Below are 57,671 nucleotides of genomic sequence, written 5' to 3'. Positions count from 1 at the left end.
CACCCCGAGGTAGGGGTGCAGAATGCGCGTCCAGGTCGGGCCACCGAACAACTGGGTCAGCGGGAAAAACGCCGGGTGGAAGAAAGCCAGACCGGAGAGGGAGAGCAGAATGAAGCTGATGCCCACCACCCAGTGATTGGCCCGTTCCTTGGGCTCGTAACGCTTGAGGTCTTTCGGATCGCGGATCATTTTGCATCCTCCTTCTCGATCTCGTCTTCGATCTCCTTCGAGACCTCGTTCGGACCCTTGGTTACGTAATGGAACAGGCTACCCAGTGCGACGCCAGCCAGCGCCAGCGTAGCGAGCGGTTTGGCGAAGCCCTTCCACAGCGAAACGAGCGGGCTGATCGACGGATTGGCCGGCAGGCCGGCGTAAAGATCAGGCTTGTCGGCATGGTGCAGCACGTACATGACGTGCGTACCACCAACGCCTTGCGGATCGTACAGTCCCGCCTGTTCGTAGCCACGTTCCTTGAGGTCGGTGACGCGCTTGGCCGCGTAATCCTTCATGTCCTCCTTCGATCCGAACTGGATCGCTCCCGTCGGGCAGGCTTTGGCGCAGGCCGGGGCCTGGTTGACAGCAACCCGGTCGGAACACAGCGAGCACTTGTAGGCCTTGCTGTCTTCCTTCGAGATACGGGGGACGTTGAACGGACAGCCGGTCACGCAGTAGCCACAGCCGATGCAGTTTTCCTGGTGGAAATCGACAATGCCGTTGCTGTACTGGATGATCGCACCGGGGGCCGGGCAAGCCTTGAGGCAACCGGGGTCGGCGCAGTGCATGCAGCCGTCCTTGCGGATCAGCCACTCGAGCTTGTTGTTCTGCTCGACCTCGGTAAAGCGCATCACCGTCCACGACTTGGCCGACAGATCCATCGGGTTGTCGTAGACGCCGTGGCAGTTGCCCACTTCGTCGCGAATGTCATTCCACTCCGAACAGGCAACCTGGCAGGCCTTGCAGCCGATGCAGGCGGATACGTCGATAAGCTTGGCGATTTCGATCGTTTCCCGCACGTGCGTGGAGGGCGTCGTCGTCGCGGAGCGCTGTTTGATGTCTAGCGATTGCAGTGCCATATCAGCTCTCCTTTACGCTTTCTCGATGTTGACCAGGAACGCCTTGTACTCCGGCGTCTGCGTATTGGCGTCACCGACGTACGGGGTCAGGGTGTTGGTGATGAAGCCGGGCTTCGTCGCCCCCTTGAACCCGTAGTGGATCGGAATACCGACCGTGTGCACCTTCCGGCCGTCGACGTCGAGGGCCTTGATGCGCTTGGTCACCACCGCGACGCCCTTGATGAAGCCCCGATTGGAACGGACCTTGATCTTCTCGCCGTTGGCGATGCCCTTTTCCTTGGCCAGTTCCTCGCCGATCTCCACAAACTGTTCCGGCTGCATGATCGCGTTGATCTTGCTCTGCTTGGTCCAGTAGTGGAAATGCTCGGTCAGGCGGTAGGTCGTCGCCACGTACGGGAAGTCCTTGGCCTTGCCGAACGCCTCCATGTCGCCCTTGTACACGCGGGCAGCCGGGTTGCTCGTCGCCTTCGGGTTCTTGGGGTGCATCGGATTATTGTCGAGCGGGCTTTCGAACGGCTCGTAGTGCTCGGGGAACGGGCCTTCGGCCATCATGTCGCGGCTGAACAGACGGGCCACACCTTCCGGATTCATGATGAAGGGCATGACGTTCTGATCGGGCGCCGCATCCGGACGCATGTCCGGCACGTCGTTGCCGCCCCAGGCCGTCCCTGTCCACTTCAACACCGTCCGCTTTGGATCCCACGGCTTGCCCGCGAGGTCGGCCGAGGCGCGGTTGTAGATGATGCGGCGATTGACCGGCCAGGCGAAACCCCAGTTCATGGTTTGGCCCAGACCGGACGGATCGGCATTGTCACGGCGAGCCGACAGGTTGCCGGCCTGCGACCAGACACCGCAGTAGATCCAGTTGCCGCAGGTGGTCGAGCCGTCATCGCGCAGTTGGGCAAAGGAAGCCAGTTGCTCACCGGCCTTGACCAGCACCTTGGTCGGGTCCTTCGGGTCGAGCACGTCGGCCAGTGCCTTGCCGTTGATTTCGCGGAGCAGTTCTTCCGGCGACGGCTTGGTCGGCTGGTTGTAGGCCCAGGTCAGCTTGAGGATAGGGTCGGGGAAAGCGCCGCCATCCTTGACGTACATTTCCTTGAGCTTGAGGAAAAGCGCGGCCAGGATTTCGGTATCGTCCTTGGCATCGCCCGGACCATCCGCCGCCTTCCAGCGCCACTGGATGACACGACCGGAGTTGGTGAAGGTGCCGGCCGTTTCAGCGAACAGCGTGGTCGGCAGACGGAAGACCTCGGTCGGGATTTCCGCCGGCTTCACATCATTGAACTCGCCGTGCGGCTTCCAGTACTCGGAAGTATCGGTCGCCAGCGGGTCCATGACCACCATGTACTTGAGTTTGGCCAGGGCATCGCCGACCTTCTTCTTGTTGGCCACCGAGGCCAGCGGGTTGAAACCCTGACAGAAGAAGCCGTTGATCTTGCCTTCGTACATGGCGTTGAAAATCGACAGCACGTCCGACGCCCCACCCAGTTTCGGGAAGTAGTCGTAAGCGAAGTCGTTTTCCTTGGTCGCCGCATCACCCCACCAGGCCTTGGCCAGACTGGTATGCCACTTGGGGAAGTTCTGGCCGAAGTTCATCTGGCCCGGACGCAGTGCCTTGGGCGTGCGCTTTTCCAGATAGGTGGCGCGGTCCTTGTCGGCATCCATGGGGGCACCGACGTAGCCCGGCAGATTCTGGGCGTAGAGCGCAAAGTCCGTGATGCCCTGGACGTTGGCGTGACCACGCAGGGCGTTGATGCCGCCGCCGGCCATGCCCATGTTGCCGAGCAACTGCTGGATGATGGCCATGCAGCGGATGTTCTGGGAACCGACGGAATGCTCGGTCCAGCCCAGTGCGTACAGGTTGGTCATCGTCTTGTTCGGCGCTGCGGTCTCGGCAATCATCTCGCAGACCTTGATGAAGGCTTCCTTCGGCGTGCCGCAGACCTTGCTCACCATATCGGGCGTATAGCGCGAATAGTGGGTCTTCATGAGTTGCCAGACGCAGTTCGGGTCCTGCCAGGTCTCGTCGACCATGGCGTAGCCGTCCTTGTCCATCTGGTACTTCCAGGTCGACTTGTCGTAACTGCGCTTCTCCTCGTTGTAGCCGGAGAAGATGCCGTCGTCGAACTTGAAGCCCGGATCGATCAGGAAAGCCGCATTGGTATAGGCCTTCACATAATCGTGGTGAATCTTGTCATTGCTGACCAGGTAATTGATGACACCGCCAAGAAAGGCAATGTCGGTACCGGGACGCAGGGGGGTGTAGAAATCAGCCACCGACGCGGTGCGGTTGAAACGCGGGTCGACCACGACCAGCTTCGCCTTGCGGGTTTTCTTGGCTTCGATCACCCACTTGAAGCCGCAGGGGTGCGCTTCAGCCGGGTTGCCGCCCATTACCAGAATCAAATCAGCGTTCTTGATGTCCACCCAGTGGTTGGTCATCGCACCACGCCCAAAACTCGGAGCCAGACTGGCCACCGTGGGAGCGTGTCAAATACGTGCCTGGGTATCGATCGAGGTCATGCCCATCGCGCGAATCGTCTTCACGGTCAGGTAGCCAGCCTCATTCGGTGCTGCGGATGATGCAAGGAATCCGGTGGTGGTCCAGCGATTGACGGTCACGCCGTCCTTGTTCTGCGCCATGAAGTTGGCATCGCGGTCAGCCTTCATGTGCTTGGCGATGCGCTCGATGGCTTCCTGCCAGGAGATCTTCTTCCATTCGGCCGAACCGGGTTCACGCACTTCCGGCCACTTCAGGCGATTGGCGCTCTGCACCATGTCGCGCAGGCCGGCGCCCTTCGGGCACAGCGTACCGCGATTGACCGGATTATCCGGGTCGCCTTCGATGTGGATGATTTCAGCCGGCGTATTCTTGGACTTGTCGCCGGTTGAGTAGATAAGCACCCCGCAGGACACCGAGCAGTACGGACAGATATTCCGTGTTTCGGTAGCGCGGGCGAGCTTGAAGGTCCGTACTTCGGCCAGGGCTGCTGTCGGTGAGAATCCCATCATGGCGATGGACGATCCTCCCAGCCCGGCGGAGCAGACCCTGAAGAACTGCCGCCTGTTCATATTCATTTGCGTTTTTCCTCCTCATGCGACCCCATGTCGCAAGGGGAAAACATTGCAATCACTATGCCATTCCGGGTAAGTCATTGAACAGGCTGAAATCACCTATTAAAACCAGCGAAAACAGTTGAGACATTTTGTCCATCCAGCCTTCCGGCCGGACAAAATGTCTCAATCAGACAAGGATCATCAGAAGGTGATGACCTTGTCTGCCACCAGCGTTGCCTCGGCCAGTTCGACCAGCGTGCCGATCGACGTCCCCGCGATCAGCGGCAGTTCCCCCAGGCCGCGGGCCAGGGCACAAGTCCGGCAGAGGCGGATATCAACGCCCTGGGCAACCAGCCCTTCAACCATACCCTGCAGGCCATTGCCCGCTCCGTCGATCTGATTGGGCAAGCCGAGCACGGTCGCATCGGACATCAGGAAAATGCGGATCGCCGGCTGGCCATCATTGCCGGCCAGCGCCGTGGCCAGGCGCAGGGCGGACAGGCAACGTTCACTACCGTACGGGGCAGCATTGATGATGATCAGAATATTTTGCATGGATCGACTTCTGTCTATTAGAAAACCGTGATGATAGCCGCTAAATGTATCGGGCAAATGACCCCCGAGCTGAGACAATCGCTAGCAGCAATCAGTAATAAACTGAGCGACACACGCCGGGCTCAGCCGTGCGAAAATTGTTTCGACTGAATCAATTCCCTATAAGCGACAACGCAATGGACGAGACAACAGCCGGCGCTCCGGCAGCGCCCTGGCAGCAATACTCGGTACTCATCGTCGACGACGAACCGGGCATGCAGAGTTTCCTGCAGCGGGCGCTGGCCACGCGCTGCGGCGTCGCCGACATTGCCGGCAGCGTCGAACAGGCCCGCCCGCTGTTCGAACGCCAGCACTACGACCTGATCGTCCTTGATATCTCCCTGCCCGGCTGTTCCGGCATCGAGTGGCTGCATGAATTGCGCCACACCGGCTATGCCGGCGACGTCGTGTTGATGACTGCCTACGCCGACCTCGACACGGCCATTGATGCCTTGCGCGCCGGGGCGGCCGATTTCCTGCTAAAACCGTTCTCGCTGGCCCAGGTTTTGAACGCCATCCAGCGCTGTTTCGAGCGCTCCCGACTGGCCCGTGAAAACTTCGTGCTACGTCGCGAAATCAGTACCCATTCGGTCGATATCGAAGGTATGGTGGGTCAGTCAGAGGCCATGCTCAAGGTCTGCGAACGTCTCAAACGCATCGCCCCGACACCCGCAACCGTCCTCCTCAGCGGCGAATCCGGCACGGGCAAGGAGGTCGCCGCCCGCGCCCTGCACCGAATGAGCCAGCGGGCCGAAGGTCCCTTCGTACCGGTCAATTGCGCGGCCATCTCGGCCGAACTCATCGAGTCCGAATTGTTCGGCCACGTCAAGGGGGCCTATACCGGCGCAGTGCAGAGCCGCGAAGGCCTCTTTTACTATGCCCGAGGCGGCACCCTCTTTCTCGACGAGATTTCCGAACTGCCACCCGCCGCCCAGGCAAAGTTGCTGCGCGCCATCGAGGAAAGACGCATCCGGCCGGTCGGCTCGGCGCAGGAAATTTCCGTCGATGTCCGGGTCATCGCGGCGACCAACCGCGACCTGAAAGCGGAAGTCGTCGCCCAACGTTTCCGCTCCGATCTCTATTACCGGCTGCAAGTGCTTGAAGTCACGCTGCCGCCGCTGCGCGAACGGCCCGATGACATTCCGTTGCTGGTCGAACATTTCATGGCCCAACTGACCCCCAGCCTAGGCGTTCCGCGGCTCGGCCTTGACCCGCGCACGCAGGCCCGGATGGCCGATTACGACTGGCCGGGCAATGTGCGCGAACTGCGCAATCTGATTGAACGGTCGCTGATCCTTGGCTGGTTTGACATTGGCAACAAGGCGGAAATCGATGCCGGAGCGACCACCGTCGACAGCGAGTCGCTCGAAGTTGTTGAAAAACGCCATATTCTCGCCATTCTCGCCGTCTGCGCCGGCAACAAGTCCGAAGCCAGCCGCCGGCTCGGCATCTCGCGCAAGACCATGGACCGCAAGTGCCAGGCCTGGGGAATCTGACCCCGCCCAGTCGGCGGCGCTCCATTCGCGCCCGGCTATTACTGCTGGCACTGGTTCCGCTCGGCATCGTCCTGCCCCTGACCATGGCGGTGCTGGCCTACTGGGGTGGCGATTATCTGGACCATCTGCTGGTCACCAAGGTTCGTTCCGACCTCGCCGTCGCTCACGGCTATTTTGAGCGCGTGACGGAAGGTGTCGGCCGCTCGGTTGCCAGCCTGGCTGCCTCTGAACGACTGGCCCGGACCCTGCGCAGCCCACACGGTGAAGCCGAACAGGCCGTAACGGCACTGCTCGACTCGACCCAATTGGAATACAAACTCGACTTCCTGCACTTTAGCGACGTCGACCACAGCCAACAGGATGCCAGAACCTGGCCGGTCATCGCCGCCGCCCTGCTCGGCCAGGCCAGTACCGAAACCGAGGTGTTCAGCGGACCCCAGCTATTCACCATTAGCCCGGCCCTGGCCATGCAGGCCCGGACGACCATTGTCGCCACGGCGAATGCCCGACCGGACCGGCGCGAATCGGAAACCCGCGGCCTGGTCATTCATTCGGCCGCCCCGGTGCAGGATGCCAACGGCCGTCTGATCGGCGTTCTGAGCGGCGGCGTCCTGCTCAACAAGAATCTCGACTTCATTGATCGCCTCAATGCCATCGTCTACCCGGCCGGTGCCCTGCCCTTCGGCAGCGCCGGGACGGCGACGCTTTTCCTGGACGACGTGCGCATTGCCACCAACGTCCGTCTTTTTGGCGATACCCGGGCGATCGGCACCCGCGTCTCGCAGGCGGTTTACGACACCGTCCTCGGGGCTGGCCAGACCTGGCTGGACCGCGCCTTCGTGGTCAGCGACTGGTATGTTTCGGCCTACGAGCCGCTGCTTGATGGCCGCCGGCAGCGGATCGGCATGCTCTATGTCGGCTTTCTTGAAGGCCCGTTCGTCGAGACCCGCCAGCAAGCCTTCACCGTTGTCATCGCACTCTTTGTGGCGGCCATGTTGATCGCCGGCGTTTTTGCCGTACTCTGGGCGCGCCGGGTTTTCCGGCCGATTGAGCGGATGCACGCGACCATGCACGCCATCGAACGCGGTGATGCCGAGGCACGCGTCGGCAACGTTCCCTGCCAAGACGAACTCGGCGTTGTCGCTGCCCACTTCGACCGCCTGCTCGACCGCCTGCATGCGCAGGCCAGGGCGCTCAAACGCTGGGGAGAATCGCTCGATGCCAAGGTGGCCGAACGGACCTCAGCGCTGGAGCAGGCCGTCACCGACCTCAAGGCGGCCCAATCGCAGCTGGTGATGAACGAAAAACTCGCCGCCATCGGTCAGCTGACCGCCGGCATCGCCCATGAAATCAATAATCCGATTGCCGTCATCCAGGGCAATCTCGATGTGCTGCGCGACCTGCTCGGCCCCCAGGCCGACCCGGTCGCCCCGGAAATAAAACTCATCCACGAGCAGGTCCAGCGCATCCGGCTGATCGTCGCCAAACTCCTGCAATTCGCCCGGCCGCAGGATTACGTCGGCTACCTCGAGCCAGCCGACCCGGCCCAACTGGTCCAGGACTGCCTGCTGCTCGTCCGGCATCTGCTCAAGACAGGCAGCGTCGCCGTCCAGCAGCTGGTCGATTCAACCCGGCCAATCATCTGCAACAAGAATGAACTGCAGCAAGTAGTCATCAACCTGCTGGTCAATGCCATCCAGGCCATGCCCACCGGTGGCGTTCTGAAAATCACCATCGAGGACTGGGATGAGAGCGACATGCCGCTCGGCATCCGGCTGATCGTCGAAGACTCCGGGCCGGGTATCGGCGAGGCGGATCTTGCCCGCCTCTTCCAGCCCTTCTTTACAACCAAAAAACCGGATGGGAACGGTCTCGGCCTATGGGTCAGCAAGAACCTGATCGAACGTTACGGCGGGCGCCTGACGGTCAGCAGCCTGCCCGGTGAAGGCGCGCGCTTTACCGTCTGGCTGCGCCACGAGCCGCTCGCCTGAGCGCCCGGCAAGCGGCAAGCGGCAACTGCGGCCAGATTGCAGTCGAGGCCTATGGGCAGCCGGTGACGGCTATGACCTTCGCCTTATTTACAAACAGCGGCCAAGGTGGGACATTTTGGGAAATTATCATTTTTCACAAAATGCCCCGTCCGCGCTTCCGTCCCACTCTGCTCGCTCTGATGACTGCCTGGCTTGGTGCCATCGCCTTCGTCACGCACATGCTGATGTTGGCGGAAATCAGCCGATGGGAAAGCCATTTCGACGAAGATGTCCGGCTCATCGTCAGTGACGTCAAGCAGAAGCTGGATACCAACGAAGCTGTTCTCGCCGGATTTTCAGCATTCCTGCAGGCAGTCGATCGCAGCGATACCGACTCGGCAATGAAGTACGCTGCCGCAGCCACTGCGGCCTATCCTCACATCTACATGATCGAAGTTGCCCGTCGGGTAGCCCTCTCGGAAGAACTCCAATTCCAAGGTACGCTACGCCAAACTTGGCGTTCCGATTTTTCGATCAAGGATTTCTCCGAACTCACCGGCAGACCGTTTCAGGATGACAGCCAAAAGAATATAACGTGGCCCATCCTCTTCATGTATCCGGCGCTGCCCGAAGCCCAGGCAATTTACGGATTGCGCCTCGAAACAGTCGACTATTTGTCGCGCACTATGGCTCTGGCCCACCGCAACATCAAGCCGGTGGTTTCGCCGGTATTCAGCATGTACGAAGGCGATGGTGCCTATATCCTGCTGCAGGAAGTCAGTCGGAAAGCTGGGAAAGCCGGGACAGACCTCAATTTCTTCGGCGATACCATGGTCGCCCTGCTGCTGATCAAGACCCGGTCCCTGGTCCCCGCCAGAAGCAGGGAGGGCGATCACGAGCAAATCAGCTTTGCGGCAATCATCACGCCGCCCGGCAATCCCCAGAGCCAGCTTTTCGCCCACCAGGCTGCCGAAGCAGGCCTCCTCGACAGGCTGATGTTGCCTCGATTTTCGCGGCAGCTACGCATCGACAATGTTTCGCAGCCGACGGTGATGACCTTCGAGCGTCAATTATTGTGGCGCGATTTTTTTCATGCCGAGCAGCTTCTCGTCCTGCTTCTGCTCGGCGCAGCCCTGATTGTCGTTCCCTGGGTCACCGTTCGCCACTACCTGAGTCTCGATCAGGCCGAGATCGAACAGGAGCGTTCAGCCTATCTGGCCACCCACGATCTCCTGACCGGCCTGCCCAATCGCTTTCTGTTTACTGATCGATTTGAGCATGCCTTCCGCAACTGGCAGCGAAATGGCAATGCCTTTGCCTTGCTGCTGGCTGATCTCGATCACTTCAAGGAAATCAATGATCGTTATGGCCACGATGTGGGCGATCAGGTCCTGACCGCCTGTGCCACCCGCATGGCGGATGAACTGCGCGCCTGTGACACGGTTGCCCGCTACGGCGGCGACGAATTTGTCATCCTGCTGGCCAACATCCTGAACATTGAGGATGCCGAAAACGTCGGCAGGAAGCTGCTGGCTGCCATTTCAGCCCCTATCGAAACAACGGCCGGGCCTCTCGACCTGTCTTGCAGTATCGGCATCGCCATTTGTCCGACGCATGGCATCAGCCTGGATACCCTGCGCAAACTGGCTGATCAGGCCATGTACCAGGCCAAAGATCAGGGACGCAATGCGGTTTCGGTGTTTGCCGGGGTGCCCGGCTGAAGCACTACAGCCGCCTCGCCTTTGCCACAAAATCAGTCGCTTAACTTGGCATCTGGCCTTCAGGCCGGTAAACTAGTCATTCTGCCGAGGAGCGCTGCGACCCTTTTCATGCTTGACGTGAATGCCGGGGCCAGGCTCGGCAATGATCAACGGCGCTCGCAAACCCAGCCGGTTTGTGGCGCCGTTCGTTTTTGCGGCGTACCCGGCGTCATTTTGTTTTGCCGAGGTGATCATGCAGCAAACCGACCGTACCGCCGAACTTTCCGCCCTGCTCGCCCAAAGAATGCTCGTCCTCGACGGGGCCATGGGCACGATGATCCAGCGTCACGGATTGCAGGAAGCCGACTATCGCGGCACGCGTTTCGCCGATCACCGACATGACCTCAAGGGCAACAACGACCTGCTGGTCCTGACCCGACCCGATGTCATCGGCGGCATTCACCGCGAATACCTCGAAGCCGGGGCCGACATTCTCGAAACCTGCACCTTCAATTCCACCGCGGTGTCGCAGGCTGATTACAAACTTGAGCCCATCGTCTACGAACTGAACGTCGAGGGTGCCACCCTCGCCCGCCGCCTGTGCGATGAATTCACCACCGCCAACCCGGCCAAGCCGCGCTTCGTTGCCGGCGTTCTCGGCCCGACGAGTCGCACTGCCTCGATCTCGCCGGATGTGAACGACCCCGGTTATCGCAATGTCACCTTCGACGCTCTGGTCACCGATTACCTCGAAGCGATTCGCGGCCTGACCGATGGTGGCGCCGACATCCTGCTCGTCGAAACCGTTTTCGATACGCTCAACGCCAAGGCCGCCTTGTTCGCCATCGAACAATTCTTCGAGCAGGCCGGCCGCCGCTGGCCGGTGATGATTTCCGGCACGATTACCGACGCTTCCGGCCGCACGTTGTCGGGACAGACAGCCGAGGCATTCTGGAATTCGCTGAACCATATCCGGCCGCTCTCCTTCGGCCTGAACTGTGCACTCGGCGCCAAGGAACTGCGCCAGTACGTCGAGGAACTGTCGCGCGTCTGCGACTGCTACATCTCGGCCCACCCGAATGCCGGCCTGCCCAATGCCTTCGGCGGCTACGACGAAACCGCCGACATGCTGGCCGATGAAATCGAGGGCTGGGCAAAGAGCGGCATCGTCAATATCGTCGGCGGCTGCTGCGGCACTTCGCCCGAGCACATCCAGGCGATTGCTCAACGCGTCGCAGCGGTCGCCCCAAGAAAAATCCCGAGCATCGAGAAGAAACTCCGCCTGTCCGGGCTGGAGCCGTTCAATGTCGGCGCCGATTCGCTCTACGTGAACGTCGGCGAACGAACCAACGTCACCGGCTCGAAAGCCTTCGCCCGCATGATCCTCGAAGGCCGCTTCGACGACGCCCTGGCTGTTGCCCGCCAGCAGGTCGAGAATGGTGCCCAGGTCATCGATATCAACATGGACGAGGCGATGCTCGACTCGCTGGCAGCGATGGATCGCTTCCTCAAACTGATCGCCTCGGAACCCGACATTTCCCGCGTGCCGATCATGATCGACTCGTCGAAATGGGAAGTCATCGAAGCCGGCCTCAAGTGCATCCAGGGCAAGGGCATCGTCAATTCAATCTCGATGAAGGAGGGCGAAGCCAAGTTCATCGAACAGGCCAAACTCGCCCGCCGATACGGCGCTGCGGTCATCGTCATGGCCTTCGACGAAAAGGGCCAGGCCGACACCTTCGCCCGCAAGACTGAAATCAGCAAGCGCGCCTACGACCTTCTGCTCAGCATTGGTTTTCCGGCCGAAGACATCATCTTCGACCCGAACATTTTTGCCATCGCCACCGGCATTCCCGAACACGACAACTACGCCGTCGATTTCATCGAGTCGGTGCGCTGGATCAAGGAAAACCTGCCGCACGCCCACATTTCCGGCGGCGTCTCCAACGTCTCGTTCAGCTTCCGTGGCAATGACGCCGTGCGCGAGGCGATCCACACCGTTTTCCTTTATCACGCCATCAAGAACGGCATGACCATGGGTATCGTCAATGCCGGCATGCTCGGCATCTACGATGACCTGGACCCGGTACTGCGCGACAAGGTCGAGGCTGTCGTCCTCAATCGCCACCCGGAAGCGGGCGAGGCTCTGGTCGATTTCGCCCAGACCGTGAAAGAGGGTAAAGCCAAGGATAGCGGCCCCGACCTTTCGAGGCGTCAGCAATCCGTCGAAAAGCGCCTTGAACATGCACTGATCAAGGGCATTACCGATTTCGTCGTGGCCGACACCGAAGAAGTCCGCGCCAAACTTGAAGGTAAAGGCAAGCCACCGCTCGCCGTCATCGAAGGCCCGCTGATGAACGGCATGAACGTCGTCGGCGATCTCTTCGGCGCCGGCAAGATGTTCCTCCCACAGGTGGTCAAGTCGGCCCGCGTCATGAAACAGGCGGTGGCCCACCTGCTCCCCTACATCGAGGCGGAAAAGACCCGCACCGGCCTGGGCAGCAAGGGCAAGATCCTGATGGCCACGGTCAAGGGTGATGTACACGACATCGGCAAGAACATCGTTGGCGTCGTCCTCGGCTGTAATGGCTACGATGTCGTCGACCTCGGCGTCATGGTCAGTTGCGACAACATCCTGAAGGCCGCCCTGGAGCATCGTGTCGACATCATCGGCCTGTCCGGCCTGATCACCCCGTCGCTCGAGGAAATGGCCCACGTCGCCAGCGAAATGCAGCGCCAGGGCATGAAGCAGCCACTGCTGATCGGCGGCGCCACAACCAGCCGCGCCCATACGGCGATCAAGATCGCCCCCAACACCAATGGTGCCGTGGTTTACGTCCCCGATGCCTCGCGCGCCGTCGGCGTCGCCACCAAGCTGCTCTCAGCCGACCAGCGCGACGGCTACATGGCTGAAATCGTTGCCGAATACGCCAGCGTGCGGGCCGAACATGCCGGCCGCAAGGGTGCCACGATGGTGACGCTGGCTGAAGCACGCGCCAACCGTTTCACGTGGAACGACGGATTTACTCCGGTCAAGCCGGCGCTGTCCGGTCGCCAGGCGCTGACCATCCCGCTGGCCGAACTGGTTCCCTACATCGACTGGTCGCCCTTCTTCCAGAGTTGGGATCTGGCCGGTCGCTACCCGGCCATCCTGCAGAACGACGTGGTCGGCGAAACCGCCCGCCAGCTGTTCGCCGACGCCCAGGCCATGCTGGCCAAGATCGTTGCGCAAAACTGGCTGACCGCCAAAGCCGTCTTCGGCCTCTACCCGGCCCGGGGTGAAAACGAAGACATCATTATTTATGGCGATGAAAGCCGCAGCACCGAACTGACCCGCTGGGTCGGCCTGCGTCAGCAGCACAAGCAACCGAAGGGCCGCTACAACGTTGCACTAGCTGATTACGTCGGCGATCAAGATTACGTCGGCGCCTTCGCCGTTACTGCCGGCCTTGGTATTGATGAGCGCGTTGCCGCCTTCGAAAAGGCCAATGACGACTATTCTGCGATCATGCTGAAATCGCTGGCCGATCGCCTGGCCGAAGCCGCTGCTGAGTGGCTCCACATGCGAGTACGTACTCACTACTGGGGCTATGGTGCCAACGAGTCGCTCGACAACGATGCCCTGATCAACGAGCAATACAAGGGCATCCGCCCCGCCCCCGGCTACCCGGCCTGCCCGGATCACACGGCCAAGCGCGAACTGTTCGCCCTGCTCGATGCGCCGGCCAACGCCGGCATGCACCTCACCGAGTCCTGTGCAATGACACCGGCCGCAGCCGTCTCAGGCTTCTATATCGGCCATCCCGACGCGGCCTATTTTGCCATTCCGAAAATCAGCCGGGATCAGCTCGAAGACTGGGCGGCACGCAAGGGCATGGCCATCAAGGACGCCGAGTACTGGCTGGCCCCCCTGCTCTGAATCCGTGATGAACGAAATCGCCGCCGCCGATCTGACGCACTGCAACACCCTCGCCCTGCCGGGCCGGGCGGCGCGTTATATCCGCATTGTCTCGGCTGGTGAACTGGCCACCGTTCAGATCGGTGACGGCAAACGCTTCATCCTCGGCGGCGGCAGCAACCTCGTCCTGACTGGAGATTTCGATGGCCTCGTCCTGCATATGGCGATCCCCGGCAAGCACCTGATCAAGGAAGATACCGACGCTTTCTATATCGAAGCCGGGGCCGGTGAAAACTGGCATGATTTTGTTCAGTGGACATTGCAACAGGGCTGGCCGGGACTGGAAAACCTCAGCCTGATTCCCGGCACGGTCGGGGCGGCACCGATCCAGAATATCGGTGCCTATGGGCTGGAAGTGGGCGAATGTTTCCATGCGCTGACCGCCTGGGATTTTGACCAGCAGGCGTTTCTGACGCTAAACCGCGAGCAGTGCCGTTTCGGCTACCGCGACAGCCTTTTCAAGCAGGAAGGCTGGCATTTGAGTGGGCGAATGGCGATTACTTCGGTCGTATTCCGGCTTCCCAAGGCGTGGACGCCCAACATCCGCTACGCCGACGTGACGCAGGAACTTGCCGTCCACAGCATCGCCTCGCCGACACCACAGGATATCGCCAGGGCGATCATCGCCGTCCGCCAGCGCAAGCTGCCGGACCCGTCGATCACGCCGAACGCCGGCAGCTTTTTCCACAATCCCGTCGTCGATCTGGCCCGGGCTGACGCCTTGGCTGCCGACTACCCGACGCTCCCCCGCTATCCACAGCCCGATGGCCAGGTCAAACTGGCGGCCGGCTGGCTGATCGAACAGGCCGGCTGGAAAGGCAAGTCCCTCGGCCCGGTCGGCATGTACGAAAAACAGGCGCTGGTGCTGGTCAATCACGGCGGTGCAACCGGTGCTGACGTCAAACGGACGATGGTCGCTGTTCAGTCCGACGTGAAGGCGAAATTCGCCGTCGACCTTACTCCCGAGCCGATATTCCTGTAACCGACAGGCACGCGGCCAACCCGGTTGCCAGGGCATCAGCCATCCGGGCCTGACGTTCGGCGTCGAGCAATTCCAGTTCTTCATCCCGGTGTTTGATCACCCCGGCCTCAAAGAGGACCGCCGGCAAGGTCGTCCGGTAAAGCACAACAAGATTGTCGTAATACCAGACGCCATTTTCGGCATCGGCAGCCAGATGTCGTCGACCATGCCAGGTAGACGGGGTGAAGCCGGCCCGCCGCAACACGGCACCCATCGCCGAGGCGCAGCGCAGGCTGGTCTCCGGATAGGGATTCTGCGCCGAGATGAAGAGGCCGTAGCCACGCTTGACCTCCGTGTAAGTCTGCTCATGGCCCGCCCACAGCCACGGTTTTAGCCATGCCTCGCCAATCGAGTCGTGGTGGATCGAGATGAAAAAGTCACTGCCCAACGCCCGCTCGGGGCGCGCTGCCAGATGGCCAATATCACCAGAAAAATTGACTTCGCGAACACGCTGACCGCGGGCCCGCATCACATCAGCGAGAACACCCGCCAAATCACGGTTGAAGGCGAATTCCGGACGACCCCGTGCACTCGTCGCCCCACCATCGGCACCGCCATGCCCGACATCGATGGCGATTAGGGGCGGCTCAGCCGTCGCTTCAGCGACGCTGAACAACAGCCACAATATGAGCATGGGCTTTGAAAACATCGCCTCATTATCACGCCAAATCGCCACCCAGCATGGAGGGTCCGCAAGAGACAGAAATCCTCACTGAATTTTGCGCTATAGTTTCTCGTCAGTGAGGGGGCAAAAATAATGAATGACGAAACGATCCATCCACGCGGCACGACTGCCCGTACGCCTGACCTGAGCTGGAGTCAGGTCAGGGAAACCGTATTGATGCTGGAGCTGGCTGCGGTGCAGATCGAGGCGGCAATGAAGGATAGCGACACGTCGGTTGACGTTCTGACCAAGTCCTTCACGACCATGGCCGGCTACATGCGGGTCATTTCCGACACCGTGCAGACCCTGCCCGACGAGGGTGCCGTCGGCATTGCCAAGCAAAATCTCAGCGGCGTCTCCGACCACGTATCCAGCATGGTGCACCAGGCCATCATCGCCTTCCAGTTTTACGACAAACTGGTTCAGCGCTTGGCCCACGTCGGTATCAGTCTGGGCGATCTCAGCACCCTGGTTGCCGATAACAAGCGCCTGTTCAACCCTGGTGAATGGGTTGGCCTGCAGGACAAGATCCGCAGCAAGTATTCGACGCGCGAGGAAATCGCCATGTTCGAAGCCGTCATGCAAGGCATGCCGGTCCAGGAAGCCGTCGACAATTACATGGCAGAAATGAAGGAAAAGAGCGATGACATCGAACTTTTTTGATCAGGCGGCTGGTCAAAACCTGGGCGCCTTGAAGGGATAGCCATGACCGACGCAAACGGACTGCCCGACCTCCCTGGCATCGACAAGGCCGACGGCCTGAGACGCATGATGAACAAGCCCGAGCTGTACGAAAAGATAGTGCGGGATGTTTATACCCGCACCATCGATGTACCCAAGGCCATTCGCACGGCCCTCGACCAGGGTGATTTTGCCACTGCCGAACGCCAGGCCCACTCCACCAAGGGGCTGGCTGGGACAATCGGGGCCCAGGAACTGCAAAACGCGGCCGCTGCCCTCGAGAAAGTCCTGCATGGCGGTGAAATACCCTCAACCGAAGTATTCGGTCAATTCGAACAGGCCTTGCGCACAGTGAGCGAAGGAATCGCCCTCGGCTTTGGTATCAAGCCAGCCGGTTAGCCGGCTTTCAGAAGTCGGCTGACGCTTCCCAGACGATATTCGCCTTGGGGCCGCCCCGGCTGCTTCGCTCCAGCATGTCGATCAATGGCCAGGCCCGCTGGCTCATGGCGACGACAGGCGGCTTCTTTTTGCCCATCTCGTCGAGTTCGTCGTCATCGGGCGGCGGCGCATCGGCACGCTGCACGGCCTCACGTAAAGCCTGGGCGGCCGCTCCCATCTCGGCCTGGGTAAAGGTACCACGCGCCGTGGTGGCCTTGCCAAGAGCCTGCAGGAGTGGCCCTGCCGCCTCGGAAAACATCAGCAATTCACCGGTTTCACTGGATAGAAAGCGGACAAGCATGGGATTTCCTTTCGCTGCACGGATTCGCGGTTGTCACGCTGCTCCGCCTTGTGCACAATGAAGCGAAGGGAGACAAAATCATGTCCGCGAATATTACTGCCAATCCGCTTGAAACAGGGGCTGACGAACTTGAGCGCTACGCGCTCGAAGAATGCGTCAAGCGCCATCGTTTCGATCAGCGCGTTTCGGTCCTGATTCTCCCCGACAAGCGCTGCGAGATGGCCATCAAGTTTGCCCGTCTTGGTGCCCAGGTCATCGTTGCCGACCACGCCGATGTTGCCACCGACATTGACGGCAGAATTCTCGCCGCTGGCTTGCGCGAGGAGATCTCCTTTGCCCCATGCAACCTGGCCGACCTGCCGGACAACCTGCCCGGCGAACCATTCGACCTGATCGTCATCCGGCGCGGCCTGTGCAGCATGCCTTACGACGATGCCCGCCGGATTGTCCGGCAACTGCTGCTCAAGCTGAAGATCGGTGGCAAGTTGTACATCTCGGTCCTTGGCCTGCACTCCGAACTGAGTGAGGGCTATAGCGCCGGTGAATCGAGCATCGATCAGCGCTTCGGAAAACTATCCCCGGCCCTCGCTGAAAAATACGGGATTCGCCAACAAGTCTGCCTTTATACCGAACGTAACCTGTTCATGTTGCTGCTCGAGGCCGGTGCCAGCGTCCTGCGCACACTGACGACCACCTACGGCAACGTCAAGGGCATCGCCGTTCGCGTCTGATGCGGCTGGGTGTAGACCTTGGCGGCACCAAGATCGAGATCATCGCGCTAGCCGACGATGGTGGTGTTTTGCTGCGCCAGCGCATCCCGACCCCGTCCGGCGACTATATGGCAACACTGATGGCCATCGCCGGCCTGGTCGAAAGCGCCGAAAGCGAACTCGGGAGCCGTGGCAGTGTCGGGATCGGCATTCCGGGCGCCGAATCACTGGTCTCCGGTCTGATCAAGAATGCCAATTCAACCTGCCTGATCGGCCAACCGTTGCGGCGCGATCTGCAGGCATTGCTCCAGCGGGAGGTCAGGCTGGCCAACGACGCCAACTGCTTTGCGCTCTCCGAGGCGGTAGATGGCAGCGGCCGGGACGCCAAGGTCGTTTTCGGAATCATTCTCGGCACCGGGGTCGGCGGCGGGATTGTGATCGACCAGCAAGCACTGACCGGGGCCAATGCCATCGCCGGCGAGTGGGGTCATAATCCTCTGCCCCTCCCGATAGGCGACGATCTTCCACTACCGCCCTGCTACTGCGGCCGGAATGGCTGCATCGAAGCCTTTCTTTCAGGTCCGGCGCTGAGTGCTGACCATCTCCGCCATACCGGCCAGCACCTGGGCAGCGATGTCATCGATCATCGCGCTGCAGCCGGCGACGCGGCCTGCGAAGCTTCTCTGCGCCGCTTTGAGGCCCGCCTCGGCCGCGCCCTGGCCGGTGTCATCAACATTCTCGATCCGCAAGTCATCGTCATCGGTGGCGGCCTGTCGGGCATGCAACGGCTTTACCGAAACCTGCCGGAATGCTGCAGACCATACGTCTTTTCTGACGCCTTTAACACAAAGTTTCTGCCGCCGATGCATGGGGATTCCTCGGGGGTACGTGGCGCAGCATGGTTGTGGAATTGATGGCAAAATCGGACGACCATGGCACACGTTTCCCTCTTTATTGGTGGCATACGCCCACTCCCCGGCTCGGGCCGACCGACCGGCATGTACAAGCAACCGGTCAATGGCCCCCTCACGCTCGGTCTGGAAGGCTTCGCCGGCGACGAGCAGGCCGACCGGCGAGTGCATGGCGGCCCCGATAAAGCGGTCCATCTCTATCCGGCTGCCCATTACGCCAGGCTGGCCGCAGAATTCCCGGAAGCTGCGGCAAGTTTGGTCATTGGCAGTATCGGGGAAAACATTTCGACCGCCGAACTCGACGAAAATGATGTGCGGATCGGCGATATCTGGTGCCTTGGCGGCGCGCAGCTGCAAGTGTGCCAGCCGCGCAATCCATGCTGGAAGATCGACGAACGCTTTGCCAGCGACGGCATGGCTGCCTTCATTGCCGATCATGGCCTGACCGGCTGGTATTGGCGGGTCACCACGCCTGGCCTGGTGACGCCGGATGACCGTCTGGAACTGCTGTCCCCCGCTCAAGACAGCCTAACCATGGCCGCGGCGATGCGTCTCTGGCAGACTCACCGGCCGGCACTGGCTGATCTCGAGAAGCTGGCGGCCAGCCCCGGCATTGCCCATAACTGGCAGCAGAAAGTCATCGCACGGATCGAATGGCTACGAAAAAATCCAGAAAAGACGCCATCCGACCCAGTGCCGTTCCACGTGAAACCGGAGAACCCGTGAATCCCACCGACAACCGCAAGCTATGGCTAAGGCTGTTCCTGCCCTTTGCCGCCGGTTATTTTCTCTCTTACCTTTTTCGCACGGCGAATGCAGTCATCGGACCTGTCCTTGCCCGTGAGCTGAACCTAGGCGACAACGCGCTGGGGCTACTGACCAGCACGTATTTTCTTGCCTTTGGCGCAGCTCAGCTGCCCCTTGGCATGCTGCTCGACCGCTTCGGGCCACGCCGGGTCGAGGCTGGCCTGCTGGTTATCGCCGCTGCCGGCGCAGCCGTCTTCGCCGTCTCCGATGCGCTCGGTGGCCTGGCCCTTGGCCGTGCCTTGATCGGGCTGGGTGTTTCCGCCTGTCTGATGGCCTCCTTCAAGGCTTTCGCCCAGTGGTTTCCGCCCGAACGGCAAGCCTCGCTGACCGGCTGGGTAATGGCCTCGGGCGGACTCGGCGCGCTGGCCGCTTCAAAGCCACTCGAACTGGCGCTCGGCTACGCCAGTTGGCGCTCCATCGCCCTCGCTCTGGCACTTATCACCCTGTCTGTCGCCACCATTCTCTGGACGGTCGTCCCCGACAAACGGGATGAGACTGGTGGCACTGGTTTCGCCGCCCAGATGGCCGGCGTCAAAAGCGTATTTTCCAGCCAGCATTTCTGGCGGTATGCGCCGATGGGCTTCTGGTTTACCGGAGGTTTCATGGCCGTTCAGGGTCTATGGGTGGCGCGCTGGATGACCATCATGGAGGGGCTCGACAGCGCCGCGATCGCCGTTCGCCTGACCTGGATAAGCGGTGCCATGCTGGCCGGATTCATGTTCATGGGCTTTTTCGCCACCGGTCTGGTCCGGCGTGGCGTCAAGCTCGACACCATCTATCGCAGCTCGATGGTCATCGCCATCGGTTTGCTGACGCTGATAACCTGCCAGCCAGGCTTCGCCGGAAACCTGTTGTGGCCGGTTCTGGGTGCCTGTTTTTCACTCTCCAATGTGTCGTATTCACTGGTCGCCCAAGCCTTCCCGTCGGCCCTCTCGGGACGGGCTAACACCGCCCTCAACCTGCTCGTCTTCGCCGGTGCTTTCGGTCTTCAGTGGGGCATCGGAATATTGGTCGACAGGCTTCAGGCAAGCGGATGGGCAAGTGATAGTGCTTTTCGGGCTGCCTTTTTCACCCTGCTCGGCGGCCAGCTTCTGGCCTTGCTCTGGATGGTCAGACCTGGTCGGACCGCTTGAGGCGGCTCAAAACTCGAGCGGATCTACCTCGATGTGCCAACGGAGCTTTGAGGGGGCCTTGAGGCCCTCGATGGCTTCCCGCCAGCATGGGAGAAAATTCTGCAAGGCTGGCCGGGAATAGGATTCAGCGAGCAATTGGCCGCGCTCCAGACTGGCCAGCCGGGCCAGTCGCATCGGTACCGGATCATAAATCATGACTTTTTCATGCTCACCGACCACCGACAACTCGGCGGCAGCCGCCAGGAAGGCGATTGAATCGGCCATTTCCGGTGCTTCGGCGCGCAGCACGGCCTGGAAAGCATAGGGCGGGAACCCCGCCTGCTCGCGCTCCTTGAGCTGCTGGGCAGCAAAACGTGGATAGTCGTGGTCAGTCAGCGCGGCGAACAGGGGATGATCCGGATACTCGGTCTGGATCAGCACCTCCCCTTTCAATTCCGCCCGCCCTGCCCGGCCGGCCACTTGCATCAATTGGGCAAACAGTCGTTCCGGTGCCCGCCAGTCGGCGGCATAAAGGGCAGCATCGGCGCCCAGTGCACCGACCAACGTCAGCCGGGGAAAGTCATGTCCTTTGGCCAGCATCTGGGTACCGACCAGAATGTCGGCTTCGCCACCATGAATCAATTCAAGCATCGTTTCCCACTGCTTGCGGCTTTTTACTGAATCGCGGTCGACGCGCAGGATACGCGCGTCGGGAAACTGCTCCTGCAACCACACTTCGAGACGCTGCGTCCCCCGCCCAAACGGATGAATGTCCTGATTGCCGCAGGTCGGGCAGGCCTTCGGCACGCGGTGTTCGCAACCACAGTGATGACAGCGCAAGCGGCGATCGGCCAGATGCAGCACCATGTTGGCAGCACAGCGCGTGCAGCGCGACACCCAGCCACAGGCGGGACATGCCAACACTGGCGCATAGCCGCGACGATTGAGGAATACCAGGCTTTGCTCGCGACGGGCAAGGCGCTCCTTGATGGCCGCGATCAGTGGCTCACTGACCCCCTCCTTGAGCACCATTTTCCGGGTATCCAGAACGTGGACGATGGGCAGCGTTGCCTCCGGATTTGCCCGCTGATGAAGGCACAGCAAGCCGTAGCGACGGCTCTGCGCATTGGCCCAAGACTCCAGCGACGGCGTCGCCGAACCCAGCAGAATTGGGATGCCAAGCTGGTGCGCACGAAAGACGCCGACGTCGCGGGCCGAATAGCGCATGCCATCCTGCTGCTTGAAGGAAGGATCATGCTCCTCATCGATAACGATAAGGCCAAGGCGTGGCAGGGGCGTAAAAATCGAAAGCCGGGTGCCGAGAATGATGTTCGCTTCGCCGGCAAAGGCGGCCCGCCAGTTGCGCTCACGCGCCGCTTCGGCCAGTTCGCTATGTAGGGAGACGACCCCGGCCTCGGGAAAGCGGGCCCGTACCCGGCCTTCGAGTTGCGGTGTCAGATTGATTTCAGGAACCAGCAACAAGGCCTGCCGACCGGCAGCCAGCGCCTCTTCAACGAGCCGGAGATAAACCTCGGTCTTGCCACTCCCCGTAACGCCATGCAGCAGATGTACCGAAAAGCCGGCCGCGAAATCTATGGCCGCCAGGGCAGTCTTTTGCTCCTCGGTCAGGGCCGGAGGCTGAATCGGATCGACTTTTCGGCTGGCCCGGCCGCTTCGTCGGGCCGGGGGATCGAGGCGCTTGAGTCCGACAGGCAAGGCCTGAAGAATCACTTCACCGAGCGCCGCCTGGTAGTAAGCGCTTGCAAACTCACATAGACGGAAGAAATCGGCTGGCAAGGGTGGCAAATCACTGAGGATTTCGCCGGCTGCCTTGAGTTGATCGAGCGGCCAGTCACTGGCGTCGACGACATCAACGATTACGCCAAGTTTCTCTCCCCGCCCAAATGGAACTCTAACCCGGCGGCCGACATCGATGGTCGAGGCTGCCTCAGCCACATAATCGAAAAGGCGATGCAAGGGCAAATCGAGGGCGACGCGCAAAACGGGCATGGATTTACCAACTAAAACCTTCAGTTTTTCAAAAAATCAGCCTGATTTTGAGCAAAAAATCGGGGTTTTTGAGTTGTCCACAAATTCTGTGGATAACTTTGTGGATTTCTTTTCGGGTTTGGCGCCAAATAACGGTTCCGTAAGGACTTTGTTACTTTGCCGAAATATTGTGCAATACCAATAATCGTTTATATTCAACGATTTAAATAAACTACACCACGTCAAGGGGTTTTCTGGATTTATTTTACGGGGGCAGCAAAACTCTGTGCATAAGTCAAGCCTTGCTGCCCTCTTATGAGGTCTTACTTACGTAATAGGCGGCTATGTCCGTGCACCGCTTCGACCAGTGCCGTGACACTTTCCGGCGGCGTAAATTGCGAAATACCGTGGCCGAGATTGAACACGTGGCCAGTATTACCTGACCCAAAACTATCGAGCACTTTTTTCGCTTCAGCCGCAACAATTTCCGGCCCGGCGAACAACACGTTGGGATCCAGATTGCCCTGAAGCGCGACTTTGTCACCAACACGACGGCGCGCGTCGCCGATGTCGATAGTCCAGTCGAGACCAACGGCATCGCAACCAATATCAGCAATCTTTTCGAGCCACAAGCCGCCGTTCTTGGTAAAAACGATGCTCGGAATGCGCTGGCCGTCTTTTTCCTTTTTCAGACCGGCAACAATGCGACGCATGTATTGCAGCGAAAACTCTTCGTAGGCCGCGTTCGACAGCGAACCACCCCATGTGTCGAAAATCATGACGGCCTGGGCACCGCTGTCGATCTGGGCATTCAGGTAAGCGATGACGGAATCGGCAGTGACCGACAGGATGCGGTGCAACAGATCGGGGCGGTTGTAGAGCATACCCTTGATGTTGCGGAAATCACTCGATCCCTCGCCTTCGACCATGTAGCAGGCCAACGTATAGGGACTGCCGGAGAAGCCGATGAGCGGCACCGAGTTGTCGAGGGCCCGGCGGATTTCGGAAACGGCATCCATGACGTAGCCCAGATGCTCGTAGGGATCAGTCACTGTCAGGTTGTTGATGGCCCACTCTTCACGCAGAGGACGCTCGAATTTCGGTCCCTCGCCTTCGGCAAAGTAGAGGCCCAGACCCATCGCATCCGGCACCGTCAGGATGTCCGAGAAGAGAATGGCTGCGTCGAGGTCGTAACGTGCCAGCGGCTGCAGGGTGACTTCGCAGGCCATGGACGGCGACTTGCACAGGTTCAGGAAGTTACCGGCCCGTTTGCGGGTTTCGCAATACTCAGGCAGGTAACGGCCAGCCTGGCGCATCAGCCACAGCGGGGTGTATTCGGTCGGCTCTTTAAGAAGGGCGCGCAGGAAAGTATCGTTCTTGGGTCGGCTCACGTCGGACTCCGCCTGAAAATCAGAAAGGAGGAATTATCCGCCATTCCGGACGCCGGGTCACTTCCGCCAGCAGAATGCTGAAAACCGGCAGATCCGACGTTAAATCGCTGGTAGGTTACTAATCCTCGCTACGCTTGCCGAGTTTGACGTCAAGCTGCTTCAGTTTCCGGTACAGATGCGTGCGTTCTAGCCCGGAACGATCGGCCAGCTTGGTCATGTTCCCGCCTTCGAGACGCAAGTGATGCTCGAAATACATTTTCTCGAAAGCGTCACGCGCCTCGCGTAGCGGCTGGTCGAAGAGTGGCAGCAAAGAAAGCGTCTCTGGACGCTCTCCACCGTCCTTCGGCATGACACGGGCGACATCATCGGCACTGATCTCCTCTTCCAGCGATGTAATCGCAAGATTCCGCACCAGCGCGTAAAGATCATTCCAGCTTGATTCCGGGTTGCTTTTCCAAGACAGGGTGCGCAATGCGTTCAGCGCCGCACTGGACAAGCGACGCGCCGGCACCTCGCCACGCTCGACAAAATTGCTCAGCAACAGGCTGGCAATTTCCGGCAACTCGTCGCCATGTCCGGCCAGCGAAGGCATGGCCACCCAGATCTCGCCAAGACGGGCCAGCAACTTGCTGTCCCAGCCGGCTTCGCCGAGGGCGCTGGCGCTACTGACCGTGGCCGCAATCAGTTGCAAATTGAGCTTTTCGAGGCGGTCGATGGCAAACGCCATGTTCATTTGCTGCATCTTGCCCAACCCGGCCATCTCCGGGACAAAAAGGATACCCCCGGTCACTTTCTCGAGCATCTCCTGCGACAACGCACTGCTGATGCCGGACAGGTCAAGCCAGGGTGCCCGTGGCGGCTGCAGGGTACGGGCACAAATCTCGGCCATGCCCCCGTTGGCTCCCTTGATCAGCAACATTGGCGACTTGGCGGCCGCCTGTTCCAGACGCCGCTTGAATTCCTTGACGAAGGAAAGGCGGCTGAATGCCTCCAGCGTAAGGGCCGGACGGGCGACCGGTTTGTCATGCTTGAGCGCCTTCTGGACGGTGGACAGCAGTTTTTGCAGGGCGATCGGCTTTTCGAGAAAATCAAAGGCGCCAAAGCGCGTCGCTTCTACCGCCGTGTCGATGGTGCCGTGCCCGGACATCATGACCACCGGCATGTTGAGATGCCCGGCGGCGTGCCACTCCTTGAGCAGCGTGATGCCATCGGTATCGGGCATCCAGATATCGAGCAGGACCAGATCCGGGCGAAGTTCGTTGCGAATCAGTCGGGCCGCCGTAGCATTTTCGGCGACACGCACGTCGTAGCCTTCGTCGATCAGGATTTCCGACAACAGTTCCCGAATGCCGACCTCGTCGTCAACGACCAGAATGATTGCCATTTTTGGCTTCCTCCCCTTTTACCAGGGGCAGGCGGATGACGATCCGCGCACCGCCCTCTGGTGCATTGCTGATTTCAATGGTGCCCTGGTGTTCCTCGACAATTTTTTTGACGATGGGCAGGCCAAGGCCGGTGCCGCGGGCCTTGGTGGTGACATAGGGTTCAAAAATACGCGGCAGCAGCTCAACCGGAAAGCCAGGACCATTGTCGGCGATGGTCAGGCAAGCCTGACGGGCCAGTACGCCGGTCTGGATCAGGATATGCGCATCGTCCAGTCCCTCCAGCGCATCTTCGGCATTGCGCAAAAGGTTATGAATAATCTGTCGCAATTGCGTCGCGTCGCCAAGAATTGGCGGCAAATCGGGTGCCAGGCGCGCTTCGATGGTGGCCGATGAACTTTCATAGAGGCCCAGCACTTCACCGATCAGCTCATTGAGATCGAGTTCGGCCACTTCCGGCGCCGGCATCCGCGCGTAATCGCGGAAGTCGTCCACCATGCGCTTCATGGCCTGAACCTGGTTGATGATGGTCTGTGTGCCGCGCGCCAGCATGTCCGCATCACCATTCGACAGCTTGTCGGCGAGCTTGAATTGCAGACGTTCGGCGGAAAGCTGGATAGGCGTCAGCGGATTCTTGATTTCGTGGGCCAGGCGACGCGCCACCTCTCCCCAGGCGGCGCTGCGCTGGGCTGCGATCAGGCGGGTCACGTCGTCGAAAACAACCACGTCGCCACCGCCACTGGCATCCGGCAGACGTGAGCCGCGCAGCAAAAGCACCTGCGGCATGCCATTCGGCCGCTCCATTTCAAGCTGGGCTTGCCACTCCACCTCTTCCGTAGCCGAAAAATGTTCGCGGATAAACGTGCCGAGCGCCTGTTGCCGCGGCCAGTTGTCCGCTGCAGCACCGATCAGTCCATCGAATTCGTCGTTCAGAATGGTCAACGCACCCTCGTTAACCGTGCGCAGGACAAAATGCCGGTCAAACACCAGAACGCCAGTCGATAAATTGGCCAGGATCGATTCGAGATAGCCTCTGGCCGACTCCAATTCGGCCCGGTGGCGCTCAGTTTCGCGCCGGGCGTCATCGAGCTGACGGGTCATCCGGTTGAATGACTGGGTGAGGACACCCAGTTCATCGCCGCTATAGATGGCCTGACGCGGCGAAAAGTCGCCCTGCGCGACGGCCTGTGTACCCTCGGCCAGAATATACAGGGGCGCCGCCAGCCGGCGGGCCATGACGTAGGCCAGGGCAAAGGCCCCGAACAGCGCAACGAGAACCGTCAGGGTCAGAGTCAGGGCATAGATGCGGGTCAGACCTTCGCGCGCCAACTGCAATTCCTGGTAATCGCGATAGACGTCCTGCACGGCATCCGCGTCGTGGGCCAGCCCCGCCGGCACCGGCTGGGTCAGCTGCAGGATGCGCGGCTCTTCGAACATGCCGCGAGCACTGACCGGAACCAGCACCCGCAGGTAGAGCTTGCCGCCGTCGCCTTCAATCGTGCTCACCATCTGTGTACTGCGTGCCTGCTTCAATTGCGTCTGACTGGGCAGATCGGGAAGCAGGCTGGACATTTCGGTGGTGGCACTGGACAGCAACTGGCCGCCCACCGAAAACAGCGCCGCCGACTGAACACCTTTTTCTTCGCGCAGGCGTAACAGGGCCGAGCGGCGCGATGACTCCTGGATGTCCGACAACTCGCTAGCCATGTTGCGCGCCTTGTCGCCAAGATCGAGCAGCAGCGAATCGAGGGCTGAACGGCCGAGATGCAGGCCGGATTCAAGTGCCTTTTCAACGCGCACATCGAACCAGCTTTCGATCGAGCGGGTGACGAACTGGACCGAGACACCATAAACGAGCGCGCCGGGCAGCACCGCAATGACACCGAACATCAGCATCAGGCGGAGCTTGAGTCGGGCCCCGAAAACCTGGGCCTGATAGTCACGCCAAAGGGTGCGCAACTGCCAGCCAACCAGCCCGACCATACCCAGGGCCAGGATGATGTTGAGGGCGATGAGCAGCGGATAATTTCGCGAGAACAGCACCGTATCGGCCGCCGTGGACATCAGTAGGAGGAACCACAGGATGCCGCCTATGGCTGCCGCGAAAGCCCCGCCGGCGGCGACAATACGTTTCACTTGGCCTCCGCCGGGGGCACAGTGACGGCCCAGGTTTTCCAGTCGGAACCAAGGCTCCAGTCCTTGTTGCCAAGGGCCGATATCTGGAAGGGGCGCGGCAACTGGGTGACATCAAGGCGCATGCGCAGTGACGCTTCATAGGTATCACCGGGACGGACCGATTTTTCGCTCTTGTCGACGACTGTCCAGTTGCGCAAGCGGGACAAGACCTGCGTCGCTTCCGTCAGGGTCGGGAAGGACTGATGCAGCCCGCCGGTCGACAGCCGGAATTGCCGGGTCAGGGCATGGTAGGAAAGGCGATAGGTCTGGCTGCGACTGGCCACTTTCTCATCGAGCCAGTACCAGCGCGCCTTGTGCAGCTCAAAATCGGCGACGAAATAAAGTACGACTCCCCGGGTCACCGCTTCTTCGAGACGGGGGTTCAGTTCAAGCCGGAAATCGGCGGAGAGAACGTATCCATCCTCTCCCGCCGAAATCTGTGGATTGCTGATATCAATTTCTGCGGCACATGCCAAAACCGGCACGAAGACCAGCAACACCAGCCATCGGCGCAGGTGGTCAAGCACGCTTTTCGAGAAGGCAGTAGAAAAATCCATCGTGTTCGGCGGTCGGCAATAGCTGTTCTTCATGACACCGTTGAGCCTGCGGCTGGCGCGCCAGGAAGCGGTCGATCTGCCCGCCATTCTCAGCCGGGAAAACCGAGCAGGTCACGTAGAGGAGTTTACCGCCCGGCCGCACGACCTGCCACAACGCATCCAGTATGCGCACCTGCGCCCGGGCAAAGCTGGCGATGTCGGCCTCGCGCCGCAACCACTTGGCATCCGGATTGCGCCGCACGACACCGCTGGCCGTACACGGTACGTCAGCGAGAACCGCATCGAAGGGCCGGCCATCCCACCAGGTAGTCGGCGTGGCACAGTCGGCATCCTTGATCTCGGCACTCAAGCCAAGACGCGACAAGGTCTCGGCAATGCGTCGACAGCGTGAAGGCTTGAGATCAAGCGCCAGCAAATCGATATCGGCGGCGCGTTCAAGCAGATGCGCCGTTTTCCCACCCGGTGCTGCGCAGGCATCCAGCACACGGCTACCCGGTGCCAGGTCAAGCAACACGGCAGCCATCTGGGCGCCCGGATCCTGAACCGACACCAGGCCGTCTGCAAAACCGGGCAAGGCATCGACCGATACCGGCCGGTCGAGGGCCAGCCCACTTTCGCCAGTCGGCCGGGCGGCGATACCTTCGGCCGCCAGCTTCATGATGTAATCGTCCCGCGAAACGCGACGCGTATTTACCCGCAGTCCCATCGGCGGCGGCATATTGCCGGCCGCAGCAATGGCTGGCCAATCCTGCGGATAGGCCGTCTGCAACTGGGCCAGCCACCAATCGGGGTGCATCGCGGAAGCGACTGGGTCGGCCGCAAATGCGGCGGTCAACTGGGCCTGCTGGCGCAGGAAATTGCGCAGTACGCCATTGACCAGGGCACGAAAATTTCCGCCGGCCACCTCTCCGGCCGCCGACACCGCCTGATCGACTACTGTATGCGCTGCATCCGGGCGGGTTTCTAGGCGATAAATGGCAACCAGCAACAAGGCACGCACTTCATCACTGGCCAGCGGCTTCTGCAGCAGCTTCGCCAGAAAGAAATCGCCCCGCCCATAGGCGCGCAGGCTGCCATAGACAAGATCCTGCACAGCCGGTCGCGCCACCGGGTCGACCCGGCCGAGCAGGCCGTCGGCCAGACTCTGCCCGCCTAAAACGGCGGTATCGATGCGCGAGGCCTGCAACAAGGCGTAAGCGAGTGAGTTAAGCCGCAAACTGGACATAGGCGACCATTATCGCACGCGGCATAATGGCCGAATGCGGCAAATCCTTCTCGCCTTGTTTTTCTTTTCCTTCCACGCTCCGGCCAGCGCCTGGAATGCAGCCGGCCATCGCCTGGTCGCCGTCATTGCCTGGCAGCAATTATCCTTGCCTGCGCAGACGTCGATTACGCAAATACTCGCCGGCCACCCCGACTACCAGCGCTGGGCCGACAAGTCGCGCTCAAGTAAAGGTGTCGATATTTTCGCCGAAGCCGCGACCTGGCCAGACGACATTCGCCACGACCCTCGCTTCTACGATGAACGACGAGAATCACCGACGCCCGCCGTGCCCGGACTGCCTGAGACAGCCCGTCACAAGCGCTGGCATTACGTAGACCTGGATGCGAATGGCAAAACCGAAGCCGGCGAACTCGACCAGCAGATCGAACGGCTGAGCAAGCAACTTCTGGCAGGGACGAACAAGGCAGAAATGAGCTACGCCCTGCCCTGGCTGGCCCATCTCGTCGCCGACATTCACCAGCCGCTACATGTCGGACGGCACGGCGACGAAGGCGGCAACCGGGTCGACATCGAAAACCCGTTCAACAAGCGCAAGCCCTTCGGCAACCTGCACAGCTACTGGGATGACCTGCCCGGGCCGCCGTGGCTGCGCGGCAAGCGCCTGGAACAGAATGTAACCCGATTGCTTGATAGCCACGCGGCACCAATGCAAGGTGATGTAATGCTGTGGCGCAACGAAAGCCACCGCCTGCTCGCCGAGGTCTACCCAGACAGCCAAGGCAGTCTGCCACCGACAATCGGTGAAGCGTTTCACCGGCGTAGCCGGGACCTTGCCGAGCGCCGCATCGTCGAGGCTGGCTACCGTCTGGGCGGTCTTCTCGAAGCCATCTTCAAGGCGCAAGTTCCACGTGAAACGGCGAGGCATTGATCGATGAACGGCCTGCATCTGATTGCCGACCTTCATGAATGCCAGTGCCCGCCGGGCCGGCTTCTTGACGCCCCCTCCCTTGAGTCGTTCTGTGTTGACGCCTGCCAGCGCCACGGCCTGACGGTTGTCGGCCGGCTTTTCCATGCCTTTCAGGACAAGCACGGCCAGGCTGCTGGCGTCACCGGCACCGTTGTACTGGCCGAATCACACCTGGCCGTACACACCTGGCCGGAGATCGCCAGCGTGACGCTCGATGTCTACGTCTGCAACTTCAGTGGCGACAACAGCCACCAGGCACAAGCCCTGTTCGGTGAAGTCATTACCTGGTTCTCGCCAAGCCGCCTCGAAAAAAAAGAGGTGGCACGCGGCCACCTCGGCGAATAAATCGACAAAACCGATCACTCCGGCCTGTCGAAGCGCTCACCTACCTTGAGTGGATGACCGGCAAGAAATTGCTGCACCGGCAGACGCTTGCCCCCGGCCTTTTGCAATTCACTGACCGCCAGCGCCCCCTCGCCACAAGCAATCACGATGCTGTGGCGATCAACGCTCAGGATGACTCCGATTTCACCCTGACCAGCCACCGGCGTGGCCTGCCAGATTTTTACGGTCTGGCCGCCGAACAAGGCTTGCGCCCCGGGGAAGGGATTGAAGGCACGGATATGGCGATCCAGTTCCGTTGCACTCCTCGACCAATCGACCAAGGCCTCGACTTTTTCGATCTTGTGGGCATAAGTTACACCTTCGGCTGGCTGGGACTCGGCTGGCAAAGGCAGCTTGCCGAGCACCTCGACGACCAGTCCCGCCCCCAGAGCGGCCAGCCGATCATGCAGTGTCCCCGTCGTATCAACAGCTTCGATGGAAAAAGCCCGACGCAACAACACCGGCCCGGTATCCAGCCCGGCTTCCATTTGCATGATGCAGACGCCGGTCTCGGCATCGCCGGCCAGCAGGGCGCGCTGGATCGGCGCGGCACCACGCCAGCGCGGTAGCAAGGAGCCGTGGATATTGATACAACCGAAACGCGGCATGTCGAGCACAACCTGCGGCAGAATCAGACCATAGGCGGCAACCACCATCACCTCGGCACCGAATGCAGCGATTTTGGCCTGCGCTTCGGCATCCCTCAGGGTGAGCGGCTGGAAAACCTCGATCCCATGCTCGAGCGCCACCTTTTTGACGGCCGACGGCTGCAGCGTCATGCCACGACCCGCCGGACGGTCCGGCTGGGTCAGCACCAATGCCACCTCATGTCCGGCTGCGATAATGGCCTGCAAAGCCTGAGCGGCAAACTCCGGTGTCCCGGCAAATATCAGTTTCATGCGGTGACGCGCGCCTGCTTGGCCATCTTGTTCTTGATGCGGGCCTGCTTGAGCATCGACAGATGATCAACGAACACCACCCCGTTCAGATGGTCGATTTCGTGCTGGATGCACACGGCCAGCAGGCCCTCGGCTTCCACCACCCGCTCCTTGCCGTCGAGATCGAGATAACTCACGGTCACCCGCTCAGCACGCTCGACCTTGTCGTAGATTCCGGGAACCGACAAGCAGCCCTCTTCGCCCAACTGACAGCCCTCGCTCCGGCCGAGGGTCGGATTGATGAATACCTGAAGTTCGCTCTTGTCTTCGGAAATATCGATGACCACGATACGCTGGTGCACATCGACCTGGGTCGCAGCCAGACCGATACCGGGCGCCTCGTACATGGTTTCGGCCATGTCGGCGACCAGTTTTCGGGTGCTGTCGTCAATCCGTGTGACAAGTGCCGCCACCTTTTTCAGGCGCGGGTCGGGGAAACGCAAAATGGGTAGAAGGGCCATATGAAATTAGGAATAAAAGCTTGCTCGATTAGGTTATTACGTGCAGAATCTAAAGCAATTCCCGAGATATGGAACGCAAATTGATCGCCGCACCAATGAGACTGCGACCACTGCAATGCGTTCCGCCGGCACGTGAGGTTACGACTATGGTTCGCATTATATCCGCGCTCATCCTGGCCGTGACGGCCGCCTGCGCATCGGCCACTGAGCCGCTAACGCTGGTAGACAATCCTCCCGACCGACACATCGTCGTCAAGGGCGACACCCTGTGGGGCATTTCGGGAAAGTTCCTGAAGCAACCTTGGCGCTGGCCGGAAATCTGGCAGATGAACAAGGAAGAGATCAAGAACCCCCACTGGATCTATCCGGGCAACATCATTGTTCTCGACATGTCGAGCGGTTCGCCGCGCCTCAGAATGGCCAAGCCGGTCGGTGGCCAGGATGGCAAGCTCCAGCCAATGGTGCACAGCACGCCGGGAGAAAAGGCAATTCCGAGCATTCCACCCAATGCGATTGAGCCTTTCATTTCCCAACCGCTAATTGTTGAGTCCGACGGCCCCAACAATCGGGCCAAAATCACGGCTGCACAGGAAGACCGCATGCTGCTCGGGACCGGCGACTCTTTCTACGCCAGCGGGATTCCCGATGCCAGCGTCGAAAAATGGCACGTTTTCCGCAAGGGTAAGCCGCTCAAGGATCCGGCCACCGGCAAGGTCGTTGCCTATGAGGCCTTCTTTCTTGGCAATGCCCGCCTGATCAAACCGGGCGAGCCGGCCACGCTGCGCGTGACGCTGTCGAAGGAAGAAATGGCTCGAGGCGATGAACTGATCCCGGCCCCGCCACCTGAAATCATCACCTACGCCCCGTATCGTCCGGATCAGCAGATTTCTGCCAGAGTCATGTCGATCTATGGCGGCGTTGAAGAAGGCGGCGCCAACTCTGTCGTTTCGCTGACCAGCGGCAAGAAGGATGGTCTTGAAGTCGGCCATGTCGTAGCACTGTCGCGCAATCGTATCTCGGTCAATATCAGCGATGAAGGCGTTCGCACATCGACCCCGGTCCCCGAAGAACGCTACGGCCTGGCCTTCGTCTTCCGTGTCTTTGACCACGTTGCCTACGCACTGGTCGTCGATGCCTCAAAGGCCGTCATGATCGGGGATGCGGCAAAGAATCCGTGATCATCACTGAGGGCCTCGCCGCCTGGTTGCGGCTGACGCTAATCCCAGGCCTTGGCGGCGAGTCGCAAAGAAAGCTTCTCGCCGCTTTCGGTTTACCCGAGGCCATTTTCGCCGCCGGACGCCTCGCCGCACGTAGCGTCATTGGCGACCGGGCCGACCTTCTCTTCGATACCGATCCAACGCCAGCCATCGACCACAGCATGGCATGGGCCAGCCAGCCCGGACAACATATCCTGAGCCTTGCCGACGAGGCCTATCCGAAGGCCCTGCTCGAAATTGCCGACCCGCCGACCTTGCTCTACGTGCGGGGCAATCCCGCTCTGCTCCAGACACGGGGACTGGCCATGGTCGGCAGTCGCAATGCCACCCCGCAGGGCGTCCAAACCGCCGAAAGTTTTGCCCGGGCTCTGGCCGCCAAGGGCCTCTGCATCATCAGCGGCCTGGCCCTGGGTATTGATGCTGCCGCCCACCGTGGCGCACTTGCGGCGAGCGGCGATACCGTGGCCGTCATCGGCACCGGTGCCGACCTGATCTATCCTGCCCGCAACAAGGAACTAGCCCAGGCCATCGTCGAACACGGCGCCGTCGTTTCAGAATTTCCATTAGGGACACCGTCCATCGCTGCCAACTTTCCGCGCCGCAACCGTATCATCTCCGGGCTGTCGCGCGGCGTGCTGGTCGTCGAGGCGGCACCGGAAAGCGGCTCTCTGATCACCGCACGGCTGGCCGGCGAGCAAGGGCGAGAGGTGTTCGCCATCCCTGGCTCAATTCACTCCCCGGTCGCCCGCGGCTGCCACAAACTGATCAAACAGGGCGCCAAACTGGTCGAAACGGCCAACGATGTACTCGAAGAACTGGGCCAGTTCACCACCCCGGAAAAGCCTGCAGCCAGTCCCTCGCCGGACGATGAACACCCGCTGCTGGCCGCCCTTGGCCACGATCCATGCAGCCTCGACGATCTGGCCGAATTTACCGGGCAAAGGGCTGACCAATTGCTGCCGGAACTCCTGATGCTGGAACTTTCCGGCCAAATCTCCCCCTTGCCCGGCAACCGGTACCAGCGCCTGGGCTAGGCTCACTATATATAGAGACGGCTTGCCAAGCCGCGCACCGGGCACTTATCATGCCCCGGACTCCACAGGCCCCAACATGACCAAAAAGCTGATTATTGCCGAGAAACCTTCCGTCGCCGCTGACATCGCCAAGGCGCTGGGGGGCTTCACCAAGCACGACGAATACTTCGAAAGCGACACTCACGTCATTTCGTCGGCCGTCGGTCACCTGCTGGAACTCGCCTGTCCCGAGGAATTCGAGGTCAAGCGCGGCAAATGGTCGTTTGCCCACCTCCCCGTGATCCCGCCGCATTTCGCGCTGAAGCCCATCGAGAAGACCGAGTCGCGCCTGAAGGTGCTCGCCAAGCTGATCAAGCGCAAGGATGTCAGCGGCCTGATCAATGCCTGTGACGCGGGGCGCGAAGGCGAGTTGATCTTCAATTACATCGCCCAACACACCAAGTCCGGCAAGCCGGTACAGCGCCTGTGGCTGCAATCGATGACGCAAGGTGCGATCCGCGACGGTTTCTCCCGTCTGCGCAACGGTAACGAAATGCAGGGCCTCGGCGACGCCGCTGTCTGTCGCTCCGAGTCCGACTGGCTGGTCGGCATCAACGGTACGCGGGCGATGACCGCCTTCAATTCGAAGACTGGCGGTTTCCACCTGACCACGGTCGGCCGGGTGCAGACACCAACGCTGGCCATCGTGGTCGAGCGCGAAAAGCGCATCCGCGAATTCAAGCCGCGCGATTACTGGGAAGTCGAAGCCGAATTCACCGCCAAGGCCGGCAGCTACAAGGGCAAATGGTTCGACGAAGGCTTCAAGGGCAAGAACGACGACGAACATGCCCGCGCCGACCGCCTCTGGGAACAGAGCAAGGCCGACGCCATCCGCGCCGCCACCCTCGGCAAGCCGGGTGATGTCAGCGAGGAAGCCAAACCGGAAACCCGCCTGTCACCGGGCCTGTTCGACTTGACCACCCTGCAGCGCGAAGCCAACAGCCGCTTCGGCTTCTCGGCCAAGACCACGCTGTCGCTGGCTCAGGCACTCTACGAAAAGCACAAGGTCCTGACCTACCCGCGGACCGATTCGCGCTGCCTGCCGGAAGACTATCTGGCCACCGTCAAGGAAACCCTGACCGTGCTGACCGGCGAAGGTGCCGGCAAGGGTCACGACGAGGTGCTGCTTGCCCGTTATTCGCCGTTTGCCCACCAGATTCTTGCCCGCAACTGGGTGCTGCCCAACAAGCGCATCTTCAACAACGCCAAGATCAGCGATCACTTCGCCATCATTCCGACGCCGCAGGCCCCGAAAAGCCTGAACGAACTTGAACAGAAGCTCTACGACTTCGTCGTCAAACGCTTCCTGTCCGTCTTCTTCCCGGCCGCCGAATACATGGTGACTACCCGCATTACCCGCGTCGAAGGCCAGCCCTTCAAGACCGAGGGCAAGGTGCTGGTCAATCCAGGCTGGCTGGCCGTGCATGGCAAGGAAGGCCAGGACGGCGATGATGGCAATCTGGTTGCCGTTGAGCCCAAGGAAAAGGTCAAAACCGACGAAGTCAACGTCAAGGCCAACGCTACCAAGCCGCCACCGCGTTATTCGGAAGCCACCCTGCTTTCGGCGATGGAAGGTGCCGGCAAGATGGTCGACGACGAGGAATTGAAGGCGGCCATGGCCGGTCGCGGCCTCGGCACACCAGCCACGCGCGCCCAGATCATCGAAAACCTGATCGGCGAGCAATACATGCTGCGCGAAGGCCGCGAACTGATTCCGACAGCCAAGGCTTTCTCGCTGATGACGCTGCTCAACGGCCTCGGCATCAACGAACTGACCCAGCCGGAACTGACCGGCGATTGGGAATGGAAGCTCGGTCGCATCGAAAAGGGCGAATTCACGCGTGACGAGTTCATGCGCGAAATTGCCGAAATGACGCGCCATATGGTCGAGCGGGCGAAACACTACGAAGCCGACACGATCCCCGGAGATTTCGGTGTATTGACGGCAAAATGCCCGCGCTGTGGTGGCGAGATCCGCGAGACCTACAAGAAATTCCAGTGCGGTGGCTGCGACTACTCGCTATGGAAAATCGTTGCCGGTCGCCAGTTTGAACCGGCCGAAATCGATACCCTGATCAACGAAGGCACGATCGGTCCGCTCACCGGCTTCCGCAACAAGATGGGCCGCACCTTTGCCGCCGCCATCAAGCTCAACGACAACAAGGAACCGGAATTCGACTTCGGTCAGGACAAGGCCGATGCCGCCGATGCCGAACCCGTTGATTTCTCGGCCCAGGAAAGCCTTGGCAAATGCCCGAAATGCGCCAGTGGCGTTTTCGACCACGGCAGCTCCTATGTCTGCGAAAAATCCGTCGGTCCCGACAAGACCTGCGATTTCCGCTCCGGCAAGATCATCCTGCAACAACCGATCGAAGCCGGCCAGATGAAGAAACTGCTGGCTGAAGGCAAGACCGATCTGCTCAAGGAGTTCGTGTCCAACCGCACCCGCCGCAAGTTCTCGGCTTATCTGGTGGCCAAGGATGGCAAGGTTGGTTTCGAATTCGAGAAAAAAGTCGCCAAGCCAAAGGCCCCGGCAAAAAAGAAAGCCGACGCCGCAGCCTGATCAAGGGCCGGCCAACAGCAAAACGCCCTCTGAAATTTCCGAGGGCGTTTTTATGCCTGCAGCCGAGGCGGGCTGACGCGATGTCAGCCCGGGGCGATCATGCCTTGTCCGGGAATATCTTCCCCAGAATCGTCAGCAATGCCTGCTGCTTGAATGGCTTCAGGAGATAGCCGTTTACGCCCAAGGCCTGTAACTCGAGTACGCGCTGCCGGTCAGCTTCGGCCGTCACCATAATGATCGGGATGGTCTGGTCCTTGGCCCGGATGGCAGTCACCAGCTCCGAGCCGGTCATGCCCGGCATGTTCCAGTCCGACAGGACCAGATCGAATTTTGTTTGCTGCATGAGCTGGAGGGCTATAGCCCCACTACTTGCATCTGCCGCTTCAAAACCTGAGGCCTTGAGCAAGGCCATGATGACCTGTCGAATCGAACCCATGTCGTCGACAACGAGAACGCGCTTTTGACCCATGATTTTGCCTTTGTGATCCTGATCCACACCCCATCAGGCAGATATTGCTCGCCGGGCACGCAAACAGCAAGAAGCTTGTGAGACAGGGCGTTTGCTCAGCCGGCGGGAGATCGGAATAGTCCGGGCCGGTCGCAATTCGGTCATTATTTCCTGAGCCCAAGCCAATATCGCCAACGGTTCCACGTGAAACCTCAGCGGACGGGAAATACCCCTGGCAACTGACAGGAAAGCAGCGCGGCACGGACTGCATCAATGGCTTGCGGGCGCGGGAAAGTCACACGCCAGACCAGCCCGACGGTACGCTTTGGCGAGCTACCGGCAAAAGGCAGCACCCGGACCAGCGCCTCCTTGTCAATCAGCGGATCGGCTGCAGTGCTCGGCATGACGGCAACACCGGCACCGCTGGCAACCATGTGACGGATCGTTTCCAGTGAGCTGCCCTCGAGCGAATGTTCGAGGGCATCCGGCGCACTGAGGCGCGGGCAGGATTCGAGCACCTGATCGCGAAAGCAGTTTCCCTGTCCGAGCAGCAACAGGTTTTGGCCATCAAGCTCGTCACCATCGACCTCGCTACGAGACGCCCAGGGATGGCTGGCCGGTACAACAACACGGAAAGGCTCGTGGTAAACAGGCTGGGCAACCAGGCCCGGCTCGCCAAAAGGCAAGGCGATGACGATAACGTCCAGTTCACCCGCCTTCAAGGCCGGAATCAAATTGGCCGTGAAGTCCTCCTTAAGGAAGAGCGGCATCTTCGGTGCCTCGCGATTGAGGGCCGGAATCAGTTGTGGCAGAAGGTAAGGCGCAATGGTGTAGATAATCCCGACACGCAACTGGCCGCTTAGCGGATCACCGGTGGCCTCGGCGATCTCCTCAAGTCTCACCGCCTCTTCGAGGACTCGCCTGGCCTGAGCAACGATGCGCTCGCCGAGCGGGGTAATACGGACATCGCTGGCCCCTCGTTCGAAGAGTGCCGAACCCAGCTGGCCCTCAACCTTCTTGAGGGCCACCGAAAGCGTTGGCTGGCTGACATGGCAGGCGTCAGCCGCTTTCCCGAAATGCCGCTCACGGGCCAGAGCCACGATGTAGCGCATTTCAGTCAGCGTCATTGCGAATAACCCAGTTTTTGCAGGTCGGCTGCCGACAGCCAGCGCCACTCGCCGGGCTTGAGATCGGGTGGCAAGGTCAGTTCGCCGACCGCTTCGCGATGCAGGGCCTCGACGCGGTTACTGACCGCAGCGACCATCCGCTTGACCTGATGGTACTTGCCTTCGGTCAGGGTCAGGCGGAGCAGCTTTTCGCCGATGATTTCCGCAGCTGCCGCAGCAATCGGTTCATATTCGTCGGCCAGGAGGACGCCGGCCAGCAACTGATCAATCTGGGCCTGATCAAGCGGATGCTTGGTGGTCGCCAGATAGACCTTCGGCACCTTGCGCTTGGCCGACGACAGCTGATGGTTCAACTGGCCATCGTCGGTGATCAGAAGCAGTCCCGTGGTGTCTTCATCGAGGCGACCGATCGGCTGGACGTCGCGTTCGCGCAAGGGGACCGGCAGCAGTTCAAGGACGCTGGCGTGATGTTTGGGCTTGCGCGAACATTCATAGCCGGCAGGCTTGTGGAGCATCAGCGTGGCGTATTCGGCATAGGGCCAATCGACCCCATCGACGGTAAAAATCAGGCCCTCGGTGTCGAGTTCGATGAAAGGATCATCGCAAACCTCACCATTGATAGCCACGCGTTCACGGCGGATCAGCCCCCGGCATTCCCGACGGGAGCCAAAACCGTGTTTTTGGAGGATACGTTCTAGTTGCATGGCCGGGATGTTAACACGACCGAACTATTTCATCGTCCGGCTGACCTGTGCACCAAGACACGGTCGACAAAGCAATGGGCGACCGGATGATGAAATACAATATATCCATGAAATTCGAACATCTTATCCAGATCAACGACCCGGAGAACCCGCTGATCGAGACCCTGAACCGCGATCAGCTATGGCAGGGCCTTCTTCACCGCGTCGAAAATGCCGTTCCTTTCCTGCCTGGACTGGAGTCCTGCACCATCATCGAAAGGCAGGCCGACACCCTGCTCCGCGAACTCGATTTCGGCCCGGCCGTGATCCACGACCGGGTAACCCTGGCCGAGCGGCACTGGGTGCGTTTCGATATTCAACCCTCCGAGGTTCATCCCGGCGGCAGCCTGATGATTACCATCGAGGAGCCAGAACCGGCCTTCCTGTTCCTGCGCTTTGCCTACCAGACAACGCTGGCGACCGATCCGAACTCCGAGGAGCGGGCCTATATCGAATACGTCAAATCGGCCTATCACCAGTCCGATGTGGATTGCGTACGGCTGATCAGAACCCTCGCAGCGGGCGGCCGGATTCAATAAAAAAGGCCGCTAACGCGCTGCGTTGCGGCCTTTTTCAGTCAACCAGAACTGACTACTCGACGCCCTGCGACGCCAGATAGTCTTCGTAGCCGCCGAGGTAGTCGATGATCCGGCCATCGTTCTTGACCTCAAAAACGCGAGTGGACAGCGACGACACGAATTCACGGTCGTGCGAAACAAAGACCAGCGTACCGGGGAATTTTTCCAGCCCTGAGTTGAGGGATTCGATGGATTCCATGTCGAGGTGGTTGGTCGGTTCGTCCATCAGCAGCACATTGTGCTTCGACAGCATGAGCTTGCCGAACAGCATGCGCCCCTGTTCGCCACCCGAAATGACGTTGACCGGCTTTTTGACCTCGTCGCCAGAAAAAAGCAGACGGCCGAGGGTGCCGCGAATCAGGGTTTCCAGGTCGCCACCGTCTTCGATGGTGGCGCGGGCATAACCGGCGATCCAGTCGGTCAGGCTTTGCTCACTGGCAAACTGGGCACTGTGGTCCTGTGCGTAGTAGCCCGGATAGGCCTTTTCGGCCCATTTGATCGTGCCGAACTGCGGCGTCACTTCGCCCATCAGGAGCTTGAGGAAGGTCGTCTTGCCGACGCCGTTTTCACCGATCACGGCAATCCGCTCACCGGCATTGATGGTCAGCGTCAGGTTGTTGAAAATCTTGCGCTCACCGCCTTCGTAGGTGAAGGAAACGTTCTCGATCTCGACCGCCTGACGATGCAGCTTCTGTTTCTCGTCATAGTCAAAGCGAATCCACGGATACTGGCGCGATGACGGCTTAACGTCTTCCGGCTTGAGCTTTTCGATCAGTTTGACGCGACTGGTCGCCTGCTTGGCCTTCGACGCATTGGCCGAGAAGCGACGGACGAAGGTCTGCAGTTCGGCAATCCGTTCCTTGGCCTTGGCATTGGCGTTGGAGAGGCGCTCGCGGGCAGCCTGGGCGGCTTCCATGAAATCGTCGTAGTTGCCGGCGTAGGTCGTGATCTTGCCGTAATCGAGGTCGGCCATGTGGGTACAGACCTGGTTCAGGAAGTGGCGATCGTGCGAGATGATGATCATCGTCGAGTCACGATTGTTGAGCACGTCTTCCAGCCAGCGGATGGTGTTGATGTCGAGGTTGTTGGTCGGTTCGTCGAGCAACAGGATGTCCGGATTGGCGAACAGGGCCTGACAGAGCAGGACGCGCAGCTTCCAGCCGGGAGCGACTTCGCTCATCGGGCCGTCGTGCTGCTCGGTCGGGATGCCAACGCCAAGGAGCAGTTCGCCGGCCCGCGACTCGGCCGTGTAGCCGTCGAGTTCGCCGAACTGGTGCTCAAGATCGGCCGCCTTCATGTAGTCGTCTTCGGTGGCCTCGGGATTGGCGTAGATGGCGTCGCGCTCGCTCATGCATGCCCACATTTCCTCGTGGCCCATTAGCACGACGTCAAGGACGCGCATGTCTTCGTAGGCAAACTGATCCTGCTTCAGGTAGGCCATGCGCTCGTGCTTGTCTTTCGAGACATTACCGGCCGAAGGTTCGAGCGCGCCGCAAAGGATCTTCATGAACGTCGACTTGCCGGCCCCGTTGGCGCCGATCAGGCCATAGCGATAGCCCTCGCCGAATTTGACATTGACGTTCTCGAACAGGGGTTTGACCCCGAACTGCATGGTGATATTGGCGGCGACGAGCACAGCGATTCCGATCTCAAAATAACGCTAAAACGAAGGGCCGAATTTTACCTGTTTTCAAGGGCTTGATCGTAGCAGGGGCGCACTTTTGCTGCACCGCGGTGTAAGATTTGGCACCAAAAATATAAACTTCAGGATTGAGACACAGCACATGGTTCCACATCTCACCACAGCCCTCACCGGCCCCCTGCTTGAACTTGAGCGTCGCTTCCTCGCTGCCAGCCCACAGATCGAACACTGGCTGCGCGGCCAATGGCTGGAGCACACGCCGCCCTTCTATTCGTCGTGCGATCTGCGTAATTCCGGCTTCAAGCTCGCACCCGTAGACACCAACCTCTTCCCGGGCGGCTTCAACAACCTCAACCCCGCCTTCCTGCCGCTCTGCGTTCAGGCGGCGATGAGCGCCATCGAAAAATTCTGCCCGGAAGCGCGCAGCCTGCTGCTCATTCCTGAGAACCACACGCGCAACCAGTTCTACCTGCAAAACGTCGTACAGATTGCCGCCATTCTCAAGCAGACCGGACTCAATGTACGGCTCGGCTCGCTCAACCCGGACATCACCCAGCCGACGACGGTGGATTTGCCCAACGGCCAGAGCCTGCTCCTCGAACCGCTGGTCCGTACCGGCAACCGCCTCGGGCTGGACGGCTTCGACCCGTGCGCCATCCTTCTCAACAACGACCTTTCGGCGGGCATTCCAGCCATTCTGCAGGGCCTGCACGAACAGGTCGTGTTGCCGCCGGTCCATGCCGGCTGGGCGGTGCGCCGCAAGTCCAACCATTTCGCCGCCTACGATCAGGTCGCCAATGATTTCGCCAAGGCCATCGGCATCGACCCCTGGCGCATCAACCCGGCTTTCTCGGTCTGTCGCAGCGTCAACTTCCACGACCGCCAGGGTGAAGAATGTCTGGCCGCCAACGTCTCGGCGGTGCTCGACATCGTCAAGGAAAAATACCGCGAATACGACATCGAAGAGACCCCCTACGTCGTCGTCAAGGCCGATGCCGGGACCTATGGCATGGGGGTCATGACCGTGCGCAACGTCGACGAAGTGATCTCCCTCAACCGCAAGCAGCGCAACAAGATGAGCGTCGTCAAGGAAGGCCTCGAAGTCTCCGAGGTGCTCATTCAGGAAGGCGTGCACTCTTTCGAGACGCTCAACGAGGCGGTTGCAGAGCCGGTCATCTACATGATCGACCGCTATGTCGTCGGTGGCTTCTACCGGGTCCATACCGGGCGCGGCAAGGATGAGAACCTCAACGCCCCGGGCATGCATTTTGAACCGCTTGCCTTCGATACCGGCTGCAACATGCCCGACTACGGCTGCAACAACCCGGATGCTCCGCCCAACCGCTTCTACGCCTATGGCGTGGTCGGCCGCCTGGCCTGCCTGGCCGCCGCCATCGAACTGGAACGCACGGCACCGGAAAACGCCTGAGCCCGATGCCTCTGCAACTGCACTTCGAGAAACACCTGCTCGGCGGCAGCAGCCAGTCGTTAAAACTGGCCTTTGTCGTCGATCCTCTTGAACACCTCAAGGCATGGAAGGACTCCTCGGTCGCCATGATGCGGGCTGCCGAGAATCATGGCCATGACGTTTTTGCCATCGATGCCGCAACACTTGGCTGGCGCAAGCCGGAGGCCGCTCAGACGGGCGGCGTGTCGGGCGAGGCAACACACCTCCACCTGCGTCCAGATGACCATGACTGGTACCGTGAAACTGGCCGCGAATGGATGCCGCTGACGGCCTTCGACGCGGTCATCATGCGCAAGGATCCACCTTTCGATTTCGAATACCTCACGGCGACCTGGCTGCTCGAACGGGCCGAGGCTGACGGGGTCAAGGTTTTCAACAGCCCGCGGGCCTTGCGCGATCATTCCGAAAAGCTGGCGATCATGGAGTTCGCCCACTTTGCGCCGTCGACCATGGCGACGCGCAACATGGCCCAGATTCATCATTTCATCGATGACCAGCGTGACGTCATCCTCAAGCCACTCGACGGCATGGGCGGCAGCCAGATTTTCCGCGTCCATCGCAACGACCCGAACCGTAATGTCATCGTTGAAACGCTGACCCACGAAGGGGCACGGACCATCATGGCGCAACGCTACGTGCCCGAGATCACCCACGGCGACAAGCGCATTCTGATCATCGCCGGCAAGCCAGTGCCGATCTGCCTGGCGCGCATTCCCAAGGCTGGCGAAACGCGGGGCAACCTGGCTGTTGGTGGTACCGGCGTGGCCCAGGAGTTGTCGGTCCGCGACCGGGAAATAGCCGACGCCATTGGCCCCCTCCTTTTCAAGCGCGGACTGATGCTGGTCGGTATCGACGTCATCGGCGACTGCCTCACCGAAATCAACGTGACCAGCCCGACCTGCATGGTGGAAATCCGCCAGCAGTCAGGTTTTGATGCGGCCGGTGCCTTTATATCTGCCATCGAACACGCATGCGGCATTGCCTGAAGCTTTTTCTCGCCACCCTCTGCGCCCTGCTCCTCACGGCCTGCGGCCGCACCCCGCTGCAGGAACAACAGGCCTACGTCTTCGGCACCCGCGTCGAAGTCCTGGTCGTCAGCCCCGACCCTGAACAAGGCCGCAAGGCCATCGCCGCCGTACTGCGCGAGTTCGACCGCCTGCATAGCGCCTATCACGCCTGGCAACCGTCGGAACTGATGACCCTCAACGCCGCCCTGGCCGCCGGGCAGGCGCAGCCAGTGACACCGGAACTGGCTGAACTCATCGGCGAGGCGCAAAGCCTGGCCAAACAGGGCGACAATCTGTTCGACCCGGGTATTGGCCAACTCATCAAGCTCTGGGGCTTTCAAGCCGATGAATTCAAGGCGGAACTGCCCCCCCCTGCCGACATCAAGGACTGGCTGGCGAGCAAGCCATCCATCGCCGACGTCCGCATCGACGGCCACACGGTGAGCAGTCAAAACCGCCGGCTTGCCCTCGACTTCGGCGGCTATCTCAAAGGCGTCGCCCTCGACCGCGCTGCCGCCATCCTGCGGACACAGGGCATCAATAACGCCCTGATCAACATCGGCGGTAACGTCATGGCCCTGGGCAGCAAGGAAGGCAAGAAGTGGCGGATCGGCATCCAGCACCCACGCCAACCCGGCCCGATGGCTACCGTGATGCTGGACGATGGCGAGGCCATCGGCACCTCGGGAGACTATCAACGCTTCTTCGAAGTTGAAGGCAAACGCTACGCCCACCTGCTCGATCCCCGCACCGGCTACCCAGCCGATCACACGCAGGCTGTGACCGTGCTGATTCCGGCCGGGCCCAAGGCGGGTACGCTCTCTGACGCCGCCTCCAAACCAATATTCATTGCCGGCCCCGACGGCTGGCGTGACATGGCCCGAAAAATGGATGTCAGCCTGGTCCTGCGCGTCGACCGCGACAACCGCATTTTCCTCACCGACGCCCTGCGCCAACGCCTTGACTTCATCGGCTCAACGCCGGAAATGACGGTTGTTCCCTGATATGGACAGCCTGCTCGCCCAGGCCGCCGACTGGCTGGCTGAAGCCGACGGCCTCCTGGTTTGCGCCGGCGCGGGGATGGGGATAGATTCGGGCCTGCCCGATTTTCGGGGGCCGGGCGGCTTCTGGTCCGTCTATCCCGCCCTTGGCCGGGCAAAAATTCCTTTTGAAACGATTGCCAATCCGGCCAGCTTCGATACTGATCCGCGCCTCGCCTGGGGCTTCTACGGCCATCGCCTTGATCTCTACCGGAAGACCGCGCCCCATGCCGGCTTTGCCCTGCTGCTCGACCTCGCCAAGGCTATGCCGCGGGGCATCCGGGCCTTCACCAGCAACGTCGACGGCCATTTCCAGAAAGCCGGCTTTGCCCCTGAGCAGTTGTGTGAAATCCATGGCTCCATCCATCACCTGCAATGTGCCAATGGCTGCGGCCAGCACATCTGGTCAGCCGAAGACTTCCAGCCTGCCATCGATGCCGCCCACTGCCGCCTGCTCGGTGATTTTCCGCATTGCCCGCACTGTGGTGGCCTCGCCCGGCCCAACATCCTGATGTTCGGCGACTGGGGCTGGATCGAGCGGCGTACCGCGCTGCAGGTTCAGCGCTTGCAACAATGGTTATGTTCGGTTGACCGGCTGGTCTGTATTGAAATCGGTGCCGGGACCAACATCCCGACCGTGCGCCATTTTTCAGAAACCTGCGGCGGCAGGCTGATCCGCATCAACCCCAACGAACCGGACGTACCCGACGCCCGCAGCGGCCTCGGCATAAGTATCGGCGGACTCGCCGGCATCAGCTGCCTGCACGAGGCCTGCACTCAGGCCTGAGACCACCTATTCCGGATTTTTCGAGTCGATGGTCAGGGTCACGGGCCCATCGTTGACCAGGCTGACTGCCATGTCCGCACCGAAGATTCCGGTCGCCACTGGCTTACCCATTAAGGCCGTCAGTCTGGCAACAAACTGATCGAACAAGGGCTGCGAAACATCCCCCCGTGCCGCCCGGCTCCACGATGGCCGGTTCCCCTTTTTGACCGAGGCATACAGGGTGAATTGTGAAACCGCCAGAATCGCCCCGCCCGCCTCGAGCACGCTGCGATTCATCACCCCGCTGTCGTCAGCAAACAGCCGCAGGCGAACGATCTTGCCCGCCATCCAATCGAGATCGGCGTTGCCGTCATCAGCCTGGAAACCAGCCAACACCAGTAATCCAGCGCCGATTTGTCCACAAACAGCACCTTCTACGGCCACCGAAGCCGTCCGCACCCGCTGAATCACCACCCGCATTGCGCCCCCAGCCCCCTCAATCGACTGCGGCCAGCTTCAGTTCGTCATGCGTGTGACGCGCCTGTTCTTCCATGACCAGTTGCCCCAGTTCCCGCTTGAGATCATTGAATGCCGCCGATGACGGATCACGCGGCCGCGGCAGGTCGACAGACTGATCGCGCTTGACGGTGCCTGGTCGGTAGGTCATGACGACGATGCGGTCGGCCAGGTAGATCGACTCCTCGATCGAATGCGTGACAAACAGGATGGTCTTGCCGAGCGTCTCCCAGATGCGCAGCAACTCATCCTGCAAATTGCGCCGGGTGAGTGCATCGAGCGCCCCGAAAGGCTCATCCATGAGCATGATCGGCGAATCGATGGCGAGCACGCGGGCAATCGCCACGCGTTGGCGCATGCCGCCCGAAAGGTCTTTCGGGAAGCGGTCGCGAAAATCGCCGAGGTGCAGAAGACTCAGCAATTCATCGACTTTCTGCGCGATTACTGCCGGCGCCTTCTTCTGGATTTCCAGACCGAAGGCGATGTTCTGGCCAACCGTCATCCACGGAAAGAGGGCATATTCCTGAAACACCATGCCGCGATCCGGGCCGGGCGCTGTCACCATTTTGCCGTTAACGGTAATCGCCCCGGCCGACGGCAGAGCAAAGCCGGCTACGGCATTGAGCAAGGTTGATTTGCCGCAGCCCGAAGGACCGAGCAGGCAGACAAATTCCCCCGGCTTGATGTCGAGATTGATGTCCTGCAAGGCCACAACATCACCACCCGGCGTCGTGAACACCTTGTGCACCTGATTGATGAGTATCTGCGTCATCTCAATGCTCCAGGCCGCGATGCCAGCGCAACAGATGGTTGTTCAAGCGGCTGACGGCGGTATCGATGGCCAGACCGAGCAGTCCGATGGTGATCATGCCGGCGATGATCTTGTCCGACCACATGAACTCCCGCGCTTCGAGAATGCGAAAACCGAGGCCGTCATTGACCGCAATCATTTCCGAAACGATCACGACGATGAAGGCCGTGCCGATGCCTATCCGCACCCCGGCCAGAATATAGGGCGTAGCGGCGGGCAGGATGACGCGGGTAAACATCGTCCATTGGCCGACACCTAGATTGCGTGCCGCCCGCAGGTAAATGCCGTCCACCTGGCGCACACCGGCGATGGTATTCATCAACACCGGAAAGAAGGCGCCAATGGCGATCAGGAAGAAGGACGGCGGATTGCCCAGCCCGAACCAGAGGATCGCCAGCGGAATGTAAGCAATCGGCGGTATCGGACGGAGAATCTGCATCATCGGATTGAACAGGGCATACAGGCGGGTGCTGGCACCCATCAGCAGCCCGAACGGCAAGGCCAGGCCAGCCCCGATCAGGAAGCCGGTGATGACGCGAAACAGGCTGGAATACGCATCGTGCGGCAACTCGCCGGAAAACAGCCAGGCCAGATAGCTCTGCCCAGCCTCCTGCGGTTGTGCCGGCAGCAAGTAAGCCCACCACTTGATAGCCACTGCGGTCGGCGCCGGCAGGAGCACCGGCGAAAAAAGACCAGCCCGTGAACAGGCTTCCCACAGAAAAAGCAGGAGCACCGGCACCAGAGCACCGTCGGCAAAATCCTTCAATTTGCCGAGCATGGTCTTATTTGACCTTCAATTCAGCCTTGGCTTTCTGCAACAAGTCGAGCTTGACCCATTCGGCCGCCTTCGGTGGCTTGGCCATGCGACCGACACCGTACTTGTTCATGAAATCGGTGGTGATGTCGATGTGCTCGAGTGTCACGTCGTAGGTGTAATCAGCGTTATCCATCGCATCCTTGAAGTCCTGCCCGCTGATCTGGCCTTTAAACATCTGCTCGGTGACGTATTTCTCGGCCAATTGCGGATTGCTGTTGAACAGCGCCGTCGTTTCGACAAAGCATTTCATCAGCCGCTGGGCGACGTCCTTCTTCTCGCCGTACATCTTTTCCGTCATCACCAGCAGCCGCACCGGCTCGCCCATCTTCGTGGTGTAGGGCTTCATGATCTCGATACCGAATTTCTTGTTGATCGCCTGCGAGGACTGTGGCTCGGACTGGCACATGGCATCGATCTGCTTGGCGGCGAGCGCCTGATTCAGGTCGGCAAAGGCGAGAAAGACAATTTGCACGTCCTTGCCCGGCTTGTCCGACCAACTGATCCCGGCCTTTTCCAGTTCGGCGTAAAGCAGCAATTCCTGGGCCCCGCCCCGTGTCACGCCGACCTTCTTGCCCTTCATGTCGGCCATCGTCTTGATGCCGCTGTCCACCCCGGCCACAATGCGCGCCCCACCCTTGGCAAAGCCCGCCACGGTATAAATCGGCACACCATTGGCGCGGCCCGAAATGGCCCCGTCAGAGGCCAGCGCGGCGATGTCGATTTCACCGGCGACCATCGCCGGCATGATGTCCGGCCCCTTCGGGAACATCCGCTCCTCCACCTTCAGGTTGTACTTGCCGCAGGACTCCTTCATGTAGGAAACCGCGCCGTAATGGGCAAATTTCAGGTTGCCGAGACGCACGACATCCGGCGTCTGGGCCTGAGTAGCCAAGGGCGAGGCAATAGCAATCGCAGCAACAGCGGCAAGACGAATCATTGTTTCCATGGGGGGCTCCTCCGGGTGAGTTCTTATGAACTGGCTGCCGGATAGCGTAACGCGATTGGGCGACTCAATGCTAGGGCTGCATAGCACCTTTTCAAAACTGGTAAGCACGCGCAGGCAAACCGTGGACCGTCTTCCAGGCTTAACCCGTCAGCTGAACATTTCGCGATGAAACATGGCACAAACAGCAGTACGCTGGCACTTCCGACTATCAATTGTGAAATGGAAATGAAAAGCGACCCCCAATTTGATCAGGGACTCGCCATGCGCAAGCGCGTCATGGGCGAAGCCTTCGTCGACAAGGCGTTTGCCAACGTCGACACCTTTACCGCCCCGCTCCAGGAGTTTGTCACCCGCAATGCCTGGGGCACCACCTGGTGCCGCGATGGACTTGAACTAAAAACCCGTAGCCTGATCACCCTTTCCATGCTAACTGCGCTGGGACGTGCCCAGGAGATCAAAGGGCATGTTCGCGGCGCCATCAACAATGGCGCCACCCCGCAGGAAATTCAGGAGACCTTGCTGCATGCAGCCATCTATTGCGGTATGCCACTGGCCATTGATGCCTTCCGTGCCGCCCATGAAACGCTGCGGGAAATGGGTTGTCTCAGTGGCGAAAGAGATACTTCCGAGAGGGCTTAGTAAATAACTTATCTAGAATAAACAATGAATTGTCTCGCAAAAAAGCAAAAAGGCTCCGGGTGGAGCCTTTTTGCTTTCGCCGAGAATTTATGCGAACGTGTAGGTTCTCAAAATACGTTGATAGACACCCGCCCAGAGATCAACTGTTTAGGAAACTATTTTGAGAATGGGCTGCAACCCAATTCTCAAAATCCTTGAAAAATCCTACGCCGCTCTTGAGACCGAAAGTCCTGCCATGTTGAGTTGCACGTAAAACTGACCCACTAGCCCCATAGATTTGCATCGAATTTTGACCCACGTATAGACACTGACCTGCTCGGGGAACGAGCGGGGGAATCAGGAGTGATCGACGTGGCGTTATTAAGCGTAATCAGGCGCTGGCACCTGCGCGATGGCATGGCCATCCGTGAAATAGCCAGACGAACGGGGTTATCCCGAAACACGATCCGAAAGTATCTGAGCACCGGCATCGTCGAACCGAAGTATCCCGAGCGACACAGCCCGAGCAAGCTCGACCTGTTTGCGCCGAAGCTGGCGGCATGGTTGAAGACGGAGTCGAAGAAGAGTCGCAAGCAGCGGCGAAATCTCAGGCAGATTTATGCCGATCTATGCTCGCTGGGCTACGAAGGCTCCTATGACCGGGTCGCCGCCTTCGCCAGGCATTGGCGACAAGCTCAGCAGGAAGCTGCCGGGACAACCGGGCGTGGCACCTTCATTCCCTTGACCTTCGCGCCGGGAGAAGCCTTCCAGTTCGACTGGAGCGAAGACTGGGCGGTCATTGCCGGGGTAAAAACCAAACTCCAGGTTGCCCAACTGAAACTCTCCTACAGCCGGGCGTTCTTCCTGCGGGCCTATCCGTTGCAGACCCACGAGATGCTGTTCGATGCCCATAATCACGCCTTCCGGGTGGTAGGTGGCGTTCCAAGGCGCGGCATCTACGACAATATGAAGACGGCGGTGGATCGGATCCGGAAAGGCAAAGCTCGGGACATCAACACCCGTTTCAAGGCCATGGTCAGCCACTTCCTATTTGAGGCCGAGTTCTGCAATCCAGCCTCTGGTTGGGAGAAGGGGCAGATCGAGAAGAATGTTCAGGACTCCCGACATCGCATCTGGCAGGGTGCGCCGGCCTTCGAGAATCTGGATGCCCTCAATGCCTGGCTGGAACAGCGATGTCTGACGCTGTGGCAAGAATTGAGACACCCTGAATTGCCCGGCACGGTCGCAGACGCCTGGGCCGATGAACTGGCTCTACTGATGGCAGTGCCAACCCCTTTCGATGGGTTCGTCGAACATACCAAGCGTGTCTCACCAACCTGCCTGATCAACTTCGAGCGTAACCGTTATAGCGTCCCGGCCTCATTTGCCAATCGGCCAGTCAGTTTGCGGGTCTACGCCGATCATCTCGTCGTAGCAGCAGAAGGTAACGTGATCGCCGAGCATTCGCGCGTGATTGATCGCCGCCATCACGATTCAAGTCAAACCATCTATGACTGGCGCCACTATCTTTCGGTCTTGCAACGTAAGCCGGGCGCTTTAAGGAATGGTGCGCCCTTTGCAGAATTCCCCGATGGCTTCAAGCGCCTCCAGTCGTCGCTCATGAAGCGGCCAGGTGGTGACCGGGAGATGGTCGAGATTCTTGCCCTGGTTCTACATCACGATGAGCAAGCGGTACTGACGGCGGTCGAGATGGCCCTCGATGCAGGCGTTCCCTCGAAGCAGCATGTGCTCAATCTGCTTGGGCGATTGGTGGAGTTGCCGCCACCGGCGCCGATTGATGCGCCTCAGGCACTGGTGCTGAAGATTGAACCGCTCGCCAACGTCACACGTTACGACAGTCTGCGGGAGGTGCGTCATGTTGCCTGAGGCCATGGTCACTACTTTGAAATCCCTGAAGCTCTTCGGTATGGCACAAGCCATTGAGGAACTGGCTGCCCAGAGTTCGCCGGCCTATCTGAATGCACAATCAATTCTGGACAGCCTGCTCAAGGCCGAATTGGCTGAACGAGAGGTCCGCTCGGTCAATTACCAGATGAAGATTGCCCGTTTCCCTGCTTACCGTGATCTGTCGGGATTCGATTTCACGCAGAGTGTCGCCAATGAGGCTCTGGTGCGCCATCTCCACCGTGGAGAGTTCATGGATTCAGCTCACAACGTTGTGCTCATCGGTGGGCCAGGCACCGGCAAGACCCATCTGGCCACCGCCATCAGTGTGCAGGCCATCATGCATGCTCATCAGCGTGTCCGCTTCTTCTCGACGGTCGATTTGGTCAACGCTCTGGAACAGGAGAAGCAGTCAGGCAAGCAGGGGCAGATTGCCAACCGTCTGGTGCATGCTGATCTAGTGATCCTTGATGAACTGGGCTATTTACCGTTCAGTCAGAACGGTGGTGCTTTGCTGTTCCATCTCATGAGTAAGCTCTACGAGAAGACCAGCCTGATCATCACGACCAATCTGAGTTTCTCTGAATGGGCCAGCATCTTTGGCGATCCGAAGATGACTACTGCACTGCTCGACCGGCTGACTCATCACTGCCATATCGTCGAAACGGGCAACGAAAGTTACCGTTTCAGGAACAGTTCAACCAAGGTTAGCAAGGAGGTGAAGACTAGAAATCCATCTGTGACTTGAGCCATACTGAGGCTCATCGGGTGGGTCAGATTTCAGTGCAAATCCCGGGTCAGTTTTACGTGCAACTCAACACTATGGATTTCATCGCAATTCTTATGGTCTTCGATGGATTGCATTAATTTTCTGCATAACTGGAATCTCATGGCTCCTATTGATGCCTGAACTCCAGTTATCAGTACAGCATCTTTCCACCCCAAAAATTGCAACTCTCGCTGTCGAACTCGTAATACTCGTGCTCTGGCTCAGTTACTTCACAAGTCAGCGTGTTAAACAGGCTGGAATAGCCTACGGGGAACGACTATTTCGGGGGTGTGACTCCCTGAAATGAAAAAGGCCCCTATCGGGGCCTTTGAATTTTTTAAAATACTGAGAATTTTTTAAGGAATTCTGAGAACCTACAGAACGTTATATATCGACTCGGGCACTCAAAGCATTGGTTTCGATAAATGCCCGGCGCGGCTCCACATCTTCGCCCATGAGCGTGGTGAAGATTTCGTCGGCAGCGATCGCATCGTCGATCTGGACGCGCAGCAGGCGGCGGACTTTCGGGTCCATGGTGGTTTCCCACAGCTGGCTGGGGTTCATTTCGCCAAGACCTTTATAGCGCTGCTTGCTAATGCCGCGTTCGACTTCGTTAAGCAGCCATTTCATGGCTTCGCCAAAGTTGGTGATGACCTGTTTTTTCTCGCCTCGGGCCATGATGGCACCGGGGCCGAACATGTCGGCCAGGGTTTCGGCGGTTCGGCGCAACTGGATGAAGTCGCCGGAGAGCAGCAGGTCTTCGTCGATCAGGCCGACCTTGAGATTACCGTGGTGCATGCGTTCGACGCGCAAGGTCCAGCGTTCCTGGATGTCGTCGTACTTGGGCACCATCCGCGTGCCGGCCGGGATGTAGGCGGCGATCAGTTCGGCGCTGGCACGGGTCTTTTCTTCGCTCGACAGGTCGACGGCGAGGTTATGGCGAACGATGGACTGCAGCACTTCCGGGTTGATCAGGTGCGACAGGCGGTCGATGACGGCTTCGGTAGCGAGCCAGGAGCGGGCCAGCCCTTCGAGAGCCGGGCCGGTGACCGGCTCGGCGCCGGCGCGTGGCGTCAGGGCAGCTTCGTCGAGGGCCATGTTGAGGAGGAACTGGTGATACTCCAGGTCGTCCTTAAGGTAGCGCTCGGTCTTGCCGTGCTTGACCTTGTAGAGCGGCGGCTGGGCGATATAGACGTAGCCGCGGTCGATCAGCTCCGGCATCTGGCGATAGAGCAGGGTCAGCAGCAGGGTGCGGATGTGGGCGCCATCAACGTCAGCGTCGGTCATGATGATGATGCGGTGATAGCGCAGCTTTTCAACGTTGAAGTCGTCCTTGCCGATGCCGGTGCCAAGCGCCGTGATCAGGGTGACGATCTGTTCGGAGGAGATCAGCTTGTCGAAACGGGCCTTTTCGACATTGAGGACCTTGCCGCGCAGCGGCAGGATGGCCTGGAACTTACGGTCGCGGCCCTGCTTGGCGGAGCCGCCGGCGGAGTCGCCCTCGACGATGTAGATTTCGCACAGGGCGGGGTCTTTTTCCTGGCAGTCGGCGAGTTTTCCGGGCAGGCCGACACCGTCGAGGACGCCCTTGCGGCGCGTCATTTCACGGGCACGGCGGGCGGCTTCACGGGCGCGCGAGGCTTCGACGATCTTGCCGCAAATCATCTTGGCATCGACCGGGCGTTCGAGCAGGAAGTCGGCGAGTTTCTGGGCGACAACTTCTTCGACGGCGGCGCGGGCTTCGGATGAAACCAGCTTCATCTTGGTCTGCGAGGCGAACTTGGGATCAGGCATCTTGACCGAGAGCACACAGGCGAGGCCTTCGCGCATGTCGTCACCGGCGATGTCGACCTTGGCCTTCTTGGCAATTTCGTTTTCGTCGATGTACTTGTTGATGACGCGGGTCATCGCGGCGCGCAGGCCGGTCAGGTGGGTACCGCCGTCCGACTGCGGAATGTTGTTGGTGAAGCAGAGCACCTGCTCCTGATACGAGTCGTTCCACTGCATAGCCACTTCAACGCCGATGGTGATGCCGGTATCGGCCGCGCCCTGCCCCACCTTGGCGTCACCCGCCGAGTAGAAGATGTTGGGGTGAAGGACCGACTTGGTGCGGTTGATGTACTCGACGAAGCTTTGTACGCCACCAGCGAAGGCGAAGAGTTCTTCCTTGCCGGCGCGCTGGTCGACCAGCTTGATGGAGACGCCGTTGTTGAGGAAGGACAGTTCGCGCAGACGCTTGGCGAGGATTTCGTAGTGGAACTCAACGTGACCGAAGATCTCGTCATCGGCCAGGAAGTGGACTTCCGTGCCGCGCTTTTCGGTGTCGCCGATAACTTTCAGCGGCGAGACTTCAAAGCCGTCGCGGACCTCAATGTTGCGATCAACCGGCACACCACGGCAGAACTCCATGTAGTGCTTCTTGCCGTCGCGACGGATGGTCAGGCGCAGGAACTTGGAGAGCGCGTTGACGCAGGAAACGCCAACGCCGTGCAGACCGCCGGAGACCTTGTAGGAGTTCTGGTTGAACTTGCCGCCGGCGTGCAGTTCGGTCAGCGCGATTTCAGCGGCCGAGCGCTTGGGTTCGTGCTTGTCGTCCATCTTGACGCCGGTCGGGATGCCCCGGCCGTTGTCGATGACGGAAATCGAGTTGTCGGTGTGGATGGTGACGATGATGTCGTCGCAATGCCCAGCCAGCGCTTCGTCAATCGAGTTGTCGACGACTTCGAAGACGAGGTGGTGCAGCCCGGTGCCATCGGAGGTATCGCCGATGTACATGCCGGGACGCTTGCGGACGGCCTCCAGGCCTTCGAGGATCTGGATGCTGGCTTCGCCGTAGGCTGGCGATTCCGCTTGCGGGACGTTCTCTTCACTCATTGTTTTGGTTCCACGTGAAACTGCAAAAGGCCTGCCCGGCTGGACAGGCCTTCCTGGATTGCTGCGAGGTCGATCAAATACGCATCGGCATCACGACGTACTTGAAGCGGTCGTTGCCGGGGACGGTAATCAGGGCGCTCGAATTGGCGTCGTTGAAACTCCACTGAATCTCTTCGGTGTGGATGTTGTTGAGGACGTCGAGCAGGTAACCGACATTGAAGCCGACGTCGATGACGTCACCGCTGTAATCGACTTCGATTTCTTCGACCGCTTCTTCCTGTTCGGCGTTGGCGGCGATCAGCTTGAGGCTGTTTTCACCGAGCACGACACGCACCCCGCGGAATTTTTCGTTAGTCAGAATAGCAGCGCGCTGCATGGCCTGCATCAGCGTCTGGCGACCGACCTTCATGTGGTTCTTGAGGGTGGCGGGCACGACGCGCTCGTAGTCCGGGAACTTGCCATCAATCAGCTTGGAGACGAGGACAACCGAGCCGAAGGCAAAGCGGACCTGATTCGGCGTCAGCGTGATGTTGAGCGCATCGTCGTTGTCGAGCAGCAGGCGGTTGAGTTCAAGCACCGTCTTGCGCGGCAGGATCATTTCCTGGCGCGGCAGGTCGGTGTCGATCTCGACGCTGGCGTAGGCGAGACGGTGACCATCAGTCGCCACGGCGCGCAGTTCCTTGCCTTCGACCAGCAGCAGCAGGCCGTTCAGGTAGTAGCGCACATCCTGCGCCGCCATCGAGTACTGGGTCTTGCTGATCAGCTGACGGAAAGCTTTTTGCGAAATCGAGAACTGCTTGGTTTCGCCTTCATTCACCGTCATGCGCGGGAAATCGTCGGCCGGCAGGGTTTGCAGGCTGAAGCGGCTCTTGCCGCCGCGCACCAGCAGGCGCTTGTCTTCGAGAACAAGGCTGACTTCGGTGGTATCGGGCAGCGAGCGCAGGATTTCCTGCAGCTTGCGGGCGCCGACCGTCACTGCGCCATCGCCCTCACCGCCGGCGCCTTCGGTCGTCGTCGTGATCTGGATTTCGATGTCGGTGGCGAGCAGGGTCAGGCGATCGCCCTTCTTTTCGAGCAGGACATTGGACAGGATGGGCAGGGTATGACGACGTTCGACAATTCCCGATACCGACTGCAGCGGGGCAAGAAGCGTATCTCTTTGGGTTTTGATAAGAACCATAAATTAAATTCCTAAGTAGACTATATCGGGAACAATTCTGTGGATAAGTAAAAAATTATCTTTAATTTCAGATGATTGATTGAAATTTTAAGGTCTGCGAAAACGCCTGAACTGCCTGTGGGTGAAATCCGGACAATTTTCCCACAAAGTGAGTATCAGCAGATGACTCACAATTCGCTCACAGCTTTTCCACAGACTTATCGACAGCCTTATCCTTTCAATACCTGCAACAGTACATGCAGGTCGTGGTTGAGTTCGTTTTCCTTGATCCGCAAGGCATCAATCGTCTTGACGGCATGAATGACGGTTGTGTGATCACGGCCACCAAAGGCATCGCCGATTTCCGGAAAGCTGTGGGAAGTCACTTCCCGGCACAGCCACATGGCCACCTGACGGGGCCGGGCGATGGCGCGGGTGCGCTTTTTCGAGAAGAGCTCGGCGACTTTCATCTTGTAATAGTCGGCCACGGTCTTCTGGATATTGTCGATCCCGACGTTACGCGCCGAGCCGATAACGTCCTTCAAGGCTTCCTTGGTCAGATCAAGCGCAATGGCGCGGCCATGGAAAGACGAATAGGCAAGCACCTTCTTGAGCGCACCTTCAAGTTCGCGCACATTGGAGCGTAAATGCTTGGCAATGAAGAATGGCACTTCATCATCGAGATGAATACCTTCGGCCTCGGCCTTCTTCTTCAGAATGGCGACGCGCATTTCCAGCTCCGGCGGTTCAATCTGGACCGTCAGGCCCCAGTCGAAGCGGGTGACCAGACGATCATCGAGGCCGTTGATATCTTTCGGATAGGTATCGCAGGTAATGATGATCTGCTTGCGTGCCTCGATCAGGGCATTGAACAGGAAGAAGAACTCCTCCTGCGATCGGTTCTTGCCATTGAAGAACTGGACATCGTCAAGCAAGAGAACGTCGAGCGAACGATAGGTCCGCTTGAAGGTATCAAAGGATTTTTGCTGATAGGCGCGCACCACATCCGAGTAGTAATCCTCGGCATGGACGTAGCGGACGATCTTTTCCGGATTTTCGGCGACGATGGCATTGCCGATGGCGTGAATCAGGTGGGTCTTTCCGAGCCCTGCACCGCCATAAATAAATAGCGGGTTATAGGCACCGCCCGGATTGTTGGCAACTTGCACCGCAGCAGCGCGGGCCAGGTCGTTGGCCTTGCCGACGACCAGATTGTCGAAAGTGAAGGACGAAAAGAGCCGGGATTTTTCGTAGTTGCCGCTTTTGCTGCGCGGCTTTTCCGCCGGTGCAGCTTTCTTTTCGCTGCCGCTCGGTGGCTTGGCTGCCGACTTTTCACCCGCTTCGCTGTTCGATTCAACCCGATTGGCTGCTTTTCCAGCGCCGATGACCAGCGCGATGCTGACCGGCCCCGAGAAAAAGCTGCGGCTGTATTCTTCAATGCGGGTCAGGTAGCGATCGCGGACCCACTTCAATATGAAGGTGTTTGGCGCAATCAGGCGCAGACCTTCGTCGAGCGCCACGGCTTCGCCTTCGAGCCGCAACGGCCTGATCCAGGTGTTGAATTGCTGCGCAGGCAATTCCTGCTCGAAGCGCTGCAAACAGGATTCCCAGAAACCAGCCAT

Annotated in this window: 49 protein-coding genes and 1 riboswitch (1 of these 50 running past the window's edge); of the genes, 24 read left to right on the top strand and 25 right to left on the bottom strand. The window is 59.9% G+C overall.

Annotation, left to right across the window (positions count from 1 at the left end; genetic code table 11):
• The 4 genes from HYN24_RS00250 to HYN24_RS00230 all read right to left on the bottom strand — a co-directional run.
• Positions 1-189 carry the start of a formate dehydrogenase subunit gamma gene (locus tag HYN24_RS00250; protein ID WP_117607414.1) on the bottom strand. Its footprint begins 432 nt before the window's first position, so only the first 189 of its 621 coding nucleotides appear in the window; the start codon lies at positions 187-189; its stop codon lies off the left edge, out of view.
• Entirely contained in the window at positions 186-1,073 is an 888-nt protein-coding gene (fdxH, locus tag HYN24_RS00245; protein WP_117607413.1) for a formate dehydrogenase subunit beta, read from the bottom strand. Before fdxH ends, HYN24_RS00250 begins: the two co-directional genes overlap by 4 nt.
• Positions 1,074-1,085: 12 nt before the next feature.
• Positions 1,086-4,151, bottom strand: a complete 3,066-nt coding sequence (gene fdnG / locus HYN24_RS00240) for a formate dehydrogenase-N subunit alpha (RefSeq protein ID WP_162888550.1) — start codon at positions 4,149-4,151, stop codon at positions 1,086-1,088.
• Between the two features lie 180 nt (positions 4,152-4,331).
• Positions 4,332-4,685 (bottom strand): DsrE/DsrF/TusD sulfur relay family protein, encoded by a 354-nt coding sequence (locus HYN24_RS00230; protein WP_117607410.1) that lies wholly within the window; start codon positions 4,683-4,685, stop codon positions 4,332-4,334.
• Positions 4,686-4,861: 176 nt separating this feature from the next.
• Between HYN24_RS00230 and HYN24_RS00225 the strand changes: the two genes are divergently transcribed.
• From HYN24_RS00225 to murB, 5 genes are all read left to right on the top strand, one after another.
• Positions 4,862-6,220, top strand: coding sequence for a sigma-54 dependent transcriptional regulator (locus HYN24_RS00225; protein WP_117607409.1), 1,359 nt, complete (start codon positions 4,862-4,864; stop codon positions 6,218-6,220).
• On the top strand, positions 6,199-8,211 hold the full coding sequence (locus HYN24_RS00220) for a cache domain-containing protein (RefSeq protein ID WP_117607408.1): 2,013 nt from the start codon (positions 6,199-6,201) through the stop codon (positions 8,209-8,211). Before HYN24_RS00225 ends, HYN24_RS00220 begins: the two co-directional genes overlap by 22 nt.
• A 179-nt stretch (positions 8,212-8,390) precedes the next feature.
• Positions 8,391-9,911, top strand: a complete 1,521-nt coding sequence (locus HYN24_RS00215; RefSeq protein ID WP_240327698.1) for a sensor domain-containing diguanylate cyclase — start codon at positions 8,391-8,393, stop codon at positions 9,909-9,911.
• 80 nt (positions 9,912-9,991) lie between these two features.
• Positions 9,992-10,076, top strand: a riboswitch (S-adenosyl-L-homocysteine riboswitch).
• Positions 10,077-10,143: 67 nt separating this feature from the next.
• Entirely contained in the window at positions 10,144-13,809 is a 3,666-nt protein-coding gene (gene metH / locus HYN24_RS00210) for a methionine synthase (protein ID WP_117610142.1), read from the top strand.
• A gap of 7 nt (positions 13,810-13,816) precedes the next feature.
• Complete coding sequence (gene murB, locus HYN24_RS00205) at positions 13,817-14,830, top strand: UDP-N-acetylmuramate dehydrogenase (RefSeq protein WP_117607407.1); 1,014 nt, start codon at positions 13,817-13,819, stop codon at positions 14,828-14,830.
• Here murB and HYN24_RS00200 read toward each other — a convergent pair.
• Positions 14,805-15,503: an N-acetylmuramoyl-L-alanine amidase gene (locus HYN24_RS00200; protein ID WP_240327697.1), complete on the bottom strand. Its 699-nt coding sequence runs from the start codon at positions 15,501-15,503 to the stop codon at positions 14,805-14,807. The genes murB and HYN24_RS00200 overlap by 26 nt on opposite strands.
• Before the next feature lie 123 nt (positions 15,504-15,626).
• Between HYN24_RS00200 and HYN24_RS00195 the strand changes: the two genes are divergently transcribed.
• Together HYN24_RS00195 and HYN24_RS00190 are read left to right on the top strand one after the other, a co-directional pair.
• Positions 15,627-16,196: a hypothetical protein gene (locus tag HYN24_RS00195; RefSeq protein WP_117607405.1), complete on the top strand. Its 570-nt coding sequence runs from the start codon at positions 15,627-15,629 to the stop codon at positions 16,194-16,196.
• A 42-nt stretch (positions 16,197-16,238) separates the two neighbouring features.
• Entirely contained in the window at positions 16,239-16,613 is a 375-nt protein-coding gene (locus tag HYN24_RS00190) for an Hpt domain-containing protein (RefSeq protein WP_117607404.1), read from the top strand.
• 7 nt (positions 16,614-16,620) lie between these two features.
• Here the strand turns inward: HYN24_RS00190 and HYN24_RS00185 are convergent, their stop codons facing one another.
• The gene (locus HYN24_RS00185; protein WP_117607403.1) at positions 16,621-16,953 is read right to left on the bottom strand and encodes a DUF1840 domain-containing protein; all 333 of its coding nucleotides are present in this window, start codon (positions 16,951-16,953) and stop codon (positions 16,621-16,623) included.
• Between the two features lie 80 nt (positions 16,954-17,033).
• On the opposite strand from HYN24_RS00185, the gene HYN24_RS00180 reads away from it, so the two are divergent.
• Genes HYN24_RS00180 through HYN24_RS00165 form a run of 4 tightly spaced genes read left to right on the top strand, consistent with a single transcriptional unit; the run spans position 17,034 to position 20,514 of the window.
• Positions 17,034-17,684 carry a bifunctional 2-polyprenyl-6-hydroxyphenol methylase/3-demethylubiquinol 3-O-methyltransferase UbiG gene (locus tag HYN24_RS00180; RefSeq protein ID WP_117607402.1) on the top strand — a complete coding sequence of 217 codons (651 nt, stop codon included), beginning with the start codon at positions 17,034-17,036 and terminating at the stop codon, positions 17,682-17,684.
• Entirely contained in the window at positions 17,684-18,577 is an 894-nt protein-coding gene (locus tag HYN24_RS00175) for an ROK family protein (RefSeq protein WP_117607401.1), read from the top strand. Before HYN24_RS00180 ends, HYN24_RS00175 begins: the two co-directional genes overlap by 1 nt.
• 18 nt (positions 18,578-18,595) lie before the next feature.
• The gene (locus tag HYN24_RS00170) at positions 18,596-19,300 is read left to right on the top strand and encodes an MOSC domain-containing protein (protein WP_117607400.1); all 705 of its coding nucleotides are present in this window, start codon (positions 18,596-18,598) and stop codon (positions 19,298-19,300) included.
• Positions 19,297-20,514, top strand: a complete 1,218-nt coding sequence (locus HYN24_RS00165) for a nitrate/nitrite transporter (RefSeq protein WP_240327696.1) — start codon at positions 19,297-19,299, stop codon at positions 20,512-20,514. Before HYN24_RS00170 ends, HYN24_RS00165 begins: the two co-directional genes overlap by 4 nt.
• A 6-nt stretch (positions 20,515-20,520) precedes the next feature.
• On the opposite strand, the gene HYN24_RS00160 is transcribed toward HYN24_RS00165, so the two are convergent.
• The 6 genes from HYN24_RS00160 to rsmB all read right to left on the bottom strand — a co-directional run bounded on the left by HYN24_RS00160 (position 20,521) and on the right by rsmB (position 29,212).
• Positions 20,521-22,503, bottom strand: a complete 1,983-nt coding sequence (locus HYN24_RS00160) for a primosomal protein N' (RefSeq protein WP_117607398.1) — start codon at positions 22,501-22,503, stop codon at positions 20,521-20,523.
• Between the two features lie 302 nt (positions 22,504-22,805).
• Complete coding sequence (gene hemE / locus HYN24_RS00155; protein WP_117607397.1) at positions 22,806-23,873, bottom strand: uroporphyrinogen decarboxylase; 1,068 nt, start codon at positions 23,871-23,873, stop codon at positions 22,806-22,808.
• 118 nt (positions 23,874-23,991) lie between these two features.
• Positions 23,992-25,257: a sigma-54 dependent transcriptional regulator gene (locus HYN24_RS00150; RefSeq protein ID WP_117607396.1), complete on the bottom strand. Its 1,266-nt coding sequence runs from the start codon at positions 25,255-25,257 to the stop codon at positions 23,992-23,994.
• Positions 25,235-27,391 carry an ATP-binding protein gene (locus HYN24_RS00145; protein WP_117607395.1) on the bottom strand — a complete coding sequence of 719 codons (2,157 nt, stop codon included), beginning with the start codon at positions 27,389-27,391 and terminating at the stop codon, positions 25,235-25,237. Before HYN24_RS00145 ends, HYN24_RS00150 begins: the two co-directional genes overlap by 23 nt.
• The gene (locus HYN24_RS00140) at positions 27,388-27,987 is read right to left on the bottom strand and encodes a DUF4390 domain-containing protein (RefSeq protein ID WP_117607394.1); all 600 of its coding nucleotides are present in this window, start codon (positions 27,985-27,987) and stop codon (positions 27,388-27,390) included. The genes HYN24_RS00145 and HYN24_RS00140 overlap by 4 nt, the downstream gene beginning before the upstream one ends.
• Positions 27,950-29,212, bottom strand: coding sequence for a 16S rRNA (cytosine(967)-C(5))-methyltransferase RsmB (gene rsmB, locus HYN24_RS00135; RefSeq protein WP_117607393.1), 1,263 nt, complete (start codon positions 29,210-29,212; stop codon positions 27,950-27,952). Before rsmB ends, HYN24_RS00140 begins: the two co-directional genes overlap by 38 nt.
• Before the next feature lie 34 nt (positions 29,213-29,246).
• On the opposite strand from rsmB, the gene HYN24_RS00130 reads away from it, so the two are divergent.
• Positions 29,247-30,140, top strand: a complete 894-nt coding sequence (locus HYN24_RS00130; RefSeq protein ID WP_117607392.1) for a S1/P1 nuclease — start codon at positions 29,247-29,249, stop codon at positions 30,138-30,140.
• 3 nt (positions 30,141-30,143) lie between these two features.
• Complete coding sequence (speD, locus tag HYN24_RS00125; protein ID WP_117607391.1) at positions 30,144-30,524, top strand: adenosylmethionine decarboxylase; 381 nt, start codon at positions 30,144-30,146, stop codon at positions 30,522-30,524.
• 14 nt (positions 30,525-30,538) lie between these two features.
• On the opposite strand, the gene fmt is transcribed toward speD, so the two are convergent.
• Both fmt and def read right to left on the bottom strand, forming a co-directional pair.
• Entirely contained in the window at positions 30,539-31,462 is a 924-nt protein-coding gene (gene fmt, locus HYN24_RS00120) for a methionyl-tRNA formyltransferase (RefSeq protein ID WP_117607390.1), read from the bottom strand.
• Positions 31,459-31,962 (bottom strand): peptide deformylase, encoded by a 504-nt coding sequence (gene def, locus HYN24_RS00115; protein ID WP_117607389.1) that lies wholly within the window; start codon positions 31,960-31,962, stop codon positions 31,459-31,461. The genes fmt and def overlap by 4 nt, the downstream gene beginning before the upstream one ends.
• Before the next feature lie 146 nt (positions 31,963-32,108).
• Here def and HYN24_RS00110 point away from each other — a divergent pair, with 146 nt between their 5' ends.
• From HYN24_RS00110 to HYN24_RS00100, 3 genes are all read left to right on the top strand, one after another.
• Entirely contained in the window at positions 32,109-33,140 is a 1,032-nt protein-coding gene (locus tag HYN24_RS00110) for a LysM peptidoglycan-binding domain-containing protein (protein WP_117607388.1), read from the top strand.
• Positions 33,141-33,142: 2 nt separating this feature from the next.
• Entirely contained in the window at positions 33,143-34,213 is a 1,071-nt protein-coding gene (dprA, locus tag HYN24_RS00105; protein ID WP_117610141.1) for a DNA-processing protein DprA, read from the top strand.
• 76 nt (positions 34,214-34,289) lie between these two features.
• Positions 34,290-36,815, top strand: a complete 2,526-nt coding sequence (locus HYN24_RS00100) for a DNA topoisomerase III (protein WP_117607387.1) — start codon at positions 34,290-34,292, stop codon at positions 36,813-36,815.
• Positions 36,816-36,912: 97 nt separating this feature from the next.
• Here HYN24_RS00100 and HYN24_RS00095 read toward each other — a convergent pair whose 3' ends face one another.
• The 3 genes from HYN24_RS00095 to HYN24_RS00085 form a co-directional block, all read right to left on the bottom strand.
• Complete coding sequence (locus HYN24_RS00095) at positions 36,913-37,284, bottom strand: response regulator (RefSeq protein WP_117610140.1); 372 nt, start codon at positions 37,282-37,284, stop codon at positions 36,913-36,915.
• A 191-nt stretch (positions 37,285-37,475) separates the two neighbouring features.
• Complete coding sequence (locus HYN24_RS00090; RefSeq protein ID WP_117607386.1) at positions 37,476-38,390, bottom strand: hydrogen peroxide-inducible genes activator; 915 nt, start codon at positions 38,388-38,390, stop codon at positions 37,476-37,478.
• On the bottom strand, positions 38,387-39,094 hold the full coding sequence (locus HYN24_RS00085) for a pseudouridine synthase (protein WP_117607385.1): 708 nt from the start codon (positions 39,092-39,094) through the stop codon (positions 38,387-38,389). The genes HYN24_RS00090 and HYN24_RS00085 overlap by 4 nt, the downstream gene beginning before the upstream one ends.
• Positions 39,095-39,201: 107 nt before the next feature.
• On the opposite strand from HYN24_RS00085, the gene HYN24_RS00080 reads away from it, so the two are divergent.
• The gene (locus tag HYN24_RS00080; RefSeq protein ID WP_117610139.1) at positions 39,202-39,672 is read left to right on the top strand and encodes an SRPBCC family protein; all 471 of its coding nucleotides are present in this window, start codon (positions 39,202-39,204) and stop codon (positions 39,670-39,672) included.
• Positions 39,673-39,724: 52 nt separating this feature from the next.
• Here HYN24_RS00080 and HYN24_RS00075 read toward each other — a convergent pair whose 3' ends face one another.
• The gene (locus HYN24_RS00075) at positions 39,725-41,347 is read right to left on the bottom strand and encodes an ABC-F family ATPase (protein ID WP_117607384.1); all 1,623 of its coding nucleotides are present in this window, start codon (positions 41,345-41,347) and stop codon (positions 39,725-39,727) included.
• A gap of 148 nt (positions 41,348-41,495) precedes the next feature.
• Here HYN24_RS00075 and gshA point away from each other — a divergent pair, with 148 nt between their 5' ends.
• From gshA to HYN24_RS00055, 4 genes are read left to right on the top strand one after another with little or no spacing between them, the layout of a single operon-like run.
• Entirely contained in the window at positions 41,496-42,782 is a 1,287-nt protein-coding gene (gene gshA, locus HYN24_RS00070; protein ID WP_117607383.1) for a glutamate--cysteine ligase, read from the top strand.
• A gap of 5 nt (positions 42,783-42,787) precedes the next feature.
• Entirely contained in the window at positions 42,788-43,807 is a 1,020-nt protein-coding gene (gshB, locus tag HYN24_RS00065) for a glutathione synthase (RefSeq protein ID WP_117607382.1), read from the top strand.
• On the top strand, positions 43,792-44,832 hold the full coding sequence (locus HYN24_RS00060) for an FAD:protein FMN transferase (protein WP_117607381.1): 1,041 nt from the start codon (positions 43,792-43,794) through the stop codon (positions 44,830-44,832). Before gshB ends, HYN24_RS00060 begins: the two co-directional genes overlap by 16 nt.
• Positions 44,822-45,655 carry an NAD-dependent deacetylase gene (locus tag HYN24_RS00055; protein ID WP_371413217.1) on the top strand — a complete coding sequence of 278 codons (834 nt, stop codon included), beginning with the start codon at positions 44,822-44,824 and terminating at the stop codon, positions 45,653-45,655. The genes HYN24_RS00060 and HYN24_RS00055 overlap by 11 nt, the downstream gene beginning before the upstream one ends.
• A gap of 6 nt (positions 45,656-45,661) precedes the next feature.
• Here the strand turns inward: HYN24_RS00055 and dtd are convergent, their stop codons facing one another.
• The 4 genes from dtd to HYN24_RS00035 are packed head-to-tail and all read right to left on the bottom strand — an operon-like array spanning position 45,662 to position 48,724.
• Positions 45,662-46,114 (bottom strand): D-aminoacyl-tRNA deacylase, encoded by a 453-nt coding sequence (gene dtd / locus HYN24_RS00050; protein WP_117607379.1) that lies wholly within the window; start codon positions 46,112-46,114, stop codon positions 45,662-45,664.
• A gap of 16 nt (positions 46,115-46,130) precedes the next feature.
• Positions 46,131-46,922, bottom strand: coding sequence for an ABC transporter ATP-binding protein (locus tag HYN24_RS00045; protein WP_205421412.1), 792 nt, complete (start codon positions 46,920-46,922; stop codon positions 46,131-46,133).
• A 1-nt stretch (position 46,923) separates the two neighbouring features.
• Positions 46,924-47,739 (bottom strand): ABC transporter permease, encoded by an 816-nt coding sequence (locus HYN24_RS00040; RefSeq protein ID WP_117607377.1) that lies wholly within the window; start codon positions 47,737-47,739, stop codon positions 46,924-46,926.
• Positions 47,740-47,743: 4 nt separating this feature from the next.
• Positions 47,744-48,724 (bottom strand): ABC transporter substrate-binding protein, encoded by a 981-nt coding sequence (locus HYN24_RS00035; RefSeq protein WP_205421411.1) that lies wholly within the window; start codon positions 48,722-48,724, stop codon positions 47,744-47,746.
• 225 nt (positions 48,725-48,949) lie between these two features.
• On the opposite strand from HYN24_RS00035, the gene HYN24_RS00030 reads away from it, so the two are divergent.
• The 3 genes from HYN24_RS00030 (at position 48,950) to istB (ending at position 51,995) form a co-directional block, all read left to right on the top strand.
• Positions 48,950-49,363: a carboxymuconolactone decarboxylase family protein gene (locus HYN24_RS00030; RefSeq protein WP_117610138.1), complete on the top strand. Its 414-nt coding sequence runs from the start codon at positions 48,950-48,952 to the stop codon at positions 49,361-49,363.
• A gap of 342 nt (positions 49,364-49,705) precedes the next feature.
• Positions 49,706-51,229: an IS21 family transposase gene (istA, locus tag HYN24_RS00025; protein WP_117607375.1), complete on the top strand. Its 1,524-nt coding sequence runs from the start codon at positions 49,706-49,708 to the stop codon at positions 51,227-51,229.
• Complete coding sequence (istB, locus tag HYN24_RS00020; protein ID WP_117607374.1) at positions 51,219-51,995, top strand: IS21-like element helper ATPase IstB; 777 nt, start codon at positions 51,219-51,221, stop codon at positions 51,993-51,995. The genes istA and istB overlap by 11 nt, the downstream gene beginning before the upstream one ends.
• 405 nt (positions 51,996-52,400) lie before the next feature.
• On the opposite strand, the gene gyrB is transcribed toward istB, so the two are convergent.
• The 3 genes from gyrB to dnaA form a co-directional block, all read right to left on the bottom strand.
• Positions 52,401-54,890, bottom strand: a complete 2,490-nt coding sequence (gene gyrB / locus HYN24_RS00015; RefSeq protein ID WP_117607373.1) for a DNA topoisomerase (ATP-hydrolyzing) subunit B — start codon at positions 54,888-54,890, stop codon at positions 52,401-52,403.
• 73 nt (positions 54,891-54,963) lie between these two features.
• Positions 54,964-56,070, bottom strand: coding sequence for a DNA polymerase III subunit beta (gene dnaN, locus HYN24_RS00010; RefSeq protein ID WP_117607372.1), 1,107 nt, complete (start codon positions 56,068-56,070; stop codon positions 54,964-54,966).
• Between the two features lie 209 nt (positions 56,071-56,279).
• Positions 56,280-57,671 carry a chromosomal replication initiator protein DnaA gene (dnaA, locus tag HYN24_RS00005; protein WP_117607371.1) on the bottom strand — a complete coding sequence of 464 codons (1,392 nt, stop codon included), beginning with the start codon at positions 57,669-57,671 and terminating at the stop codon, positions 56,280-56,282.

The organism is Dechloromonas sp. HYN0024 (assembly GCF_003441615.1).
Taxonomy (GTDB): Bacteria; Pseudomonadota; Gammaproteobacteria; order Burkholderiales; family Rhodocyclaceae; genus Azonexus.
This window is presented reverse-complemented; position numbering and strand designations above follow the sequence as displayed.

What these genes read in the sequence shown, in the direction of transcription:
- HYN24_RS00090 (WP_117607386.1), bottom strand. Translation starts at nt 38,390, where the DNA reads ATGACGCTGACTGAAATGCGCTACATCGTGGCTCTGGCCCGTGAGCGG.
- metH (WP_117610142.1), top strand. Translation starts at nt 10,144, where the DNA reads ATGCAGCAAACCGACCGTACCGCCGAACTTTCCGCCCTGCTCGCCCAA.
- HYN24_RS00215 (WP_240327698.1), top strand. Translation starts at nt 8,391, where the DNA reads ATGACTGCCTGGCTTGGTGCCATCGCCTTCGTCACGCACATGCTGATG.
- HYN24_RS00085 (WP_117607385.1), bottom strand. Translation starts at nt 39,094, where the DNA reads ATGCAACTAGAACGTATCCTCCAAAAACACGGTTTTGGCTCCCGTCGG.
- def (WP_117607389.1), bottom strand. Translation starts at nt 31,962, where the DNA reads ATGGCCCTTCTACCCATTTTGCGTTTCCCCGACCCGCGCCTGAAAAAG.
- HYN24_RS00150 (WP_117607396.1), bottom strand. Translation starts at nt 25,257, where the DNA reads ATGGCAATCATTCTGGTCGTTGACGACGAGGTCGGCATTCGGGAACTG.
- istB (WP_117607374.1), top strand. Translation starts at nt 51,219, where the DNA reads ATGTTGCCTGAGGCCATGGTCACTACTTTGAAATCCCTGAAGCTCTTC.
- speD (WP_117607391.1), top strand. Translation starts at nt 30,144, where the DNA reads ATGAACGGCCTGCATCTGATTGCCGACCTTCATGAATGCCAGTGCCCG.
- HYN24_RS00190 (WP_117607404.1), top strand. Translation starts at nt 16,239, where the DNA reads ATGACCGACGCAAACGGACTGCCCGACCTCCCTGGCATCGACAAGGCC.
- gyrB (WP_117607373.1), bottom strand. Translation starts at nt 54,890, where the DNA reads ATGAGTGAAGAGAACGTCCCGCAAGCGGAATCGCCAGCCTACGGCGAA.
- HYN24_RS00100 (WP_117607387.1), top strand. Translation starts at nt 34,290, where the DNA reads ATGACCAAAAAGCTGATTATTGCCGAGAAACCTTCCGTCGCCGCTGAC.
- dnaA (WP_117607371.1), bottom strand. Translation starts at nt 57,671, where the DNA reads ATGGCTGGTTTCTGGGAATCCTGTTTGCAGCGCTTCGAGCAGGAATTG.
- HYN24_RS00140 (WP_117607394.1), bottom strand. Translation starts at nt 27,987, where the DNA reads ATGGATTTTTCTACTGCCTTCTCGAAAAGCGTGCTTGACCACCTGCGC.
- HYN24_RS00045 (WP_205421412.1), bottom strand. Translation starts at nt 46,922, where the DNA reads ATGACGCAGATACTCATCAATCAGGTGCACAAGGTGTTCACGACGCCG.
- HYN24_RS00170 (WP_117607400.1), top strand. Translation starts at nt 18,596, where the DNA reads ATGGCACACGTTTCCCTCTTTATTGGTGGCATACGCCCACTCCCCGGC.
- HYN24_RS00230 (WP_117607410.1), bottom strand. Translation starts at nt 4,685, where the DNA reads ATGCAAAATATTCTGATCATCATCAATGCTGCCCCGTACGGTAGTGAA.
- murB (WP_117607407.1), top strand. Translation starts at nt 13,817, where the DNA reads ATGAACGAAATCGCCGCCGCCGATCTGACGCACTGCAACACCCTCGCC.
- HYN24_RS00185 (WP_117607403.1), bottom strand. Translation starts at nt 16,953, where the DNA reads ATGCTTGTCCGCTTTCTATCCAGTGAAACCGGTGAATTGCTGATGTTT.
- fmt (WP_117607390.1), bottom strand. Translation starts at nt 31,462, where the DNA reads ATGAAACTGATATTTGCCGGGACACCGGAGTTTGCCGCTCAGGCTTTG.
- HYN24_RS00060 (WP_117607381.1), top strand. Translation starts at nt 43,792, where the DNA reads ATGCGGCATTGCCTGAAGCTTTTTCTCGCCACCCTCTGCGCCCTGCTC.
- HYN24_RS00175 (WP_117607401.1), top strand. Translation starts at nt 17,684, where the DNA reads ATGCGGCTGGGTGTAGACCTTGGCGGCACCAAGATCGAGATCATCGCG.
- gshB (WP_117607382.1), top strand. Translation starts at nt 42,788, where the DNA reads ATGCCTCTGCAACTGCACTTCGAGAAACACCTGCTCGGCGGCAGCAGC.
- HYN24_RS00080 (WP_117610139.1), top strand. Translation starts at nt 39,202, where the DNA reads ATGAAATTCGAACATCTTATCCAGATCAACGACCCGGAGAACCCGCTG.
- HYN24_RS00160 (WP_117607398.1), bottom strand. Translation starts at nt 22,503, where the DNA reads ATGCCCGTTTTGCGCGTCGCCCTCGATTTGCCCTTGCATCGCCTTTTC.
- HYN24_RS00200 (WP_240327697.1), bottom strand. Translation starts at nt 15,503, where the DNA reads ATGCTCATATTGTGGCTGTTGTTCAGCGTCGCTGAAGCGACGGCTGAG.
- gshA (WP_117607383.1), top strand. Translation starts at nt 41,496, where the DNA reads ATGGTTCCACATCTCACCACAGCCCTCACCGGCCCCCTGCTTGAACTT.
- HYN24_RS00195 (WP_117607405.1), top strand. Translation starts at nt 15,627, where the DNA reads ATGAATGACGAAACGATCCATCCACGCGGCACGACTGCCCGTACGCCT.
- HYN24_RS00130 (WP_117607392.1), top strand. Translation starts at nt 29,247, where the DNA reads ATGCGGCAAATCCTTCTCGCCTTGTTTTTCTTTTCCTTCCACGCTCCG.
- dtd (WP_117607379.1), bottom strand. Translation starts at nt 46,114, where the DNA reads ATGCGGGTGGTGATTCAGCGGGTGCGGACGGCTTCGGTGGCCGTAGAA.
- HYN24_RS00225 (WP_117607409.1), top strand. Translation starts at nt 4,862, where the DNA reads ATGGACGAGACAACAGCCGGCGCTCCGGCAGCGCCCTGGCAGCAATAC.
- HYN24_RS00095 (WP_117610140.1), bottom strand. Translation starts at nt 37,284, where the DNA reads ATGGGTCAAAAGCGCGTTCTCGTTGTCGACGACATGGGTTCGATTCGA.
- HYN24_RS00110 (WP_117607388.1), top strand. Translation starts at nt 32,109, where the DNA reads ATGGTTCGCATTATATCCGCGCTCATCCTGGCCGTGACGGCCGCCTGC.
- HYN24_RS00035 (WP_205421411.1), bottom strand. Translation starts at nt 48,724, where the DNA reads ATGGAAACAATGATTCGTCTTGCCGCTGTTGCTGCGATTGCTATTGCC.
- rsmB (WP_117607393.1), bottom strand. Translation starts at nt 29,212, where the DNA reads ATGTCCAGTTTGCGGCTTAACTCACTCGCTTACGCCTTGTTGCAGGCC.
- HYN24_RS00040 (WP_117607377.1), bottom strand. Translation starts at nt 47,739, where the DNA reads ATGCTCGGCAAATTGAAGGATTTTGCCGACGGTGCTCTGGTGCCGGTG.
- fdxH (WP_117607413.1), bottom strand. Translation starts at nt 1,073, where the DNA reads ATGGCACTGCAATCGCTAGACATCAAACAGCGCTCCGCGACGACGACG.
- HYN24_RS00180 (WP_117607402.1), top strand. Translation starts at nt 17,034, where the DNA reads ATGTCCGCGAATATTACTGCCAATCCGCTTGAAACAGGGGCTGACGAA.
- dnaN (WP_117607372.1), bottom strand. Translation starts at nt 56,070, where the DNA reads ATGGTTCTTATCAAAACCCAAAGAGATACGCTTCTTGCCCCGCTGCAG.
- HYN24_RS00030 (WP_117610138.1), top strand. Translation starts at nt 48,950, where the DNA reads ATGAAAAGCGACCCCCAATTTGATCAGGGACTCGCCATGCGCAAGCGC.